Genomic DNA, 57,077 nt, shown 5'->3' with positions numbered 1-57,077 from the left:
GGCGTCGAGGTCGGCCAGGTAGGCGGCCGCCGAGTCGGGGCCGCGGTGGCGCCCGCGCAGCGAGTTGGGAGCGGCGACGAGCTTCACCCAGTCGGGCCGGGTCTCGAGGGCGCGCGGGTTGTCGCCGAGGGACGACGAGACCGCGTCCGAAGCCATCGTCCAGCCGTGGTAGGCCTCGGTCACCGCCAGGATGGTCCGGCGGCCGGTGTGGATCTGGGCCAGCCGGAGCGCGAGGTCGACCGCCTCGCTGCCGCTGTTCACCAGGAACACGGTGTCGAGCCCCTCGGGCGCGATCTCCGCCAGGCGCTCGGTGAAACGGGAGAGCTCGTCGTAGTGGAACCGCGAGTTCGTGTTCAGCCGCGCCCACTGGTCCCGCACAGCGTCGACCAGCCGCGGGTGCCCGTGGCCGATCTGCGTCACGTTGTTGACCATGTCGATGTAGCTCTGGGCCCGCGTGTCGACGAGGTGGTGCCGCCAGCCGCGCTCGATCAGCGGTGGATGTGCGAAGTAGTGCTCCTGCACCTGGGCGAAGGTCGCGTCCCGTCGTGCCAGAGACTCCTCCGGATCGGGATCCGCCGCTGCGAGGTCGGCGCCGAAGAGCGCGGACGGGTCGGGGGAGACGGCCGCCCAAGCAGAGAACGGGAGCGTCGGAGTGACGAACGCTGGTGGGCGGTGCCCGCGCAGCGTGCTGAGCTGCGCCGTGAGGCGGATGGCCGTGCCGATCGGGGCGCCGGCGGCCACGGTCGCGGTCGTGAGCGGACGGGTGAGTCCGTCCAGCCAGAGGTCGGCATCGTCGCCGCGCAGCAGCCAGGAGCCGCCGACGAGCGCCAGCTCGCCCGCGAACGGGGCGGTCACCTCGACGCCGGTGGGCGCATCCAGCGTCACGGCGAGGGCAACGGTCGCGGAGGGCAGGGCGCGGTCGGTCCGAGCGCGGGTCAGCCGCGCCTCACCGTACCGGGTGACGGCGTGCCCGTGCTCGCGGCAGACGCGGGCGAGGACGGTATCCTCCGCATCCGCCGACACCCAGGCGCCCGCATCGAGGTCGCGGGCGGTGACGGAGAGGTCGGCGAGGTTCTCCGGAGTGCTGGTGAGTGCGACCAAGCGGCCGAGTCCGGTCGGCGCCCCGGTGACGGCGGACCGGGCAAGCCGGGCGCGGATCAGTGTCTCCAGCTCCGCCGCGTTCAGTCGTCGGGCCACGTCGAACGCGACCCACTCGTGCGCGCGGTTCTCAGCGGCGTAGATGTTGTCGGCTTCGAGCGCGACCTGCTGCTCGCCGCTGACCACGAGCACGGCGCCGCGGAGGACGACCAGGGGCCACAGTGCGGCGAGGTCCGCGTCGTCGAGCGGGGACTCGGCGTGGAAGGCCTCGATGACGTCCAGCACGGCCAGCGGCTCGTCGGGAAGGTGGTGCAGGGCGCTCGTGACGGTTGCGGCCAGCTCGGCCACGAGCCAGCCGTCGGACACGTCGCCGAAGTCGATCACGCCGGGTCCGCCCTCGCCGAGCACGATGTTGTCGTCGGTGACGTCGCCGTGGACGGCCTGCACGCGCAGCCGGTCGCGCACGAGCCGTAGCCGGGCGAGTGCAGCGTCGGTCGCCTCCCGCACGACGGCGCGCTTGGCCGGCTGGGCGACGTGCTCGAGCAGCAGGTCGACGACCTCGCCGCTGACGCGCGCATCCCACTGCGTCGTCCGGTCGAGCCCAGGGTGGCGGAGTGCCGAGAGCCCGGCGGCGACACGGCCGGCGAGGGTCCCGAGCGTGCGCAACTGCTCGCGGGTCGGCCGACCGACGCCGGTGAGCGGGTCGCCGTCGAGGTAGCGCAGCACGCGGGCGAGCAGGGTCGTGCCGCGGACGTCGACCTCGACCAGCTCATCGCCGCCGGTGGTCTCGAGGACCTCCGGGATGCGGATGCCCGACCCCGCGAGCGCGCGGAGCGCCGCGTTCTGAGCCCGCAGTTCGTCGGCGGAGAACACGGGGTTGGCGAGCTTGAGCACGTACCGGTCGTCACCGGTGTCGATGCGGAAGTTGCGATCCTGGTTGCTGCCGAGTTCGGTGATGCGGCCGTCGAGACCGAAGTGCGCTGCCGCGATCGCGGCCGCGTCGTCGGGCGTGACATCCGGGCGCGGGAGAGCGGGCTGGGTGAGGAAGTCGAAGTTCGGCAACGGGGCTCCAGGGCTCGGGTGGGGCGGATCTGACGTCAGTCTATTGAGGGGGTATGGACGCCATGTCGACCGTCGAGCGAAGTTGTGGACAGGCTGCCGATTGTGGATAACCACCGGTATCAATTCGGCTCCCGTCCAGCGAACGTTCGGGGGTGTCCGCGTAGCCTGGTGCCCGTGAAATCCTGGAGGACCGCGCTCGCCGCATTCGTCATCGACGTGGCCCTCGTGACCCTCTTCGTGCTCATCGGGCGCCGCAGCCACGGGGAGGCGAACTCCGTCCTCGGGATCCTCGACACGCTCTGGCCGTTCCTCGTCGGCCTGGTCGTCGGCTGGCTGGTGACCTGGGCGTGGTACCGCCCGCTCGCGATCATCTGGCCGGGCATCCCCGTGTGGTTGATGACGGTCGCTGTGGGGATGCTCATCCGCACCTCCGCGGGCCAGGGTGTCCAGCCGTCGTTCATCGCGGTGGCTGCTGTCGTGCTCGGCGTGTTCCTCGTCGGATGGCGCCTGATCGCGCTGCCGTTCGTGCGGCGGCGCCGGATCCTCGCCGCCGCGCAGCAGGTCGCTGTCGACCGCGCGGTGCGCTAGGGCCGCTTCGCAGCGCGCCTGTTCTCAGCCGACCAGGTGCAGCTCCCTGCTGGAGTTGTTCAGCCGGTGCGCTCCGTCTTCCGCCGCGACGACGATGTCCTCGATCCGGACGCCGAATCGACCGGGCAGGTAGATGCCCGGCTCGATAGAGAAGCACATCCCCGCTTCGATGGGATGGTGCTCGCCCTCGACCATGTACGGCGGTTCGTGCGTGGTCACGCCGATGCCGTGCCCGACCCGGTGGATGAAGAATTCGCCGTATCCCGCCTCACGGATCACCCGCCGGGCGGCCCGGTCGATCTCCTCGCACGGGACGCCGACGGCCACCGCATCGAAGGCGGTCTGCTGCGCCAGCGCGACCACGTCGAACACCTCGCGCTCCTCGTCCGTGGGCTCGCCGACGTGGACGGCCCGGGTCGTATCGGACCCGTAGCCGTCGAGCAGTCCGCCGAAGTCGAGGACGACCATGTCGCCCTCGACGATGGTCCGGGAGCCCGGCTCGTGATGGGGATCGGCGCCGTTCGGACCCGAGGCGACGAGCGTGAAGTCGACCTGCGCATGACCGTGCTCGCGCAGCAGTCGGTCGAGGTCGGCCGCCACCTGCAGTTCGGTGCGCCCGGCGAACGGGACGCGCAGGATGTCCTCGAACGCCGCGTCGGCCGCGGCCCCTGCGGCCGCGAGCCGGTCGACCTCGTCGCCGGTCTTGACCGCCCGCAGCATCGGCAAGGCGTTGGAGATGGCGGCGAAGCGCGCATCGGGCAGCTTCTCCTGCAGGCCGAGCAGGTGCATCGCCCAGGTCGCGTCGGAGATCGCGTATTGGCCGTCCGGCCGGAGCAGTGCGGCCGCCGGGACGTACTCGTCCTGACCGTCGGACCAGTCGGTCAGCCGGATCGCCCCAGCGGCGCGGGTCTCGGCGGCGCCGCCGTGCTCGAGCGCAGGCACGAGCATCGTGGGCTCGCCGTCGGCCGGGATGACGAGCAGGGTGATGCGCTCGGTCGTGGCGACGGGAAGGTAGTCGGCGAAGTAGGCGAGGTCGGGGCCGGGCGCGATCACCAGGCCGTCGAATCCCGCCGCGCGGGCCTGGGTCGCGCCGCGCTCCAGGCGCTCCGCGAAATGGCGCGCTGTGATCTCCTGCATGTGCGTCTCCTCTCCCGGTGCTGTCGTGCCCGGTTCAGTCTTCTGTCGGCCCGAGCCAGGCGTTCGCGACGGTGTTGTGCGCCGACTCGGCGTCGGATGGATGGAAGATCCCGGCGAGGACATCGCGGTACAGGCGCCCCAGCTCGTTGCCGGCGAAGAAGGTGGACCCGCCCGAGACGCGGATGGCCTGATCCACGACCCGCCGCGCGGTCTCGGTGGCCCGGACCTTCAGCCCGACCAGCTTCGGGAACCACAGCCGGCCGTGGTCGGCGAGGGTGTCGACGTCGCCGGCCAGCGCATCCAGCTGGGGGAGCAGGGCATCCTGCTCGATCGCGGCTTCGGCGACGCGCCACCGGATGTCCGGGTCGTTCGCGTAGCTGCGCCCGTCGTTCTTGAGGCTCGTGCGGCGGTGGGCCGCTTCGACCGCGAGATCGAGAGCCCGTGATCCGATGCCCGTGTAGACCGCGGCGAGCAGGATCTCGAAGTTCGCGAAGATGGCGAACACGAGCGGGTCGGGGTTCGGACCGGGGTCGAGGCGCCGCACGACGCGGTCGGCAGAGGCCCGCGCACCGTCGAGCACCGTCGTGTTGCTCTGCGTCGCACGCATCCCGAGCGTGTCCCAGTCTTCCCGGATCTCGAAGCCGCCGCCGGTGCGCTCGATGAAGCCGTACACGATCTTGGGGGCGTCGTCGCTCGTGCTGTCGAGGCCCATCGTGCCGAGCCGGGTCCAGGCGGGGGAGAGGGACGTGAAGATCTTCCTGCCGTGGAACCGATACGACCCGTCGGATTCCGGGCGCGCCTCCGTCGTCGAGCCGAACAGCACCAGGTCGTTGCCCGCCTCGCTGAGACCGAAGGCGAAGACTTCGCCCTGGCCGGCCTCCCGGAGCACGAACTCCAGAGAGTCGTCGCCCCGGTCGCGAAGCGTCTTGGCGATGCCCGTCCAGACCAGGTGCATGTTCACGGCGAGGGCGGTCGCGGGCGCGGCCCCGGCCAGGCGCGCCTGCAGGCGCGCGGTCTGCTGCAGGCTGAGCCCCAGGCCGCCGAACTCCTTCGGCACGAGGGCGCGGAGGTAGCCTTCGTCGGCCAGTTCGGCGAAGTCTTCTGTGAAGAACCGGTTGTCGCGGTCGTAGCCGGCGGCGCGCTCCCGGATGCGGGAGAGGAGGTCGTCGGACAGCAGAGTGGTGTCGGGGGAGGTGTCGTGCTCGGTCACGTTCCTCACCCTAGGCGAGCGCGACCGAGCACGGCAGGCCTCCGGCTCTTCTGTGGAAAGCCGGAGGCTGTGGAGGATTACTGGGCGGTGTAGCCGCCGTCGACCAGGTGGTAGCTGCCGGTGATGAAGCTCGCGGCATCGGAGGCGAGGAACGCGACGAGCGCGGCGACCTCCTCCGGCTCGCCCAGGCGGCCGAGCGCGTGCTTGCCCTCGAGGAACTTCAGGGTGTCCGCATCCAGATTCGATGCGACGAGCGGGGTGCGGATGAAACCGGGGCCGACAGCGACGACGCGCACGTTCTGCCCGGCGTACTCGATCGCGGCGTTCTGCGTGAGGCCCAGCAGGGCGTGCTTCGCGGTGACGTACGCGGAGGAGTTCGCGAATCCGACGCTGCCCAGGATGGACGCCATGTTCACGATGGCGCCGCCGCCGTTGGCCGCGATGGCGTCAAGCTGGGGCTGCATCCCATAGAAGACGGCGTTGAGGTTGACCTCGATGACCTTCCTCCACGAGTCGACCGGGTACTCGCCGACGGGCGCGGACGCTCCGCCGATCCCGGCGTTGTTGACGGCGATGCGGAGCGGGGCGAGCTCGTTCGCCGCTGCGACGCTGGCGGTCGCGAACTCCGGGTCCGTCACATCGCCGGCGAGCGCGCGAGCGGTGCCTCCGGCCGCAGTGATCTCGTCGACGACGGCCTTCGCGTGCTCCTCGTTCAGGTCGGTCACGAGGACCGAAGCGCCACTCGCCGCGAGGGTGAGCGCGATGGCGCGGCCGATGCCCGAGCCGCCTCCGGTCACGATCGCGGACCGGTCGGCGACGTCGTACTGAGCCATGAAAATCTCCTTTCGTTATCCGACAACTGTCGGATAACTCCATTGTACGATCGTGCGGTGGATGCACGCCAGCAGAAGACGCTCGCCCGGCTGAGCGCCACCATCCTCGACCTCGCCAGTCGCGGGCCGGTGAGTGAGGTCACGGTGTCGGCGCTCGCCGCGGCGGCCGGCGTCCACCGCTCGACCGTGTACGAGTACGCGCCGTCGCCCGCCGCCCTGCTGGAGAGCGTGCTGCGGTCGGAGCTGGATGCGCTGCGCGCCGAGTACCTCGTCGACGTCGAGCCGTCGGATGCCGGAGCCGCCGTCGTCGGCGTCACCCGTGCGGTGCTGCGGCACGTCGACGACCACGACATCATCTACCGGCGCGGGCTGGGGACCGAGAGCGGAGCGGCAAGTCTGCACGCCATGCTCAGCGAGCACTTCCAGGCATCCGTCGAACTGCTCCTCCACCAGCACAGCCTCGTCGTCCCGGCGGACGACGACATGGAACGCCGAGCGATCGCGCGCTACCTCGCCGACGGCACCATTGGGGCGATCGACGTCTGGCTCACGCGCCCGCGGCCGCGGGACGTGGATGCGTTCCTCGCTCTCGTCGGGCGGCTCACGCCGGCGTGGTGGCCGGGAAGCGGCGGAGCGCAACCCCCGGACACCGCATCCCGCCCGGCATAGGCTGAGGGCATGGAACAGCGCATCCTCGGTGGAACAGGACGGGAGGTGTCGGTCGTCGGACTCGGCACCTGGCAGCTCGGAGCGGACTGGGGAGACGTGTCGGAAGACGATGCCCTCGGCGTGCTCGAAGCGGCGGCGGAATCCGGTGTCACCTTCTTCGACACCGCCGACGTCTACGGCGACGGCCGCAGCGAGCAGATCATCGGGCGGTTCGTGACCGAGCACCCCGAACTGCCCCTCACCGTCGCGACCAAGATGGGGCGGCGCGAGGCGCAGGATCCGGCCAACTTCACCCTGCCGAAGTTCCGCGAGTGGACGGACCGCTCGCGCCGGAACCTCGGCGTCGACCGGCTGGACCTGGTCCAGCTGCACTGCCCTCCCACTCCCGTCTTCTCGACCGACGCCGTGTACGACGCGCTCGACACCCTGGTCGAAGAGGGTGCCATCGAGAACTACGGCGTCAGCGTCGAGACCGTGGATGAGGCCCTCGCGGCGATCGCCCGGCCCGGCACGGCGACCGTGCAGATCATCCTGAACGCCTTCCGCCTCAAGCCGCTCGACCGGGTGCTCCCGGCCGCGCGCGAGGCCGGCGTCGGCATCATCGCGCGGGTTCCGCTGGCCTCCGGGCTGCTGAGCGGCCGGTACAGCGAGCAGACGACGTTCGCGGCGGACGACCACCGCACCTACAACCGCCACGGCGAGGCGTTCGACGTGGGCGAGACCTTCTCGGGCGTGGATTTCGAGGAGGGCGTGAAGGCCGCGCGCGAGTTCGCGGAGCTGGTGCCCGAGGGCGCGACGCCCGCGCAGGCGGCACTCGCGTGGATCATCGCGCAGGACGGCGTCACCACCGTCATCCCCGGCGCGCGTTCGCCCGAGCAGGCGCGCGCGAACGCGGCGGCGGCCGACGTGCGCCTCCCCTCCGGCTTCGGCGAGGCCGTCCACCGCATCTACGACACTCACTTCCGCGCCTCCGTCCACCCCCGCTGGTGACCCCTCGCCGAGGTGCACGTTATGGCGGCTATTCCGGCGGAATAGCGACCACTACGTGCACCTCGGCGATCATTCACCGGGTGCGGAGCAGGTGACGGACCCGGGACGCGAGGGTGTGCGGCTCGCGGAGGTCCGCCGCGGTCACCCGCACCATGCGCCAACCCAGGTCTTCTACGCGTTCCCGGCGGCCGATGTCCTTCATCCAGGTCGCCCGATCCACGCGGTGGACATCGCCCTCGTACTCGAGCGCGATCCGGGACGCGGGGTAGGCAAGGTCCGCACGAGCGACGAAGCGGCCGTCGTCGTCGCAGATATCGACGTTGAGGAGTGGCTCGGGCAAGCCGGCCTCGTGCAACGCGAGGCGCAAACGCGTCTCGCCCGGCGACTCGGAGCCGACGCGAATCGTCTCGAAGGCCGATCGCGCGCGGGCGATGCCTCGCCGACCCGACGAGGCAGAGATCGCTGCACGCAGGGCGTTCTTGTCGGTCAGTGGATGACGTCCGCCGATCACGAAGTCGCCGGCGACGACGAGGGCGGACACCGACAGAAGGGAGGCGAGGTCGATCCAGGTCTGCTCCGGTGTCGTCACGGGCAAGCCCCCCACCACGCGCACATCCCAGCGGCGCAGCTTGTGTCCGATGAACCCGCGAATCGACGGCGGTCGTCCGGGGTCGGGCACGCTGACGTGGATGCCTGGCGGGAGTTCCGCCGGTAGAGGGATGTCGTACAGCCGGGCCGCCGTCGTGTGGCTGAACGCGAAATCCCGCTCGCGGTGCAGAGCGTATGCCCGTAGCCGGGCTTCGAAACCGTCCGCCCGGAGGGGGATGCGGACCCCGCGAATCGGCGTGATGAGGTCGCCGGCGCGCATCCGGGAGCGGGTGACCCCCGTCTCAGCACCCGCTCGCGTGGTGAAGGGGCCGTCGGTGAGCGCGTCGTCCAGTTCGGCGAGATGTCGTCCCATCTGCACATCGTCTCGGCCGCGGCCCCGCGCATCCGGTTATCCACAGCCCCGGCTTTGCCGAGGTGCACGTTGTGGTCGCTAAAACCGTGAAATAGCCGCCACTACGTGCACTTCGGCGAAAGGGGTTAGGGGGTTAGGAGGGCTGGACGGGGACGGGCTCGGTGTCGGGGATGGGAGAGGCGTCGCGACCGCGCAGGTCGGGGTGGATGCGGTGCGCCAGGGCGGGCACGACGAAGCCGACCAGGGCGAAGGCCCCGGCCACCCAGAAGGCGCCGACCGCACCGACCCCGTCGATGAGGAAGCCCGCGAGCGCCGAACCGAGGGCGGCTCCGATGAGCTGGCCGGTTCCGACCCAGCCGTAGGCCTCCGCGGTGTCCGAGAACTTCACGCTCGCCGACACGATCGCGAACAGCACGGCCAGGGCGGGCGCGATGCCGAGTCCGGCGATCAGGAGGGTGAGCGACAGCCCCCACCACGACCACAGCATGAACGTCGACAGCACGACGCCGACGAAGACGATGAGCATGCGGCGTGCGGTCGCCCACGGACCGATCGGCACGTGACCGAACGCGAGGCCGCCGACCAGCGAGCCGAGCGACCAGATGGCGAGCACAATGCCGGCCAAGGGCGACCCCTCGCCGAACGTCGCGACCACACCGGCCTCGACCGCCGAGCAGGAGCCGATCAGCAGGAAGCCGACGACCGTCGCGAGGAGCACGGGCGGACGCGCCAGCACCGTCCCGAACCGCCGCTTGCTGCGCGGGATGCGCACGCGCCCGACCTCGGGCGAGGAGATGAACCAGCAGCCGCCGGCGAGCATGATCGCGACCGACATCAGGATGCCCTCGACGGTTCCGATCTGGGTCGAGACGAAAGTGATGGCGACCGGGCCCGCGATCCAGATGATCTCCTGCGCCGAGGCGTCGAGCGAGAACAGCGGGGTCAGCTGCCGCGAGTTGACCATCTTCGGATAGATGGTGCGGACGGCCGGCTGGATGGGCGGCATGCTGAGCCCGGCGAAGAACGCAACGCCCATGGTCAGGGGGATGGGCATGACGAAGAGGCCGATCGCGGCGACCGCGACGGAGCACAGCGCGAGCGTCGTCCAGAGCACGACCCGCATGCCCAGGACGCCCATCAGGCGGCTGGTCATCGGGCCGGCGATGGCCTGCCCGATGCTCATCGCGCCGAGCACCAGACCCGCGGCGCCGTACGAGTCGTGGACGCGCTCGATGTGCAGCAGGAAGGCGAGCGACAGCATGCCGAACGGGAAGCGTGCGGTGAGCTGAGCCGCGATGATGCGGGCGACGCCCGGCGTCTTCAGGAGGCTCGTGTAGGTGCTCACAGCCATCCACACTATCGGTCGCGAAGGCGGTTCCGCGGGAGTATCCACACTGTCCATCCCCCCTTCGCGGGGTGTGGAAACTGTGCATAACTTCTCCCCATCTGTGGACGACACGCCCACTAGATGTGGGGGAGTGGAAATGTCGGACCCCCGCTATATAGTGGTCGAGCACACAGAGCCGGTCAGCCTCCCCCCGATGCGGGAAGGCACGGTTCCGCGGGGATTTCCGCCGCTCACGCGGCTTAGCGAATGAGGGAGAGACAGTGGCAATCACAGTCGTGAAGCGCAACGGCGAGCGCGAGCCGTACGACGCCAACAAGATCAACCTGGCCATCGAGAATGCGGCCCAGGGTCTTGACGAGAACATCACGTGGGTGACGCAGATCGCGAGCGAGCTCGAGCTCACGCTGTTCGACGGCATCACGACGCAGCAGCTCGACGAGGCGGTCATCCAGGTCGCCCTCCAGAACGTCAAGGACGACCCGGCGTTCGACACCGTCGCCGCACGCCTCCTCCTCAAGACGATCTACAAGCGCGTGCTCGGCGACTACGAGGGCCACGACGAGCTCGTCGAGCTTCACACCTCCCGCTTCCGCGGCTACATCGAGCGCGGCGTCGCCGAGACCCTGCTCGACGGCCGTTTCACGACGGCGTTCGACCTCGACCGTCTGGCCGGCTACCTCGACCCCTCGCGCGACGAGCTGCTGAAGTACATCGGCGTCGTCACCCTCAACAACCGCTACGGCATCAAGGCGCGCAACGGCGACTCCCTCGAGGTGCCCCAGTTCTTCTGGATGCGCATCGCGATGGGCCTCTCCCTCAACGAGGCCGACCCCACCAGCCACGCCATCGCGTTCTACGACAAGATGTCGAAGCTCGAGTACCTGGCCGCCGGGTCGACCCTGGTCAACGCCGGAACCGCCTACCCGCAGCTCTCCAACTGCTTCGTCATGGAGATGCAGGACGACATCGAGCACATCGCGAAGAGCGTCCGCGACGTCATGTGGCTCACCAAGGGCACCGGCGGCATCGGCCTCTCGGTCACCAAGCTGCGTGCACAGGGCTCACCCATCCGCTCCAACAACACCACCTCCACCGGTCCGATCCCGTTCATGCACACGATCGACTCGGTGCTCCGCGCGGTCAGCCGCGGCGGCAAGAAGTTCGGCGCCCTGTGCTTCTACATGGAGAACTGGCACATGGACTTCCCGGAGTTCCTCGACCTCCGCCAGAACTCCGGCGACCCGTACCGCCGCACCCGCACCGCCAACACCGCGGTCTGGATCAGCGACGAGTTCATGAAGCGCGTCCAGAACGACGAGGACTGGTACCTCTTCGACCCGCTGGAGGTCGCCGACCTCAACGAGCTGTACGGCAAGGCCTTCTCGGAGCGTTACGCGTACTACGTCGCCGAGGCCGAGGCCGGCAACCTCAAGATGTTCAAGAAGATCAGCGCCCGCGCGCAGTTCAAGGACATCCTGATGAGCCTCCAGACCACCAGCCACCCGTGGCTGACCTGGAAGGACACGATCAACAACCGTGCCCTCAACAACAACACCGGCACCATCCACCTCTCGAACCTGTGCACCGAGATCACGCTGCCGCAGGACCGCGACAACGTCTCGGTCTGCAACCTCGCGTCGATCAACCTGTCGCGTCACCTGGTCGACGGGAAGATGGACTGGGAGCGCATCGAGGCCAGCGCCCGCCAGGCGGTCCGTCAGCTCGACAACCTCATCGACATCACCGTGTCGAGCGTTCCCGAGGCCGACTACTCGAACCAGCAGAACCGCGCGATCGGCCTCGGCGTCATGGGCTTCACCGACGTCGTCGAGAAGCTCGGCCTGAGCTACGAGAGCGAAGAGGCCTACCAGCTGATCGACGAGATCATGGAGCACGTCTCGTACGCCGCCATCGACGAGAGCGCCGACCTGGCGCAGGAGCGCGGCGCGTACCCGAACTTCGAGGGCTCGCGCTGGTCGCAGGGTCTGGTGCCCTACGACTCGATCGCCCTCACCGAGGCCGACCGCGGCGTCCCGATCACGGTGGACCGCACCATCCGCCTCGACTGGGACCGCCTCCGCGAGAAGGTCAAGGGCGGCATGCGCAACGCCACCCTCATGGCCATCGCACCGACCGCGTCCATCGGTCTCGTCGCGGGCACCACGCCCGGCTTCGACCCGCAGTTCTCGCAGATCTTCAGCCGGTCGACCTCCTCGGGCAAGTTCCTCGAGGTCAACCGCAACCTGGTCGAGACGCTGCAGGAGCGCGGCATCTGGCAGGACGTCCGTGAGGCGATCCTGCGCTCGCAGGGCGACATCCAGAACATCGCCGAGATCCCCGACGACGTGAAGGCCACCTTCAAGACGAGCTTCCAGCTCTCGCCGTACGCCTTCATCGAGGTCGCGGCCCGCGCTCAGAAGTGGATCGACCAGGCGATCAGCCGCAACATGTACCTCGAGACGCGCGACCTCGGCGACATGATGGACATCTACTACGCGGCTTGGGAGAAGGGCGTCAAGACGACGTACTACCTCCACATGAAGCCGCGCCACCAGGCCGAGCAGTCGACCGTGAAGGTCAACAAGGCCGAGGAGATCAGCGGCGGCCGCAAGGGCTTCGCGTCGGTCGGCGCCGGCGCCCCGGCCCCGGCTGCGGCTCCGGCCGTCACGGAGACCGCGCCGGCCGCCGCCCCCGCTCGCCGTGGCTTCGGCTTCGGCGGCCTGTCCTCCGGAAGCACCGCGGGTGGTGAGAACAAGTGAACAGCACCAAGATCGAGGAATACTACGTGCCGGTCGACCCGATGGACGACCTGCAGTGCGAGTCCTGCCAGTAACCCGCCGACCGACCGAATAACGAAAGAGACGGAACACCATGGGGATTCTGGGAACGGGAATCGAAGAGGGCCTGCTGCTCAAGCCGGTCACGTACCAGTGGGCGATGGACCTCTACGACCAGGCCGTCGCGAACACCTGGTTCCCGAACGAGATCCAGCTCGGTGAGGACATCGCCGACTTCAAGCGGATGACCGACGAGGAGCGCCACGCGGTCACCTTCCTGATGAGCTACTTCAACCCGAACGAGCTGCTCGTCAACAAGGCCCTCGCCTTCGGCGTCTACCCCTACATCAACGCGGCCGAGGCGCACCTCTACCTCGCGAAGCAGATGTGGGAGGAGGCGAACCACTGCATGTCGTTCGAGTACGTCCTCGAGACGTTCCCGATCGATCGCGAGCAGGCCTACAACTCCCACGTCGACGTGCCGTCGATGGCGAAGAAGGAGGAGTTCGAGGTCCGCTTCATCAAGCGGATGACCGAGCAGGCGCTCGACATCACGACGACCGAGGGCAAGCAGGACTTCATCCGCAACCTGGTGGCGTACAACGTCATCCTCGAGGGGATCTGGTTCTACTCGGGCTTCATGGTGGCGCTCTCGTTCCGCCAGCGGAACCTGCTGCGCAACTTCGGCTCGCTCATCGACTGGGTGGTGCGCGACGAGTCGCTGCACCTCAAGTTCGGCATCAATCTCATCCTCACGGTGCTGGAGGAGAACCCGGACCTGCAGACGCCGGAGTTCGCCGCCGAGATCCGTCAGATGATCCTGGACGCCGTCGAGATGGAGGAGCAGTACAACCGCGACCTCCTCCCGGGCGGCATCCTGGGCCTGAACGCGAACTACATCAACCAGTACGTGAAGTACCTGGCCGACCGCCGGCTGGAGGAGCTGGGCTTCGAGGCCGAGTACAAGGTCTCCAACCCGGCCAAGTGGATGGCGACCGCCAACGACACGCTGGAGCTGGTGAACTTCTTCGAGTCCACCAACACCTCCTACGAGTCGAACGCCAAGGCCTCCACCGGTCGCTGATATGGCAACGGAGATCTCTCCGCTGATCACCGCCGCCGCGCTGGACGTCGCTCTCGGGGCTGAATCCCTGTGGAGCGGCGCCGGCCGGCGGCGTTCGGCGTGGCGCGTGCTCGACGTCCGCTGGAAGCTGGGCGGACCGCCCGGCCGCGAGGAGTTCGAGCGCGGGCACATCCCGGGCGCGGTGTACGTCGACCTGGACACCGAGCTGGCCGGTCACGGCGAGCCCACCGATGGCCGGCACCCGCTCCCGTCGCAGGACGCCTTCCAGGAGGCGGCGCGGCGCTGGGGACTCGGCGACGGCGACTCGGTCGTCGTCTACGACGACGCCTCCGGCAGCTCGGCCGCGCGGGCGTGGTGGCTGCTGCGCCACGCGGGCGTGCGTGACGTCCGCGTGCTCGACGGCGGGATCGCCGCCTGGCGCGACGCCGGGATGCCGCTCGAGAAGGGGCCCGGCGCTACGCCGATCCCTGGCAGCATCCACGTGCAGTTCGGCGCGCTTCCGACCCTCGACGGCGACGCCGCCGCAGCCCTCGCCGTCGCGGCGGACGCCGTGTTGCTGGACGCGCGCGCGGGCGAACGCTTCCGCGGCGAGGTGGAGCCGGTCGATCCGCGACCCGGTCACATCCCGGGTGCCGTCAGCGCACCCACCACGGACAACGTCGACGCCGATGGACGGATGCTACCCGCCGACGCGCTGGCGGAGCGGTTCCGCGGCCTCGGCATCGACGCCGACACGCCCGTCGGCGTGTACTGCGGATCGGGCGTCACGGCCGCCCACGAAGCCCTCGCCATGGTCATCGCCGGGCTGCCGCTGCCGGCTCTGTACGCGGGCTCCTACTCGGCCTGGTCGAACGACCCGGAGCGGCCGGTCGTTACGGGAGCGTGACCTCACGGCCCGAAACGGCCGCCCGGACGCATCCCGCGCGGGTTTCGCAGCGCGCCCACGCACAAATCCACGGATTCCGCTGCCGGATCCGACGAAACCTTCCGGAAACGTCCGTGAAAAACGCTGTTCCCTGCGCGAATTAGTGTTGAAGTGCGGCGACGCCGCTGGGGTATCCTCCCCTTACCCTTGCAATACGCATCAGGCACATTCCTGTACAGGAAGAAGGACAACGACAATCATGCGCATTCGTACCGCGGCCCCCATCGCCGCAGTCGCCGCCGTTGCAGCGCTCGCGCTCAGCGGTTGCGTCGACAACAGCACCCCGTCCGGCAGCTCAACGTCGAGCTCCGTCTCGGACGTGAAGAAGGACGACACCCTCGCCGGACAGCTGCCGCAGAAGATCAAGGACGCCGGCAAGCTCGTCGTCGGCATGGACAACACGTACCCGCCGAACGAGTTCAAGGACGACAACGCCCAGCCCGTCGGCTGGGAGGTCGACCTCGCCAAGGCGATCGGTGACAAGCTCGGCGTGAAGACGGAGTTCGCGATCGCGAAGTTCGACAACATCATCCCGAGCATCACCGGCGGCAAGGACGACTACGGCATGTCGTCGTTCACCGACACCACCGAGCGCGAGCAGCAGGTCGACTTCGTCAACTACTACTCGGCCGGCATCCTCTGGGCCGCCCAGAAGGGCAAGAACATCGACCCGGACAACGCCTGCGGTCTGAAGGTCGCCGTCCAGTCGACGACCTACGAGGACACCGACGAGGTCCCCGCCAAGTCGAAGAAGTGCACGGACGAGGGCAAGCCCGCCATCCAGGCGCTCCGCTACGACACGCAGGACGACGCGACCAACGCGGTCATCCTCGGCAAGGCCGACGCCCTCAGCGCTGACTCGCCCGTCACCCTGTACGCGATCTCCAAGTCGAACGGCAAGCTCGAGGCCGCCGGCAAGACCTTCGACGAGGCGCCCTACGGCCTCCCCGTCAAGAAGGACTCGGAGCTCACCCCGGTGCTGCAGAAGGCCGTCCAGGCTCTCATCGACGACGGCACCTACAAGAAGATCCTCGACAAGTGGGGCGTCGCCGACGGCGCCGTCGAGTCTGCCGAGGTCAACGCGGCCTCGAAGGGCTGACCTTCATGTCACAGAGCAACACCGCCCGGCCGGCGACGGGATCCGTCCCGTCGCCGGGCGGGACCCGTTCCGAGCCGATCAAGGCGATCAAGCTCCGGCACCCCTGGCGCATCGTCTTCGCGGCGATCCTCATCCTCCTGCTGGTCTGGTTCATCGTGGACGCCTCCCAGCGCGAGGCCTACGGCTGGCAGTACGTCGGCAAGTACGTCTTCGACAAGCGCATCAGTGCTGCTGCGCTCGTGACCCTCCAGCTGACGATCTACTCGATGATCATCGGCGTGGTGCTCGGCCTCGTGCTCGCGGTCATGCGCCTGTCGCCGAACCCGGTCGTGAAATCGGTCGCCTGGCTGTACCTGTGGATCTTCCGCGGCACCCCGGTCTATGTGCAGCTGGTCTTCTGGGGCCTGTTCTCGCTGATCTACCCGCAGATCTTCCTCGGCGTGCCGTGGACGAACATCGGCGTGGATCTGAACCTCGGCTTCATGCAGAACGCGTTCATCATCGCCGTGATCGGCCTGGCGCTCAACGAGGCCGCCTACATGGCGGAGATCGTACGCGCCGGCCTGCTCTCGGTCGACGAGGGCCAGGAGGAGGCGGCGACCGCGCTCGGCATGTCGTGGTGGCAGACGATGACCCGCATCGTCATCCCGCAGGCCATGCGCGTTATCATCCCGCCGACCGGCAACGAGGTGATCTCGATGCTGAAGACGACCTCGCTGGTGGCGGCGATCCCGCTGACGACCGACCTCTACGGTGTCGCACGCGACATCTCGGCGGTCACGTACACGCCCATCCCGCTGCTCATCGTGGCGTCGCTCTGGTACCTGCTCTTCACCTCCCTGCTGATGACGGGGCAGTACTTCCTGGAGAAGCGGTTCTCGCGCGGCGTCAACGCGCGCCGCCCCGACCGCAACGAACCGGCCCTCGCGACCGGCGCGCTCCCCGCGGCCGGTGCACCGGACGGCAACGACCTCGGAGGCAAGGGATGACCGACACGAAGACCCCCATGGTGCTGGCCGAAGGCGTCTCGAAGAGCTTCGGCTCGAACGAGGTGCTCAAGAGCATTGACCTCAAGGTCAACCCGGGCGAGGTGCTGTGCATCATCGGCCCGTCGGGCTCCGGCAAGTCGACCTTCCTGCGCTGCATCAACCACCTGGAGCGCGTGGACGCCGGCCGGCTCTCGGTCGATGGCGAGGTGGTCGGCTACCGGCAGCACGGCGACAAGCTGTACGAGCTGAAGCCGAAGGAGGCCGCCCGGCAGCGTCGCGAGATCGGGATGGTGTTCCAGCGGTTCAACCTGTTCCCGCACATGACGGCGCTGGAGAACATCATCGAGGCGCCCATCCGCGTGAAGGGCCTCTCAAAGGCGAAGGCGGTGGAGCGCGCGACCGAGCTGCTCGCCCGCGTCGGACTGAGCGACAAGGGCGACCACTACCCGTCGCAGTTGTCCGGCGGTCAGCAGCAGCGCGTCGCGATCGCGCGTGCGCTCGCGATGGACCCCAAGCTGATGCTGTTCGACGAGCCGACCTCGGCGCTCGACCCCGAGCTCGTCGGCGAAGTGCTGGATGTGATGAAGGGCCTGGCCGCCAGCGGTATGACCATGGTGGTCGTGACGCACGAGATGGGCTTCGCCCGCGAGGTCGCGGACGAGCTGGTCTTCATGGACGGCGGCGTCGTCGTCGAGTCGGGCGACCCGCGCGAAGTGCTCAGCAACCCGCAGCACCAGCGGACGCAGGCGTTCCTCTCGAAGGTGCTCTAGCCACCACTCATCGGCAGGAGCGGGCGTCGGCCGTCTGACAGAATCGTCGGATGGACATCGACGCCCGCTCCTCCCGCCCCGTCGTCTTCGTGACCGGCGCCAGCCGGCCGGGGTCGATCGGGGCCGCCATCGCCCGCAACCAGGCCTCTCTCGGCTGGGATGTCGCGTTCGCGTTCTGGGATGACTACGACGCCGCGATGCCCTGGGGTGCGGAGGCGAACGCGCACGACGAGTTCGCCGACGAGCTGCGCGCACTCGGCGCACGCGCGCTTCCGGTCGCCGTCGACCTGTCGCATCCGGAGTCGCCCGCGCTGGCCGTCAACCGGGTGCGGGCCGGCCTCGGGCCGATCCAGGCCGTGGTCGCCAGCCACGCGCACTCCGTCGACAGCGGGCTGCTCGACACCACTGTGGACGCTTTCGACGCGCACTTCGCGGTGAACACCCGTGGCACCTGGCTTCTGATGAAGGCGTTCGCCGAGCAGTTCCCGTCCGAGCTGTCGGGACTCGGGCGGATCATCGCCCTGACGAGCGACCACACAGCGCACAATCTCCCGTACGGCGCGAGCAAGGGCGCCCTGGACCGCATCGTGAAGGCCGCAGCCGTCGAGCTCGGCCAGCGGGGGATCACGGCGAACCTCGTCAACCCGGGACCGATCGACACCGGATGGATGACGCCCGACCTCGCCGAGTCGCTCGCGGCCGAGACCGCGCTCGGTCGCCTCGGCCGGCCCGAGGACACCGCCGACCTCGTCGCGTTCCTCCTGTCCGAGAGCGGCGGCTGGATCAACGGCCAGCTCCTCCACTCCAACGGCGGCTTCCACCTCGGCGTCTGACCCGATTCAAGCCATCAGCTCCTGAGTTTTTCGCGATTTTCGCGCCGGAAAAGGCGAAAAACTCAGGAGGTGATGGCTGGGGTCAGGAGGCGAGGACTTTGCGGATGCGCTGCAGGGAGACGGTCTCGGCGGTGCCCAGCGACTGGGCGAAGAGCGAGACGCGGAACTCCTCCAGCATCCACCGCGCGTGCACCAGCGACGGCGGCGAGCCGGGCGCGAGCGGGATGCGGCCGCCCGCGTCCGTGTACAGCGCGACCGCCGTCTCCACCTGCGTCTGCCAGGCCCGGTCGCGGCCGGGATTCGTCGGCAGCGCCTGCATGCGCTGCGTGATCCCGGCGAGGTACCGCGGCAGGTGTCGCAGCTGCTCGAGCCCTGTCGCCGACACGAATCCGACACCCTTCCCGGCCCACACCAGCCCGGAGAGCTGCCCCTTCGCGTCGTTCAGCGCCGCCAGGTAGGTCAGCGCCGTCACGCCCGCGATCGCCTTCTCGGCAGTGCGCGCAGCGGTGAGGATGCGGGTGACGAGCGCGACCGTCTCAAACATCGAGTCCATCACGATGCCGGACACCCGATCCCGCACCGCCTCGAACTCGGCGCGCATGAACACCTGGCCGTCGGGCTTCATCCGGTACAGCACCGAGTCGATCACCGCGAGCAGGCAGTCGTCGAACAGCGCCTTGGTGTTGGGGTAGGGGCTCGCGGCGAGCGTGAGCTTCTCGTTGGCCGTGAGGTGCTGCTGCACATAGGCGACGGGCGAGGGGATGCTGGCGAGCAGCAGCCGCCGCACGCCGCCCGGCATCGCTCGGGCCTGCTCGGCGGGCGTTCCCATCAGGCGGATGCTGACGGAGTCGCCGTCATCGACGAGTGCCGGGTAGGCGCGGATCACGTTCTTCGTGCCGCCCGGGCCGGTGTGCGTGGAGTCGACGAAGCGGGGGAGCTCGTCGAGATCCCACGTCGTCAGCCCGGTGCGTTCGATCGCGTTCGGCGTTCGCGCCTCCGCGACGGCGGCGACCGAGTCGCGGGCCCGCGAGCGCAGCCGCTCCTGCAGCGCGCCGAGGTCCTTCCCGCTGGCCAACGTGCGTCCGCGCTCTCCGACGACCTGGAAGGTCGGCCGGAGGTGCGCGGGGAGGCGATCGAGGTCGAAGTCCGAGCCGCTGACGCGGGATCCGGTCAGCCGCGAGATCGTCGCCGCGAGCGTGTCGGCGAGGGAGGCCGCGGGCCGCTCACCCTCGTGGGCGCGCATCCCGGCTGTTCCGGACAGCTCGCCGAGCAGCCGCTGCGCCCAGTCCGCGGCCGGGACGACCTGTCGCCGGATCGCCTTCGGCAGCGACTTGATGAGCGCGGTCACGAGCTCGTGGCGCAGCCCGGGCACCTGCCAGTCGAAGCCGTCGGGGAGCAGCCCGGCGAGCAGCGGAAGCGGCACCTGCACGGTCACCCCGTCGTCCTCCGCACCCGGCTCGAACCGGTACCGCAGGGTCAGCTGCTGGTCGCCCTGCCGCCAGACGGGCGGGAAGGCGTCCTCGTCGACCTCGGCCGCCTCCTCGTCGAGCAGCGCCTCCGGCGTCATCGTGAGGAGGTCGGGCGTCTCCTGTCTGGCCTTCTTCCACCAGCCCTCGAACGAGCGCGTCGACACCACGTCGGCGGGGATGCGCTTGTCGTAGAACTCGAAGACCGCCTCGTCGTCGTTGAGGATGTCGCGGCGGCGGGTGCGCTCCTCCAGCTCGCGCAGCTCGGCCCGGAGCTTCCGGTTGGCGCGGTCGAAGGCCTGGTGGGAGTCCCATTCGCCGTCGACGAGGGCGTGCCGGATGAAGAGCTCGCGCGACAGCTCCCGGTCGATCCGCGCATACTGCACGCGCCGGCGCGGGATGATCGGGACGCCGAACAGCGTCGCGCGCTCATAGGCCACGACGGAGCCCTGGTTCTTCTCCCAGTGCGGCTCGCTGTACTGGCGTTTGCAGAGGTCTCCCGCGATGGGCTCGGCCCACGCCGGGTCGATGGCCGCGTTCATCCGCGCGAACAGCCGGGATGTCTCCACCAGCTCGGCGCTCATCACCGCGTTGGGCTGCTTCTTGGCGAGGGTGGATCCGGGGAAGATCACGAACCGGGTCTGGCGGGCGCCCAGATACTCGGCCTGCCGGCTGCGCGGGGCCTTGCCCGCACCCTTCGGCGCAGGACCGGTCTCGCGCACATCCTTCAGCCCGATGTGCGAGAGCAGCCCGGCGAGCAGCGAGCGGTGGATGCCGTCGGGGTTCACGGACGGCTCGCCGATGGTCAGCCCCAGCGGCTTGGCGAGCTGCCGCAGCTGGCGGTAGACGTCCTGCCACTCACGTACCCGCAGGAAGTTGAGAAACTCGGCCTTGCAGAGCCGCCGGAAGGCGCTGGACGAGAGTTGCTTCTGCTGTTCCTCGAGGTAGTTCCAGAGGTTGAGGAGGGTGAGGAAGTCGCTGGTCGGGTCGGCGAACCGCGCATGCTTCTCGTCCGCACTGCCGCGGCGCTCGACGGGTCGCTCGCGCGGATCCTGGATGGTGAGCCCGGCGACGATGGCCATCACCTCGCGTGAGGTTCCGTGGCGTTTCGACTCGACGACCATGCGGGCGAACCGCGGGTCGATCGGCAGCTGCGCGAGCTGGCGTCCGACGGCGGTGAGCTTGGTGCCCTCCTTCGTCGTCGAGATCGCGCCGAGCTCGGTGAGCAGGTCGAGGCCATCCTTGATGCCGCGCGAGTCCGGCGGCGTGAGGAACGGGAACGCCGCGATGTCGCCGAGGCCGAGCGAGATCATCTGCAGGATCACCGCGGCGAGGTTGGTGCGGAGGATCTCGGGCTCGGTGAACTCGGGCCGCTTGGCGAAGTCCTCCTCGGAGTAGAGCCGGATGGCGATGCCGTCGCTGGTGCGGCCGGAACGGCCGGAACGCTGGTTGGCGCTGGCCTGCGAGATCGCCTCGATCGGGAGCCGCTGCACCTTCGCCCGCGTGCTGTACCGGCTGATCCGTGCCGTGCCCGCATCCACCACATACTTGATGCCCGGGACGGTGAGGCTCGTCTCGGCGACGTTCGTGGCGAGCACGACGCGGCGCCGGATGCCGGGGAGGGTCGACGGCTGGAAGACGCGGTGCTGCTCGGCGGAGGAGAGGCGGCCGTACAGCGGCAGCACCTCGGTTCCGGGGAGATTGCGGCCACGGATCGCGTCGGCCGCATCCCGGATCTCGTTCTCGCCGGAGAGGAATACGAGCACGTCGCCTGCGGCCTCACGCGCCAGCTCGTCGAGCGCGTCGTTGATGCCCTGGAGGTAGTCGCGGTCGGCCGACGGGACCGGGTCCGGATCGTCGTCGTCTTCGTCCAGCGCTTCGGCGACCAGCGGACGGTAGCGGATCTCGACCGGGTAGGTGCGGCCGGAGACCTCGACGATCGGCGCCGGCGTGCCGTCCGCGGAGGCGAAGTGCTGCGCGAAGCTCTCCGGGTCGATGGTCGCCGAGGTGATGATGAGCTTGAGGTCGGGACGCTGCGGCAGCAGCTGCTTGAGGTATCCCAGCAGGAAGTCGATGTTGAGGCTGCGCTCGTGCGCCTCGTCGATGATGATCGTGTCGTACGCCCGCAGCATGCGGTCGCGGCGCAGCTCGTTGAGCAGGATGCCGTCGGTCATCAGCTTGATCTTGGTCGCCTTGGACACCTTGTCGGTGAAGCGGACCTGGTAGCCGACCAGCTCGCCGACGGACTGCCCCAGCTCCTCCGCGATGCGTTCCGCGATCGTGCGCGCTGCGAGGCGGCGGGGCTGCGTGTGGCCGATGCTGGTGCGGCCGAGCTCCAGCGCGATCTTCGGCAGCTGCGTGGTCTTGCCCGACCCGGTCGCGCCGGCGACGATGACGACCTGATTGTCGCGGATGGCGCGCGCGATATCGTCCCGCTTCCGGCTGACCGGCAGCTCGGGCGGGAAGACGATGCGGGGGAGGGTCGCGGTCGAAGACATGAGCCTTCCAGTCTACCGGCGCGGGCCGCGGAGGGCTCTCACTTCCCGTGCTCTCGGAGGTGGACGAAGAAGGAGACGATGGTGTCCAGGCCGAGATCGAGGAATTCGGCCAGCTGGGCGTCGCTGACTCCGTGTTCGAGGAACACCGACACGGTGGCCTGCACACGGATCGACCCCGAGTCGTCGGGCACCACGAACGCCTTCGGCCACGGTCTCCAGCGGTGGTAGTCGTCGATCAGCAGCACGAGGTCCGTCCTCATGTCAGTCGGAAACGTGCGGTCGTAGATGCCGCGCACGGTGAGGACGTAGCGTTCGGGCCCGTCGCGGTAGAACGCGATGGAGTTGCCCTCCCAATTCACCCGGTAGCCGTCCTCCATGGGGGCCGATTCGTAGCCGCGCGTGGCCAGCCACGCGGCTATCCGTCCCGTCGTGAGCGGTGCAAGGGGAGGCCGGCGGCGGAAGACGGGCATGGGATTCCTCTCTGGAGAACGTCGGCCACCTTATCGCCCCGCCTCAGCCGGGGGCGTTGCCCCCTGCCCGCCGCTGACGTAGGTTCGCATCACACCCGGAACGGGTCCGGCGTCAACGGAGACGAGGAGAACCCATGAGTCACGGCTATGCGACCATGTCTGTCGCGAGCATCCTGGCGGAGACGGCGCATCGGATGCCCGACAACGTCGCACTGATCTTCGCGGGACAGGAGATCCGCTACGGCGAGCTGTGGGATCAGACCCGCGCCTACGCCGGAGCGCTGAGCGCGCTGGGCGTCGGGCCGGGTGACAAGGTGGCGTTGATGGTGCCGAACGTGCCCGACTTCCCCCGGTCGTACTACGCCGTCCTCGCCCTCGGCGCGGTCGTCGTGCCCGTGCACGCGCTGCTGAAGGCGGACGAGATCGCGTACGTGCTGCGCGACTCGGGGGCGTCGCTGCTGATCTGCGCCGCGCCGCTGCTCGCGGAGGGGGCGCGCGGGGCCGCGCTCGCCGGCGTCCCGACCGTGTCGGTGCTTGTGCCGGACGAGATGTACGAGCAGGCGCCGTTCCCGCGCCTGGAGGAACTCGCCGCCGACGCCGAGCCTGTCGACACGTACGTGCCGCGCGACCCGTTCGACACCGCGACGATCCTCTACACGAGCGGGACGACCGGCAAGCCGAAGGGGGCGGAGGGATGCCACTTCTCGCTGGTCGAGCAGGTGAACGTGCTGCTCTCCGGCACGCTCGACCTGGAGCCGGAGGACCGCATCCTCGGCTGCCTGCCGCTGTTCCACACGTTCGGGCAGACGTGCGTGATGAACATGGGATTCCGGGCGGGAGCGGCCGTCGTGCTCGTGCCGAAGTTCGACGGCGCCACCGCCCTGCAACTGATGAACCAGCACTCCTGCACCGTGATGACCGGCGTCCCGACGATGTACATCGCACTGCTGGAGGCGGCGAAGGCCAACCCCGACCGCCCGCCGCTTCGGTACGGGATGAGCGGCGGCGCGGCCATCCCCGTCGCCGTCATCGAGCGCATGAAGGAGGTGTACGGCATCGACGTGCACGAAGGCTACGGCCTCACCGAGACGTCGCCGGTCGCCTCCTTCAACCACCGCGGCCGTCCGACCCGGGTGGGCACGGTCGGAACGCCCATCTGGGGTGTGGATGTGGAGATCGCCGACGCGGAGGCGGATGACCGCATCCAGCTGCTCCCGCGCGGCGAGCTCGGCGAGATCGTGGTGCGTGGACACAACCTGATGAAGGGGTACCTCAACCTCCCGGAGGCGAACGCGGAGGCGGTGGTCGACGGTTGGTTCCGCACCGGCGACCTGGGCACGAAGAGCGACGACGACTACATCACGATCGTCGATCGCAAGAAGGACATGATCGTCCGCAACGGCTACAACGTGTACCCGCGCGAGGTCGAGGAGGTGCTGTCCGCGCATCCGGCTGTCGCCCTGGCGGCGGTCTTCGGCGTGACGCACGAGACGCACGGGCAGGAGATCATGGCGGCAGTGACGCTGATGCCCGGCGGCGAGGTGGAGGTCGACGAGCTGCTCGTGTTCGCGCGCGAGCGGGTGGCGGCGTACAAGTACCCGCGGCGCGTGAAGATCCTCGACGCGCTGCCGCTCGGGCCGAGCGGGAAGGTGCTGAAGCGGGAGCTGGTGGCGCGGTTCGAGGGGGAAGGGGTCGGCGTCGGCGAGGCGGAGGAGGAGTCGCGGCCGGTGGGATGACAGCCGCCACCATCCTGGTACCGTGGCGGATATGGTTGCAAACGCAAATACTCCGCTCCTGACCCTGAACAACGGGACGACCATCCCGCAACTCGGCTTCGGCGTCTTCAAGGTCGATCCGGATGAGACCACCCGGATCGTGACTGACGCCCTCGAGGTCGGCTACCGCCACATCGACACCGCCGCCATCTACGGCAACGAGGAGGGCGTCGGCCAGGCGATCGCGTCGTCCGGCATCCCGCGCGACGAGCTCTTCATCACCACCAAGCTGTGGAACGACCGGCAGACCGACGCGGAGGCGGCCTTCGACGAGTCGCTCGGCAAGCTCGGCCTCGACTACGTCGACCTGTATCTCATCCACTGGCCGACGCCGCAGAAGGACACCTTCGTGCAGGCGTGGAAGTCGCTCGAGAAGATCTACGCGTCGGGCCGCGCGAAGGCGATCGGCGTGTCCAACTTCCTGGTGCCGCACCTGGAGAAGCTGCTCGCCAACACGGACGTGGTCCCGGCCGTCAACCAGATCGAGCTGCACCCGGCGCACCAGCAGCCGGAGGTGACCGCGTTCTCCCGCGAGCACGGCATCGCGATCGAGGCGTGGGGTCCGCTCGGCCAGGGCAAGTACCCGCTGTTCGAGACGCCCGAGGTGTCGCAGGCCGCCGAGGCGCACGGCAAGACGCCGGCGCAGGTCGTCATCCGCTGGCACCTGCAGACCGGGAACATCGTCTTCCCGAAGTCGAACCGCCGCGAGCGCATGGCCGAGAACTTCGACGTGTTCGACTTCGAGCTGAGCTCCGACGAGGTCGCCGCGATCAGCTCGCTCGAGCGCGAGGGACGCGTCAGCGCGCACCCGGACGAGGTCAACTGATAGACCGGCCGGGAGCGTACGGCCCATCCGTGTCGGCGCTCCCGGCTAGGCTCGACGGGTGAGGATCACGTCGGTCACGGGGAAGATCGCCTACATCGTCGGCGTCTTCGCGTTCATCCTGCTGCTGAACGGCTTCGTCATCGCGAACCTCGTCAATGCCACGCTCGATGTGCTGATCGTCGCCGCACTCAACGTCGCGTACGTCATCGTCGGTGTGCGCTGCTTCCGCGGCGCCGATGAGAACCGCACCGACCCGCGCCCCTGGTGGCGCGCGACCGCGCGTCCCGCGGCCGGATTCTGGATCGGCGGCGCGCTGGTGATCCTGGCGTTCATCTCCGGCGTCGGCGCGCTGGCCAGCCGGCCGGAGGGGGCGTTCATCCCGGCTGTCGCCTGCCTGACGTACGCCGTGCTGGCCGCGTTCTACCTCAACTCGTCGGTGCGACTGCACGGGATGGATCGGCCGGCCTGACCGCATCCGTACGACTGCTGCCTGGCGGCGTCGAGGGCTTCCGTTCGCGCGCCCGGGTCGTAGGGTGAGCCCATGGTGAATCGGCTCGCGGACGCGGTCAGCCCCTACCTGCGCGCTCACGCATCCAACCCGGTCGACTGGTTCCCGTGGGGCGCCGAGGCGTTCGCGGAGGCGCGGCGGCGGGATGTACCGGTGCTGATCTCGATCGGGTACGCGACCTGCCACTGGTGCCACGTCATGGCGCGCGAGAGCTTCAGCGATCCGGTCGCCGCCGGCGAGCTGAACGGGCGGTTCGTGGCGATCAAGGTCGACCGGGAGGAGCATCCCGAGGTGGATGCGGCCTACCTCTCCGCCGCGAGCGCCTTCACCGACAACCTGGGCTGGCCGTTGACGGTGTTCGCCACCCCGGAGGGCCGGGCGTTCTTCGCGGGAACCTACTTCCCGCCCGAGCCGGTCGGCGGTCGGGCGTCGTTCCGTCAGGTGCTCGACGCCGTCGCCGACGCGTGGCTGAACCGCCGAGACGCCGTGGAGTCGGACGCCGCGCGGGTCGGCGAGGCGATGGCGGCGGCGGCCGCAGCTGCGACGGCGGTCGCCGACCTTCCCGACGAGAGAGCCCTCGACGCGGCCGTCGAGCGGCTCGCGCAGGCGGAGGATCCCCAGTACGGCGGCTTCGGCACGGCGCCGAAGTTCCCCGTCGCGCCGGTCCTCGGCTTCCTGCTCGCCCGGCCGGCCGGGCGCGAGCTGGGGCACCGCACGCTGGAGCGCATGGCCGCCTCCCCGCTCCGCGACCCGGTCGACGGCGGCTTCTTCCGGTACGCGACCCGGCGCGACTGGAGCGACCCGCACTACGAACGGATGCTCTACGACAACGCGCTGCTGCTCGACGCCTATGCCACCGCGTGGCAGCAGAACGGTTCCGCCTGGGCGGAGCAGACGGCCGACGGGGTCGCCGCGTTCCTGCTGGCGGTGCTGCGGCGGCCGGCCGGAGGCTTCGCCTCGGCGCAGGACTCCGAAAGCATCATCGACGGCGCGCGAGTCGAAGGCACCTACTACCGGGTCGCCGTGGAGGAGCGGGCCAGGCTCGAGCCGCCGGCGGTGGACGCCAAGGTGCTGACCGGGTGGAACGGGTTCGCGATCGGCGCGCTCGCGCGAGCCGGTCGCATCCTCGACCGACCGGCCTGGATCGCCGCGGCGGGGGAGGCGGCCGACATGCTGCTGAGTCGCCATCGGCGGGCGGACGGACTGCTGCTCCGCGCCTCCCTCGGTGGCCGGGCCAGCGACGCGGAGGCGACGCTCGAGGACTACGGCGGGCTCGCCAGCGGCCTCCTGGAGCTGGCGCTCGCCGGCGGCGGAGCGCGCTACGCGGCGGCGGCGCGCGACCTGGTGGACCTGTGCCTGGATGCAGCAGGCGAGGGGACGTGCCCGTTCGAGACCCCGGGCGGAGGCGACCCGGTGCTGGCCGCGACCGGGCTGGCCGTGCGCGTCGACCCCAGCGAGGGCGCGTATCCCTCGGGTTTGAGCGCGACCGCCGCGGCGGCGCACACGCTCTACCTGATGTCGGGGGAGCGGAAGTACGAGCGGGCTGCACGGGAGGCGATGCGGATGGTCGCCGCCCAGGCGCCCCAGGTGCCCAGCGGCTTCGGGGCGTCGCTCACGCTGATGTCCCGCCTGGCGGAGGAGCCGGAACAGTTGGTCGTGGTGCGGCCGGAGACGGGCGGCGCGGCCGTCGGCGCAGGATCGGTGGGCGCCGATTCCGGAGGGCTCGTGCAGGCCGCGCGGCGGCATGCGGCACCGCTGATCGCTCTGGTGACCGAGCAGGATGCGGCCGACCTGGCTGCGGACGGTTTCGAGCTGTTCGAGGGCCGCGTCGCACGCGACGGCCTTCCGACCGCGTATCTCTGCCGCGACTTCGTGTGCCGGCTGCCGGTGACGGACGCGGCGGCGTTGTAGCCGCCGCCGGGTGGCGAGGAGCCTCCGACCGGACGTGGTCATTGCGGTGCGATGCCTTGGGCGTACCCGAAGACGCCGCTCGGGTCGTAGGCGGACTTGACCGCTCGCAGCCGCGCGTAGTTACGCCCGTAATAGGCCTGCTGCGGATCTCGCAGATACGGATCCGGGAAGTTCTGGTAGGCGCGCGTCGACGGAACGAGGGTCGTCAGGCCGTCCAGCCACTCTCGGTGCACCCGCAGGCTCGACGCCGGATCGCGCTCCGACCAGTTGACGTTGAACTGCGCGATGAACAGGGCATCGCGGTGGACGTATGCCGTCGCTTCCGCGGCGACGTCGTTCACGGCGCCGCCCAGCGCGAAGAGCGCGATGTCGACGCCGTCCGGGTTGGAACTGCCCGGCCAGGCCAGCAGGTGGTCGCGGACGGCGGCTATCCGTTCGCCGGGAAGCGGCTCGGTCAGCACGGCCGATGCTCCCGTGAACGGAGCGGGCGCGACATCCTCGTTGAGCAGTTCGCTCGCCTCGGCCAGGGTGACGTCGCGGATGCTCGCCGCGTTGGCCGCCTGCTCCGACGGTGTGCCGAGGCGCAGCGCGGAGGCGAGCAGATCGCGCAGCTCACGGGCGCTGCCGTAGAACTGCCCGATGGCCGTCACCGATGCGTTGGCGCGGATCTGTTGGGCTGACGTGCCGGACGTCCCCAGTCCGATGCGCATGTGCAGGCGTGGGTCGCGGAAGGCGTCGGCGCACGCGCGCTGGAGCGCGACGGCCGCATCCACCGCCGTGTCGATGCTCCAGCTGAAGCGGTAGAAGGCGACCGTCCCGTAGTATTTGTCGTAGTCGAGGGTGAAATCGAAGTGGATGCCGAAGTTGTCGCCCGCTCCACCGCGCACCGCCCAGAAGAGGTCGGCGTTCTCCTTCTCGCTGCACGTGATCCACTCGCCGTCGGCCCCGATCAGCCGAGTCTCCACCAACCGGTCGCAGGTGAGCCCCGCCATCTTGTCGCTGAATCCGATGCCTCCGCCGAGCACGAGCCCGGCGACCCCGACACTGCTGCATCGACCGGTCGGGAGGACGATGTTGCCCCGTTCCAGCAGGGGATGCAGCATGCCGTTGGTCACACCGGCCTCCACCAGGAGGGTTCCCGCTTTCTTCGTCATCGTGCCCGTCGAGTAGCCGACGACAGGCGCGGACGCGCGGGCGTCATCCCGCCAGACCACATCCGTCATCAGCGAGAGCACCAGCAGCAGACCGCCGGTGGTCGAGAACCCGGCGTAGTTGTGGCCGAGCCCGCTGCGCGGCGTGATCGGCACGCTGTTGCGCACGGCCCAGCGGACACACGCCGCGATGTCGGCAGGACCGCGCGGCGTGACGATCGCCAACGGGCGGACGGAGGCGAACTGGCGGTTGAACGGAGGTGCGAGCTGCTCGTACCGTGGCTGGCCGGGGATCAGCAGGTAGTCGGGCCGGGAGAGGGCACGACGGAGCTCCTCGAGATCGGGGCCGTCACCACCGAAGGGCGCCACCTCCGGTGCCGAGTGCGCCATCGTCGTGGGCGAGAGGCCCAACCCCGCGCCGATCGCCGCACCGAAACCGTTGCGGAGCAGTGTTCTCCGGTCCATGTCGACTCCATCCCTCGACTTAACCGACGGAGACGGACGCGCGAACATGACCGGATCGGGTGTTTAAACCCGGATGGGGCCAGGGGCGGCATCCCGGACGGGCATGCGCCCGGTGGCCCAGCCCTCAGCGACGCACGCGATAGGTGAGGTGCGCGACCTCCGGGGTCACCCGCTCGCGCAGCAGCTCCAGCTCGAGCGAGGGCACGCGGTCGAACACACGCTCACCCGCGCCGAGTGTCACCGGAGCGATGTGCAGCCGCAGCTCGTCGACGATTCCGGCCCAGAGCGCCTGATTCAGGGTCTCCGCACCGCCGGCGATGGCGACGTCCGCATCCCCGGCGATCGCCCGGGCCTGCTCGACCGCCGAGTGGATGCCGTCGGTGACGAACCGGAACGTGGTCCCGGTCAACTCCAGCGGCTCGCGTGCGTAGTGCGTGAGGACGAACACGGGAGCGTGATACGGCGGCTCGTCGCCCCACCAGCCGATCCAGTCGCCGAGGGGCTCGTCCGGAGCGGGCCACTCGTTCCGCACCGGGCCGAACATCTTGCGCCCCATGACGTAGGCGCCGGCCGCGGTGATGGCGTCGATCTCCTCCGCGTGCGCGTCGGCGTACTCGAACATCCACGCGTGGAGGCGGTTGGCTGCTCCGCCGCCCAGCGGCTGCTCGAGCGACTGGTCGGGGCCGGCCGCGAAGCCGTCGAGCGAGATGGCGATGTCGGCGGTGACGATTCCCATGCGGGAAGAGTAGTCAGGCGCGCTCGACCTTGTCGAGCATCCCCCAGACCGCTTCGCTGAGTTCGGGATGCTCCAGGGCGATCCGGCGCAGCACCCCGTACTCGAAGCGGGCGAACACATCGCGGCCGGCCGAGGGATGGTGTGCTCGCGACTGCTCGTCGGCGAGGTCGAACGCCTCGATCGCGGTGGCGCGGAGGCCGATGACGACCTGCTCGTCGACGCTCGGGAGATCGGGGATGAACTGCCACGGATCCTCCCCGGCACGGCAGCGGTGCTCGATGATCGCGGACAGTTCGTCGCGCGCCTGCTGACGGAGCAGCTCGATGCTGCGTGGCACCGGTTCGGTCATCGCGCACCCTCCTTCCCCGGGTCGTGGACGGGTCGTTCGCCCGTCGCGCCGGCCCCATCGCCCGCGCGGTGGGATCAGCCTAGGCGGTGCTGCCGACACCACGCCAATCGGGGTGCAACGAAGGGTCTAGGTGTCGTCCGGCGTCACTCGGTGCGGGCGAGGAGGTAGGCGTTCAGCTCGGCGGTGAGCGCCGCATCCACCGGGTATTCGCGGTCGTCGAGGTGCGTGACCGGTGCCGCCTGCCGGACGCTGGACACGAGCCAGAGGGCGTCGGCCGCGGTCACGTCGTCGAGCGTCAGGGGAGCGAACTCGGTCCGTAGTCCGCGGCTCTCGAAGAACTCGAAGACGGCCGCCTGCGTGGTTCCGGCGAGGATGCCCTGGTCGGTGTTCGGGGTGCGGACGACGCCGTCGGTGAGCGTCACCACGTTGGAGGTGGGGCCCTCGAGCGCGTAGCCGTCGCTGCTGAGGAAGAGCACGTCGTCGGCGCCGCGGCGTACGGCTTCGCGCTGGGCGGCGCGGTTGATCGCGTACGAGAGGGTCTTCGCGCCGGCGAGCAGCCAGGGCGACGTCTCGGCGACATCGTGCCGGAGCCCGCGATCGAGGGTGACCACCCGGATGCCGAGCCGCGCCTGCGAGAAGTCCTCTCCCACATCCACGAAGAGCCAACCGCTCGGGACGCCGGAGCCCTCGATGCCACGGCTGTAGACGAGCTTGGCGTAGAGCTCCGCATCCCCGTCGCCGTTGCGGGTGAGGAAGTCGGCGATGCCCGCGCGCACCGCCTCCCGCCAGACGTCGACCGCCGGGGCCGGGAGGTCGAGCAGCGCAGCCGAGTGCGCCAGTCGCGCGAGGTGCGGTTCGAGCGCCTGCGGGTGGCCTCCGATGACGGCGATCGTCTCGAAGACGCCGTCGCCGCGGGTGACGGACAGGTCGGTGACGCGCACCTGCGGTGCGTCGAAGTCGGACACCACGAACCCGGGATCGCCGGCCTCCGGGGCCCCGGTCGGCGTGGTGATGGTCAGCAGTGTCGCGCGCGTCATGCCCCCATTCTGCCCCGCGCACCTCCGTCCGTCCCTCCCGCAACGAGCCAAGAGCTCCTGAGTTTTTCCGCTTTCGCTCGCCGATTCGTGCGAAAAACTCAGGAGCTGTTGGCTTGGGATGGATCAGGCGGTTTCGTGGATGCGGAAGGCGTCGTCGTGGGCGAGGGGGAGGTCGGAGACGGCGACGTTCGAGACGGATGCGCCGGGAGGGCCGGTGCGAAGCCAGTCGAGCATCGCGTCGACCTGCTCCGGCGTGCCCTCGATCTCGGCCTCGACCGTGCCGTCCAGGCGGTTGCGCGCCCATCCCGTCACGCCGAGGCGCTGCGCGGCCTCCCGCGCACCCCAGCGGAACCCGACGCCCTGCACGCCCCCGGACACGATCGCTCTCTTGCGGATCACAGCCCCATTCTGCCCCTGCTTCAATGGAAGGATGAGCGCACCCGCCGTCCCGGCCGCCGAACGCATCCCCGACCTCCGGTCCGACCTGATCCGCGCCGGCCTCACGGTCGACGCGTTGACCGACCTCTGGGGCGAGGAGGCGGCGGAGGCCCTGCACCGCGGGCAGCGCGTCCCGGCGGAGCGGGCGCTGCGACGCCGCGGTCCCTCGGCGCTGGCGACGCTCGCCCGGCTGTTCGTGCTGGGCCGGCCGGCCCCGCGGGACGAGGTCGCGGCAGCCCTCCCCGCGCTCGGGATCGACGGTGCGCTCGCGCTCGAACTCGTCACGGTCGACGGCGACACGGTCGACGGCGACACGGTCGCGTCGGCGGTCGACCTCCGGCCGTACGGCTTCGTGGACGCGGCGGGCCCCGCCGAGTGGTGGATCGTCTCCGACCTCGGCGAGCTCGCCCTCGGCCACGCGCTGCCCGAAGACCACGTGCTCGGCGTCGGCGGCGCCTCACTCACCCTCAGCGGACTGATGCTGCAGACCCCCGTCGACAGCGCGCTCGACCTCGGCACGGGATGCGGCATCCAGGCGATGCACGCCGCACGCCACGCCCGCCGGGTCGTCGCGACCGACATCTCGCCGCGCGCCCTCCGCCTGGCGGCGCTGAACCTCGCACTCAACGAGATCGACGGCGTCGAGCTGCGGCTCGGGAGCATGTTCGAGCCGGTCGCCGGCGAGCGTTTCGACCACATCGTGTCCAATCCGCCGTTCGTCATCACGCCGCGCGCGGAGGGTGTGCCCGCGTACGAGTACCGCGACGGCGGCATGGTCGGCGACGGCCTCGTGGCGTCCTTCGTCAGTGGATGCGGCGAGCACCTCCAGCCCGGCGGCGTCGCGCAGCTGCTCGGCAACTGGGAGTACCGCGGCACCGGCGATGGTCTCCAGCGTGTGCGCGACTGGGTGGATGCGTCCCCCGCCCAGCTCGACGCCTGGGTCATCGAGCGCGATGTGGAGGACGCGGTCCGTTACTCGGAGACGTGGATCCGCGACGGCGGCACCCGCCCGGGCACGCCGGAGTTCGAGCGGCTGCTCGGCGCGTGGCTCGACGACTTCGAGGCCCGCGAGGTGCGCTCGGTCGGCTTCGGGTACCTGCTGCTCCGCCGGTCGGCGGGCGTGCCGACGCTGCGCCGGTTCGAGCGGCTGCACGGCTCGCTCGGTGCCAATGAGGCCGGGTTGGGCGTGCATCTCGGCGAGGCGCTGGCGGCGCACGATCTGCAGGCCGCACTGACGGACGACGAGCTGGGCCGGCTGCGGCCGGTCCTCGCGGGCGACGTGACGGAGGAGCGGCACCTGTGGCCGGGAGCCGACGCGCCGACGGCGATCCTGCTCCGGCAGGGCGGCGGTTTCGGGCGGACGGTGTCGGCCGACACCGGACTCGCCGCGCTGGTGGGCGCGTGCGACGGCGAGCTGTCCGTCGCGGCGATCGCGGCGGCGCTGGCGCAGCTGCTGGAGGTCGACGGTGACGCGCTCCTCGCGGACCTCCTGCCCGCGGTGCGGGGGATGCTCGTCGACGGTTTCCTGCGCACGTGACGCTCGCCCGTATCCCGCGCCCGCATCCCGGGGTCGCAACACGCCGTTATGGCGCACGCGTAACGGCGTGTTGCGGCCCACGCAACGTCAGCCGCGGTCGACCGGCACCAGTGTGACGTCGGCGATTCGCCCGTCCGCGACGTCCAGCGTCAGGTAGGTGCAGACCGGCTGACGTCGCCGGTCCGTCGGCGAGCCGGGGTTGAGGAGCCGGAGCCCGCGCGGCGACACCGTGTCCCACGGGATGTGCGAGTGCCCGAACACCAGCACATCCGCGTCCGGGTGATCGCGTTCGGCCCGCACTTCGCGTCCGGTCGCCGGCCCGGTCTCGTGCACGACCGCGAATCGCAGGCCACCCAGCTCCACATTCGCGACCTCCGGCAGACGCCGCCGCAGCTCCGGTCCGTCGTTGTTGCCCCAGACGCCGACGAGCCGCCGTGCGCGCTGCTCCAGCAGGTCGAGCGTCGCCGCATCCACCCAGTCCCCGGCATGGATGACGACATCGGCCGCATCCACCGCCGCCAGCACCTGGGCGGGCAGGGCGCGAGCGCGTTTCGGGACGTGCGTGTCGGAGATCAGGAGCAGCTTCACGATGGCACACAGTACGCAAACCGCCGGGACGGGGCTAGTTTCGCGCTATGGATCTACGCAACCTCGGAAACAGCGGAACGATCGTGTCGGAGTTCGCCCTCGGCACGATGACCTTCGGAGCGGAGGCGGACGAGCGGACCTCGCACGCCATCCTGGAGCGCTACCTCGACGCGGGCGGCAACTTCGTCGACACGGCGGACGTGTACACGACCGGCGCCTCGGAGTCGATCATCGGCCGGTGGCTGGCCCGCAATCCGGGCCGTCGCGACGGGGTGGTGATCGCGACGAAGGGCCGGTTCCCGATGGGCGGCGGCCCCAACGACCTCGGCCTCTCGCGCACCCACCTCCGCATCGCGCTCGATGCCTCCCTGCGGCGGCTCGGCGTCGACCACATCGACCTGTACCAGATGCACGCGTGGGATGCCCTCACGCCGATCGAGGAGACCCTGCGGTTCCTCGACGACGCCGTCACCGCGGGCAAGATCTCGTACTACGGCTTCTCGAACTACCTGGGCTGGCAGCTGACGAAGGCGGCGCAGGTCGCCCGCGCGAACGGGTGGGCCGCGCCGGTCACCCTGCAGCCGCAGTACAGCCTGATCGTGCGCGGAATCGAGCACGAGGTGGTGCCGGCTGCTCTGGATGCGAACATCGGCCTCCTGCCGTGGTCGCCGCTCGCGGGCGGCTGGCTGAGCGGCAAGTACCGTCGGGACGAGCCGCCGACGGGCGCGACGCGGCTCGGCGAGAACCCGACCCGCGGCATGGAGGCGTGGGAGGCCCGCAACGCCGACCCGCGCACGTGGGAGATCATCGATGCGGTGGATGCGGTCGCGCGCGAGACCGGAGCATCCGCCTCGCAGGTGTCGCTGGCCTGGCTGAGCGACCGCCCGGCGGTCACATCCGTCATCCTCGGGGCGCGGACCGTCGAGCAGCTGGAGGACAACCTCGGCGCGGCCGACCTGGAACTGACCGACCAGCAGCGGGCGCGCCTCGACGAGGCGAGCACCCCGCGCACCGACATCTACCCGTACGGTGAGCAGGCGATCCAGCAGCGTCACCGCAAGCGCGAGGGCGGCCGGTGAACCGGGCCACGGCGTCCCGCCGGGCTTAACGCCGCAGGCCGTCGAGTTCGAAGAGGAGGTCGCGGGCGGCGGCGCTGACCGCCGCCTGCTGAGCACGCAGACCGACCACGACATCCGCGGTGCCGCCGCCGGCCGCCGCCATGCGCAGCACCGCCATCCGCAGTTCGACCGTCCCGCCCGGGATGCGGTGGCCGCTGAGCGAGATGACGGTGGAGGCGAACGTGAGCGACGTCCACTCGTCGGCGGCGGCCGTGGTGTCGTCGGCGATGCCGGCGAGCCACGCCGCCAGATCCCGCGCCTCGTCGTCGGTCAGGCAGGCGTCGGTCAGCGTCCAGCGCCGGGCGCCGTCCTCCACGACCGCGTCGACGACCACGCGGTCGCTCGCCGAGTCGTAGGCGGCCGGCCGCAACTCGACGCTGCGGTCGCCGCCCTCGTCCTGCAGTCTCACGATGCGCTCGGCACCACCGTCAGCACGCGCTCGATGTACTCGAAGAACGCGTTCATGAAGCCGCGGAGGAACTCCTCCGTCCCCGGATCGGTGACGGTGCCGTCCTCCTCGATGAGGCCAGGGCGCATCCAGATGTAGGCCTCCGGTGCGTTCATCTGCGGCGCCTGGAGGAAGCTGAGGACGCTGCGCAGCTGCTGCTGTGCGACGGCCGTCCCGATCTGCCCGGGCGACGCCCCGATGACGGCGGTCGCCTTGCGCGCGATGACGTTCTCGCCGTAGGGGCGGCTGGCCCAGTCGATCGCGTTCTTCAGCGCGCCCGGGATGGACCGGTTGTACTCCGGCGTGATGAAGAGGAGCGCATCCTGCTCGGCGATGAGCGCCTTGAACTCGCGGGCGACCGGCGGGAAGTCGCCGTCGAAGTCGCGGTTGTAGAGGGGCAGCTCGCCGATGGGGATCTCGGTGAACACGAGGTCGGACGGAGCCAGCCGGAGCAGGGCGCGGGAGAGCGTGCGGTTGACGGAGCTCGTGGACAGGCTGCCCACGAAGTAGCCGACTTTGTACGGGGGCTGGAGCTCGTTGATGGTCGCCATGTCCGCCATGCTGCCCCGAGTGGTCGGCGGAGTGAAGCCCCTTAAGCGGCCGCCGGGCGTCGTCGGAGGCAGGAATAGGGCATCTTCCCGATGTCTGCGGGGTGCCTTAGCGAGAAGTCTGAGACTCACGAAGAAGAGGGGATCGGATCATGATGATCGAAGAGTTCGTGGACTTCCGGGTACGGGCCGGCGAGGCGGTGCGCGAAGAGCGGCAGCGCGAGCAGGCGCGCCGCGTCGACGAGCGGGGCCGCTGGCTGCGGGCCGAGCGCCGGGGGCGCAGGGGTGCGCGGTCGACGGATGTCGCCGGCGGTGCCGGCACGCTGGACGCGGTCGTGCCGGTGCCGGCACCCGCCGCGGAGAGTCTGAACGACGAGCGCAGGGAGCTGGCCGACGTCGCCCGCTGAGGGCGGCGCCGGGCGGCTGTCTGCCCTCCGCAGACCCGCGTTCGCGGTGGCCACGGATGTCGGTGGTCGGTGGCACGATGATGTCATGCGAGCACCGGCGTCGAGCCCCACATTGATCGGACGGGAGTCCGATCTGGTGGCGCTGCGCGACGCGCTCCGCGACGCTCAGCAGGGGGAACCGCAGGCCGTCGTGATCGGCGGCGAGGCGGGCATCGGCAAGACCCGGCTGCTGGAGGAGTTCCTGTCGGCCCACGAGTCGACGGCCACCGTGCTGCTCGGTCGTTGCGTCGATCTGGGCGACGACGCTGCACCGTACGCGCCGTTCGCCGCGGTGCTGCGCCGTCTCATCCAGACGGTCGGGCTCGAGCGTGTGCTCGACGCGACCGGTTCGGGGGCCGGAGTGCTGTCCGCGCTGCTGCCCGAACTCGCCGACGAGTCGGCGGTGCCTCCGCGCACCGGCGCCGAGCGGCTCTACGAGCTCGTGACGGTGCTGCTGGAGAAGATCTCCGGCGATCGGCCCGTCATCCTGGCGATCGAAGACGTGCAGTGGGCCGACCGGTCGACGCTCGAGCTGCTCCGTTTCATCGTGCGGATGGCCGAGGGAGGGCGACTCCTGGTGGTCCTCACCTACCGCAGCGACGAGGTGCCGCGTGGCCATGTGCTCCGGTCGTGGCTGCCGGAGCTCGAGCGCACCCGACGCGTGACGCGCTGGGAACTCTCGCGCCTCGGCCCGGAGCAGGTCGCCGAACTGGTGGCGGAGCTGCTCGGGCGCGTGCCCGACGATCCCTCCCTCGCGCGCGTCACCGAGCTGAGCGAGGGCGTGCCGTTCTTCGTCGAGGAGCTTGTGTGCATCGACGGCCTGCAGTCCGGCGACGACCTCCCCGAGACGCTGCGCGAGCTGGTGCTCGCCCGGTTCGAGCGGCTGAGCGATCCGGCGCAGCGGCTGCTGCGCGTGCTGGCGGCGGGCGGCGTCTGCGTCACGCATGACCTGCTCGCGGCCGTGTTCGAGGGCACACCGGACGAGTTGGATGCGGGAGCCCGCGAGGCCGTCGTCGCCAACCTGCTCTCCGCCGACTCCACCGAGTACGCATTCCGTCATGCCCTCGTCCGCGAGGCCATCCACGCCGATCTCCTGCCGGGGGAGCGCACGCGTTTCCACGCCCGGTACGCCGAGGCGCTCGAGCAGAGCCCGCAGCGATCGGCGGTGCAGCTCTCGTCGCACTGGCTTGCGGCGCACGATGTGCGGCGGGCATTCCTCGCCTCCCTGGAGGCCATGGAGGAGGCCAAGCGCTCCTACGCGTACGCCACCACCGCGGCCATGGGCGACCGTGTGCTCGAACTCTGGGACCGCATCCCTGACGCCGAGACCCTGAGCGGGCGCGACCGTGCGTCAGTGATCGCCCGTACGGCATCCGCGCTCCGCAACGCCGGCAACAACGAGCGGGCGCTGGCGCTGGTGGAATCCGCGCTGGCCGAGGCCGACGACCTGGCTCCATCCCGTCGGGCGCGGCTGCTGCGCGACAAGGGCCAGTACCTCGCGAACCTCAACCGTCCGGGGAGCGCCGAACTGCTGGAGGAGGCACTCGCGCTGGTCCCGCCGGAGGCGGTGTCCCCGGGCGACCCGCTGCGCCCGCATCTGCTGACGGAGCTCGCGGCGCAGCGGATGCTCGCCGGACTCTTCGACATCGCGATCGAGACGGCACGCGCCGCGATCGCGGAGGCCGAGGCGGCGGCGCCCGCGATGCGGTCCGTCGCCCACAACATCCTCGCGGCGTCGCTCATCGAGTGCGGACGCATTGAGGAGGGGTTCGCCGAGTTCGAGATCGCCGGGCGCCTCGCGGTGGGCGATGCGGGGGCCACCCTGCGTTACGCCGTCAACGCGTCGGACGCCCTGAACTCGGTCGGCAAGTACGCCGAGGCGGTCCGATTGGCCGAGTCCGGTGTCGCGCAGGCGCGCGAGCGCGGGGTCGAGCGCACCTCGGGAGTCTGGCTCGCGGCGAACACGGTCGAGCCACTGGTCGCGCTGGGGCAGTACGAGCGGGCGGAGGAGATGCTGCGCATCGCGCTCGGGTTCGACGACCGCACGGGCGTGACGGCCCAACTGCAGCGCGCACGGCTCTGGGTGTGGCACGGCGAGCCGCAGCGGGCGGAGGCGCTGCTGCGGCGGTTGCGGTCGCCCCTCCGCGCGCTCGCCGAGCTGGAGCAGCAGACGCGGCTGTCCCTGGCACGCGTCTCCGCCGAGGTGGCGATCGCGCTCGGCGACTACGACCGCGCATGGGCCGAGACGCGGGGGATCGGGTCCCTGCCGTTCCGCTCCCTCCCGGGATACGACCTGCCGGTGCTGGCGTCGGCGTCCCGGGCGCTCGCCGAACTCGCTGTCCGCGGCGACGGCATCCCTGGCTCGAGCGGCGGTGGCGCAGGCGACGACGACGGCGCGCTGGGTGTGCTGGCCGAGGCCGCGCGCCTCGAGGCGACCCTGGACCGCCTGCGTTCCTGGCCGACCGCGACGGCGTGGGCTCCGCTGGTCGAGGCCGAACTCGCGACTGCGCGTGCCGCCGTTTCCGACACCACGGACCGTGCCGGGCGGTACGCCGACGCCCTGTCCGCCTGGGAACGCGCGATCGTCGCCGCGGAAGACGCGGTGGCGCCCGTCCACCTGCGGCCGTATGCGCTGCTGCGCGGCGCACGTGTCGCCCTCGCGGCGGGGGAGCGCTCGCGCGCTGACGCCCTCGTGGCCGAGGGTCGCCGGGCAGCTGCCGGCCACGGCATCCCGCTGCTCATCCAGGTGGCAGACGCTCTCGCCGAGCACCCCGTCGGTCGCCCCGCCGCCGTCGCGACCGCGCACGGCCAGCCGCTGACCGAGCGCGAGGAACAGGTACTCGCCCTCATCGAGCAGGGGCTCAGCAACAAGCAGATCGGCGAACGCCTCTACATCAGTGCAAAGACCGCGAGCGTGCACGTGTCGAGCATCCTGCGCAAGACCGGAGCATCCAGTCGCACGGAGGCGGTCTATCTGGCCTCGAAGCCGTTGCCCTGACGCGTTCGCAACCGGCGGCCGATCAGCTCTCGACGGCCACCGCGCATCGGATGCACAGCTCGGCGGTCGGTCGCGCCCGAAGGCGGTCGACGCCGATCGGCTGTCCGCAGCGTGCGCACACGCCGTAGGTGCCCATCCGCAGCCGCTCGAGCGCCGCATCCACCGCGACGATGTCGTGTGCGGCATCCGACCGCAGCGCCTGCAACCGGCTCCACTCCGACGACAGCGTCGGGCCCTCCGGATCGTGCTCGTCGTCGGCGGTCGACTCCGACCGGGACGCGAGCAGCACACCCAGCGACTCCGCCATGCGCTGCGACTCGGCGAGGTCGCCGCGACGCCGCTCGCGCAGCAGTGCGCCCAGCTCGTTCCGCTCCTCGGCCGTGAGGACGTCCTCGTCGGTCACCAGCCGTAATTCGGCGGTCACCGGCTCGTCGGCCCGTGCCCGTTCATCCATCTGCGCATCCTGCACCAGCGCACCCCTTCCGATCCCCCGACCGTGCTTCTGATCGAGTCAGGGTACGCCCGCTCGACCGATTCCGCCTCTGCGACGCGCGTAGGCTCAGCGGGTGCCCTCCTTCCGCGTGATCATCGCCGTCGGCCGTCTTCGTCCGGGAGTGGACCCACGCTCCGTGGAACCGGCGGCCGCAGACGCCGCCCGCGAACTCGCCGTCGTCGAGGCGTCGAGTGTGGATGTCGTGGCCGGCGAGGCGCGCATCACCGTCCGGTTCACCGAGGACTCCGCGCAGTCCGCCCTCCGGGTCGCCGAGCACACCGTCGCCGGCCTCCGCTCGGTCGCGCGGACCGGTCCGTGGCGGCTCACCGAACGCGTCGGAGGCCGCTGGTTCCGTCGGGCGTGAGCCTGACCGCCGGTCAGGCTGCGGCCGGCAGCGACTCCTCGATCAGCCCGAGGATGGCGGGGTCGTCCGGCTCGGTCTGCGGGCGGAAGCGGTGCACGGCGCCGTCGGGCGTGATCACGAACTTCTCGAAGTTCCACTTCACCCGACCGGCTTTGCCGTCGACGTCCGGCGACTTCGTCAGCTCCTGGTAGAGCGGGTGCGCGTTGCGTCCGTTCAGGCGCACCTTCTCCATCATCGGGAACGTGACGCCCCAGGTGGTGGAGCAGTACTCCTTGATGGCGTCTGTGGAGCTCAACTCCTGCAGGAACTGGTTGCTGGGGAACCCGACGACGGTGAACCCGCGGTCGCCGTAGGTCTCCTGCAGCTTCTCGAGCTTCTCGTACTGCGGAGCGAGCCCGCAGCGGGAGGCGACGTTGACGACGAGGATGACCTTTCCGGCGAATGCCGAGAGGGAGGTCTGCTCGCCGTCGATGGTCTGGAAGGGGATGTCCATCACGGTCATGATCGCAGCGTATGGCCCGTGCCTTCGAACCTGCTCCGAGTCTGCGGCGCGGCGCGACCGGCCAGCACCGTCGCATCCCTCAGCACTCGATGACGTTGACCGCCAGGCCGCCCTCGCTGGTCTCCTTGTACTTCGTCGACATGTCGAGACCGGTCTGCCGCATGGTCTCGATGACGGTGTCGAGCGACACGAGGTGCGAGCCGTCGCCGTGCAGGGCGAGCCGCGCCGCCGACACGGCCGTCGAGGAGGCGATCGCGTTGCGCTCGATGCATGGGATCTGGACCAGGCCGCCGACCGGGTCGCACGTGAGGCCGAGGTGGTGCTCCATCGCGATCTCGGCCGCGTTCTCCACCTGGCGCGGGGTTCCGCCGAGCACGGCGCAGAGGGCACCGGCCGCCATGGCGCACGCCGATCCGACCTCCGCCTGGCAGCCTCCCTCGGCTCCGGAGATGGAGGCGTTGGCCTTGAACAGCGAGCCGATCGCCGTCGCGGTGAGCAGGTACTGCCGGATGCCCTCGGCGGAGGCGCCGGGCACGAACCGCAGGTAGTAGTGGGCGACGGCGGGGACGATGCCGGCCGCGCCGTTCGTCGGCGCGGTCACCACCCGGCCGCCGGACGCGTTCTCCTCGTTGACCGCGAGCGCGAACGCGTGCAGCCACTCGAGAGCGGTGGCGCGACCCGGGTCGTCCTGCACGGACTCCAGGTGCTGGCGCATCTTCGCGGCGCGGCGCCAGACGCCGAGACCGCCGGGCAGCGTCCCGTCGCCGGAGAGCCCGCGGGCGACGCACTCGGCCATCGCCTCCCAGATGAGGTCGAGGCGTTCGCGCGTCGCGTCCTCCCCGTGCAGCGCGACCTCGTTGCGGCGGGCGACCTCGCAGATCGGGATCGACTCCCGGTCGCAGATCGCGATCAGCTCCTCGGCGGTGTCGTAGGGGAGCGGATGCGCCTTGCGCGCCGCGAGGTCGGCCTCCTCGCCGTCGCGGCGGATGAACCCGCCGCCGATCGAGTAGTACGTCTCCTCGAGCAGGGGGAGCGGCGACCGCTCTCCGTTCACGTCGCGACCCCAGGCGCGCAGCGTCAGCGCGTTGGGGTGCCCGGGGAGGCGCGTGCGCGGCTCGAAGGCGATGTCGTCCTTCGACAGCGGGATGCTGCGGCGGCCCGCGAGCAGGAGCGTCGCGCCGGGGGCGAGGTCCGACCAGGCGCCGCGGACGTCCTCCGGGCGGCACGTCTCCGGCTGCAGGCCACGGAGTCCGGCGATGACGGCGTCCGGGGTGCCGTGGCCGATGCCGGTGGAGCCGAGCGAGCCGTACAGCGTGCACGTGACCTGGTCGACGCGGTCGAGCATCCCTTCGCCGGTCCCCTCGCCGTCGAGGTGGGAGGCGAACGCGGCGGCCGCTCGGAGGGGTCCGACGGTGTGCGAACTCGACGGGCCGATGCCGATCGAGAACAGGTCGAAGGCCGAGACGTACGCTGTCACTTCTCCAGTGTATGTCGCCGTACGCGTCACTTTCCGGCGTCCCCGCGCGCATCCGCGCACGTATCGTGCGCGAGCCGCGGCGCCCGCGCGCCGTGGTCGATCACGCCGCGGCTCACGATTTGCGCCAAATCGCGGTTTTCGGGCGGCGTTAACCGAGATTTGGCGCAAATCGCGGCTTTCGAGCGGTCAGAACCGAGATTTGGCGCAAATCGTGGCTGACGGGAGGCCAGAACGGGGAGGGCGCCGGGGACGCGGAAGCGGCCGCCGCATCCCTCCGCAGGATGCGACGGCCGCCGTTCACGGGACCGGTTGTCGGCGTCAGGCCTTCCGCATGTAGGCGCGGACCGTCAGCGGGGCGAACACCGCGACGATCACGGCGGCGCCCGCAAGGGCGATCCAGCCGTCGGCGCCGAAGGTGCCGCTGTTGGCGAGGTCGCGGACCGCGGTGACCAGGTGCGACACCGGGTTGATGTTCACGAACCACTCCAGCCAGCTGGGCAGCGTGCTGGGCGACACGAAGGCGTTCGAGAAGAACGTCAGCGGGAACAGCACCAGGAACGAGATGCCCTGCACCGAGCCGGCGGTCCGGGCGATCACGCCGAAGAAGGCGAAGATCCAGCTGATCGCCCACGCGCAGGCGATGACGAGCAGGCCGCCCAGGGCCGCATAGCCGACCCCGGCTCCGGGCTTGTAGCCCATCGCGAACCCGACGATGAACGTGACCGCCGTGGCGATCGTGTATCGCAGGGTGTCGGCGAGCAGGGCGCCGGAGAGCGGGGCGATGCGCGCGATCGGGAGCGACTTGAAGCGGTCGAAGACGCCCTTGTCCATGTCCTCGCGGAGCTGGACGCCGGTGACGACGGAGGCCGTGATCACCGTCTGGACGAGGATTCCCGGGATGAGCTGCGGCAGGTACGCCTGGACGCTGCCCGCGAGGGCGCCGCCGAACAGGAACGCGAACATGACGGTGAAGATCACCGGCTGGAGCGTCACATCCATCAGCTGCTCCGGCGTCCGCTTGATCTTGAGCAGGCCGCGGTGCGCCATGGTGACGGTGTTCGCGAGCGTCTGGCTCAGGCTCACGTGGTTCTTCAGCCGCCGCTCGGACGGCGGGGTGATGGTGGTCAGGGCGGTCATGCGGAGACCTTCTCTCCTTCTTCGGCGGACGCCTCGTCCGCCTTCTCGTCTTCGACACCGTGGCCGGTGAGGGTGAGGAACACCTCGTCGAGCGTCGGCTTCTGCACGGACATCTCCGACAGGTGGATGCCCGCCTCGCGGAACGTGATGAACAGGTCGGTGACCGCGTCCGCGTTGCGCATGGGGGCGGTGATGCGGGAGCCCTCGGGCGACACCACCGCATCCACCCCGAGCACGGTCTGGATGGCACGGCGGGCATCTTCGATGTCGGCCGGGTCGCTGATGCGCAGCTGCAGCGACGACTCTCCGACCGAGGCCTTGAGCTCGTCGGCGGTGCCCTCGGCGACGACGCGGCCCCGGTCGATGACCGCGATACGGTCGGCCAGCTGATCGGCCTCGTCCAGGTACTGCGTGGTGAGCAGCACGGTGGATCCGGTGGCGACCAGGCGGCGGATGGTGTCCCACATCTGGGCGCGGGTGCGCGGGTCGAGGCCGGTGGTCGGCTCGTCGAGGAAGATGAGCGGCGGCTGCGCGATCAGGCTGGCCGCGAGGTCGAGGCGCCGGCGCATGCCGCCGGAGAACTTCTTCAGCGGGCGCTTCGCCGCCTCGGTCAGCCCGAACTCCTCGAGCAGTTCGGCGGTCTTCTGCTTGGCCTCGCGTCCGCTCAGGCCGAGCAGGCGGGAGAAGATGATGAGGTTCTCGTTGGCCGACAGGGTCTCATCCACCGACGCGAACTGCGCGGTGACGCCGATCAGCTGGCGGACGACCTGCTGCTCCTTGCGGATGTCGTGGCCGAAGATGAAGGCCTCGCCCGCATCCGGCTTCAGCAGCGTGGCGAGCATGGAGATGGTGGTGGTCTTGCCGGCCCCGTTCGGGCCGAGGACGCCGTAGACGGCGCCGGCGCGAACGGTGAGGTCGACGCCGTCGACCGCGCGGTTGTCGCCGAAGACCTTGACGAGCCCGTGGGCTTCGACGGCCCACTCGGAGCTTCGAGTCATGGTGTTCCTTTCCTGGTTGGAATGGTGATGCTCCGATAGTGCGCGGGCGCGCTTACATCGCCCTCACGTGCCGCTTACAGCGCGGGCGAGGGGATGTAAGAGCGCGTGAGCGCGTGAGCGCGTGTCAGGACGCGGTGTGCGCCGGCGCCGAGGTCAGGCCGCGCGGCGTGCGGACGCGAGGAGTCCCTGACGGTCGATGCCGGCCAGAGCGAGGGCGCGTGGCACGGTGCCGAGCTCGAGGCTGAGGAGAGCGGCGAGCAGGTCGAGCTCGCCCGACCGCTGCCGCCGGTTGGCGGCGGCGACCCGGTGGGCGCGGACGAGGGCCTCGCGGGCGGAGGCGCCCCAGCGGGGGCGGACGACGCGCGGCGACGCCGACAGGCGTTCGGCGGGCGGCGGGGTGACGCCGGCGACGCGCAGGCTGGCGGCGCGCTCGTCGGCCAGCGCGGCGTCGAGGCCCTTCGGGTCGAGGCCCCCGGCGGCGAGGACGGCGCGCACCGGCTCGCTTCCCTCGCGGCACAGCGCGAGCAGCAGGTGCTCGGCTTCGACGGTGGCCGAGCCGCGCTGCTGCGCCTCGGCGACGGAGCGGATGATCACCGGCCGCAGCGCGCGCGACAGCGGCTGGCCGGGCACGTTCTGAGCGGAGCCCGGAGCGATCTCAGACATTGCGTCTCCTCAATTCGACGCCGGCCGCGGCGACACGGCGCAGGTGCTTCTTGTGGACCGCCTGCCGCGTGATGCCGAGAGCGTCGGCGATCTGGGTCCAACTCCAGCCTTCGCGGAGCGCGCGCTCGACCTCGGCGTCTTCCATGCGGTCGGCGAGCTCGCGGAGGGCGACCACCGCGGCCAGGCCGTCGGCGACGCCTCCGACCGGGTCGGGGAACGGTGCTTTCGGAGTCATGCAAGCAACTATAGTTGCTTATCCGACTTTGTCAACCAAAGTTGCTCATCCGCGACGGGAGGGGTCGCAACACGCCGTTATGGCGCGCGCATAACGGCGTGTTGCGACCCACGGAGGCGTGGGAGGGGGCGGACGGGACGGGAGGGAAGGACGCGGGGCCGGGTCAGACGCGCACGTCGGAGAGCAGCGCCAGGCCGCGCACGACGGCCTCGGCGGGCGGGACGGCCGCCACCGACGCGGCGGCGGCCTCCAGGCGCTCGCGCCCCCACGTCTCCGCGATCCGGTCCGCGAGCGCGTCCTGATGCAGGCTCGCCACGTCCTGCCGGGCGTTCGCGCGCCCGGAGAGTGCGAATAGCGTCAGCCCCGCATCCACCCAGCTATCGGGATGCCGCGCGGCCGTCCGAGGGTCGAGCATCCACACCGCGAACCCGGACAGGCCGGAGCCGGTGACCGGGCGGTCGAGGGAGGGCGGGTTGAGGCGCGAGGTGACGAGGATGCGCGTGCGCAGTTCCGCGGCGGCCGCATCGGTCTCCGCGGGGTCGACGACGGTCTGCTCCGTGGCGAGCACCCGCAGCCGGACGACCAGCGCCGCCGCCCCGAGCACGATCGTCCAGGGGTTCAGGATGCGCTCGCCGGTGGTGGGCGCGCCGCCGAACGCCGCGAGCGCCTCGTCGTAGAGCCGTACCGCCTCGGGCAGGTCGCCTTCCGCGACCGCGATCTCCGCCATCCCGGCGTAGCCGATCGCGTAGTAGTCGGCGTAGTCGAAGCCGGTGCGGTCGATCTCGACGGCGAGGTACCGCTCCAGCAGGGTGCGGCCGCGGGCGGTCTCGCCGTTCGCGATGGCGTTCATCGCGATCAGCCAGTCGAGCTGGCGGAGGTCGCCGTCGGCCTGCAGCAGCGACATCTGGTCGTGCGCGCGCTGCGCCCACTCGAGGGCCTCGGCCGGATGCGCGAGCTGGCTGTGGCACTGGGCGATGGCCTGGGCGGCCGACGCCAGCGACCAGGCGTCCCCGGCGGTCTGGGCCGCCTCCCATCCACGTGTCGCACGCTCGAGCGCCTCATCCAGCTCGCCGGAGTTCTCATGCAGCTGCGCGAGCAGCAGGTTGCCGATGGCGGCGCGCTCGGCGTCGGGGGACCCGGCGTACGTGCGCAGCAGGTCGAGCCCGCTGTCGGCCCGGCCGGCATGGAGGATGAGTGCGGCCATCGCGTCCAGCCGGGAGTCGGCGAACGGCTGCCGTCGACGCAGCCGGCGCAGCCGGGAGATCGCACGGGCCGACGTGCGCAGGTCGACGAAGAGGAAGGTGCCGCCGACGATGGTGTAGGTCGCCGCGACAGCCTCGCGGAGTTCGCCCTCGGGCTCCCAGTCCTTCAGCAGATCCATGATCGCCGAGCCGAAGCCGAGCACCTCGGAGTGCGCGCTGCGCAGAGACCAGTAGTAGGCGAGCGTCGCGAAGACGACTGCGGCGGTGTCGCGCCGGCGGCCGTCGATCGCGGATCGGAGCACGGTGACGAGGTTGTCCTGCTCCGCGGTCACCCGCTGGAAGGTCGGCACCTGCTGCGGGCCGTGCATCTGCGACAGCGTCTCACGGCAGAACGCCACGGCCCACGCGTCCATCCCGACGAGCACGGCGTCCTCCTCGCGGGCGCCGACCAGCTCGTGGTCGCCGAACTCGCGGACCGTCTCCAGCATCCGGTAGCGGAGGAGTCCGGTGCTGCGGTCTTCGGTCACGGTCACCAGCGACTGCGCGACGAGGGCGTCCAGGTCGTCCAGCACGGTCACGGCGCCGGAGCCGGCGACGGCCTCCGCGGCCTCCGCGCTGAAGCCGTCGGGGAAGCGGGACAGTCGTCGCAGCAGCGCCTGCTCCGACGTGCTGAGGAGGTTCCAACTCCACTCGATGACGGCGAAGAGGGTGCGGTGACGCTCGGGCGCTGTGCGCTCGCCGCCGGTGAGCAGGGCGAAGCGGTTGCCGAGACGGCGCTCGATCTCATCCACCGACAGGGAGCGGGTGCGCGCGGCGGCGAGCTCGATGGCGAGCGGGAGGCCGTCGAGCCTGTCGCAGAGCCGGGCGACGACGTCGAGGGGCAGCACGGCTCCGGGTCGTGCCGCGCGGGCGCGCTCGACGAACAGGGCGACGGCCGGGCCGTAGGCGTCAGCGGGCGACGAGCCGGAGGCGGACGCAGCACCCGATGCGTGGGCCGCGTCCCCGTCGGTGCTCTTCAGCGAGTCGAGCGGGTACACGCGCTCGGCGCCGATCGCGAGCGGAGCGCGGCTGGTGGCCAGCACGCGGACGTTGGTGGTGGAGTCGAGGATGTCCTGCACGTACGCAGCCGCGGCATCCACGATGTGCTCGCAGTTGTCGACGATGAGAAGGGTCTCGCGCTCGGAGAGCAGTCCGAGGATGCGGGAGCGCAGGTCGAGCTGCGAGCCGGGGTCGGCCGCCCTGGTCGCACGGGCCTCGCGGATGCCGAGGGTCGACGCGAACGCGAGCTCCACATCCTCGCCCGACCGGACGCTCGCCAGCTCGACCACGATGACGGCGGGGGTGTGCACGGCCCGGTTGCCGACCTCCTGCGCCAGGCGGGTCTTGCCGAGGCCGCCGGCGCCGAGGATGGTCGTCAGCCGGGAGGTGGCGATGAGGTCTTCGACGGCCTGGAGGTCGTACTCGCGGCCGACCAGCGCGTTCGGCGCGGTACGGAGCCCGATCCGGACGCGCCGGGGAGCGCTGGGCCGCTCGTCCTCGTCGGCGGCGAGCAGCTCCGCATTGAGGGCGACGAGTTCGGGTCCGGGCCGGGTGCCGAGCCGGTCGAGCAGCGCCTCCTTCAGCTCGGCGAACGCCAGCAGCGCCTCGCTGCGCCGTCCGGCGTCGGCGAGGGCCCGCAGCTGCTCCAGCCGCAGGGCCTCGTCGAGCGGGCGGCTCTCGAGGAGCGGGCGGAGGTCGTCGAGGGCGGAGGTCGGATCGCCGGCCGCACGCCGGGCGCGGGCGCGCAGGAGCAGCAGCTCGTCGCGGAGGGAGGCGGCGGTGCGCTGCAGTTCGTCGGCGAGCGGCGAGCTGCCCAGTTCGGCGCCGGGTTCGCCCCGCCACAGTCCGAGCGCGCGCGTCGTCTCGGCGATCGCGGAGGCGGTGTCGCCCGAGCGCAGGGCAGCGGTGGCGCGGTCGAGGCAGTGACGGGCGAGCCCGAGGTCGGTCTGCTCGGGGGCGACGGCGAGCGTGTAGCCGCTCGGCGTGGACTCCAGCAGACCGTCCGCACTGGTCGTCCGCACGCGCGAGACGAGGGTCTGCAGCGCCGCGCGCTCCTGCCGGGGCGGGGTGTCATCCCAGAGGTCCTCGATCAGGGACGGGACCGTCGCGACGCCGCGTGCGAGCACCAGCGCCACGATCAGGCTCTTGCCGAGCACGCCGGCCGGCTCCGCCAGCGCGCCGGCGCGGTCCTCCACCAGCACCGGGCCGAGCACGGCGACGCGAGGGGGCGGGGGCGCGGACTGCACCCGCCGATCTTAGCCAGTGCGGACGACGCTCGGTGGGATGCGCTCAGCCGGTCACGATGGGGAGGTGCGCGATGGCGCGCACGGGCAGGGCCAGGGTGGACTCCGGCGAGCCGACACGGCCGCCGTCCGGCCCGATTCCGGTCGCGACCGCGGTGTCGCTGATCGACGTCGCGAGCATCATGTCCGCGGCGGTGACGGTGTAGGTGGCGGTGCACGTCATCCGCTCTCCCGGTGCGAGGACGGCGGTCGGACAGGAGACGCGCGAGAGGTTCGCCTGGTCGGAGGGGGCGGCGACGGTGTCGGTGACGACGATCCCGTCGAGGGTGACGTTTCCGGTGTTCCGTACGGCGAACTGGAAGACGACCTGCTGCCCGGCCATGGTCACGACTCCGGTCTCGGTGGTCTTGTCGACGGTCAGACCGGGAGCGGGAGTCGCGGCCAGGGTGACCGTGGACGGCGGCGACGCGATGGGCGACGGGTTGGGGTCGGTCGGCGTGGCCGGAGGGGTGCCGGTCGCGGTGGCGGTATCGGTGACCGAGCCGTTGTCCACGTCCGCCTGCGTGACCGTGTACGTGGCGCTGCACGTCATCGTCTGGGCGGGCGCAAGCGTGCTCTGCGGGCAGTCGACGGCCGACAGGTTCGCGGGATCGGAGGGCGCCGCGACCTGGTCGGCCACCGTCACGGCGGTCAGGGCGACGTTCCCGGTGTTCGTGACGAGGAAGGTGTACGCGACCTGTTGGCCGGCCCGCGTGACAGCGGTTGCGGTCGTGGACTTCTGCACGCTGAGGCCGGGCGTCTGGTCGACCGTGATCGTCACCGTCGAGTCCGGCGACGTCACGGTGGGCGGGTTGGGGTCGGCCGGTGTGGCAGGCGGCGTTCCGCTCGCCGTGGCGGTGTCGCTGACTGAGCCGTTGTCCACGTCCGCCTGCGTGACGGTGTAGGTGGCAGTGCACGTCATCGTCTGGGCGGGGACGAGGGTGTCCTGTGGGCAATCGACGGCGGAGAGGTTCGTGGGATCGGAGGGCGCCGTGACCTGATCGGCGACCGTCACGGCGGTCAGCGTGCTGGTGCCGGTGTTCGTGACCAGGAATTCGTACGGCACCCGCTGCCCGACCTGTGTCACTGCGGTGGTGGTGGACGACTTCGTCACGGTCAGCGACGGCGTCGCCGGCGACGGGATGCTGAGCGTGCTCTCCGGGGAGCCGACGCGCGGCGGTGTCGGGTCGGCGGGGGTCGAGGGCGGCAGCCCGGATGCCGTGGCACGGTCGGTGATGCTGCCGTGGTCGACGTCCGCCTGGGTGACGGTGTATGTCGCGGTGCAGGTGACCTGGGCGCCGGGCGCGAGTGCGCCGGGCGGACACGTCACAGGCGAGAGGCTGCTCTGACTGGCGGGGGCGTCTTGGATGTCGTCCACCTGGATGTCGGTGAGCGTCACGTTTCCGGTGTTCCGGACCAGGAAGTCGTACGTGATCAGGGCGCCCGCCACGGTCGGCGGGGTCGCCGACTGCGGGGACGACTTGGTGACGGTGAGCGCGGGCTGGTCGGTGACCGTGATGGTCACAGTGGAGACGGGCGAGTCGACCGTCGGAGGCGTGGGGTCGGTCGGTGTCGCGGGCGGGGTGCCGGACGCGGTCGCGCTGTCCGCGACCGAGCCGTTGTCCACATCCGCCTGCGTCACCGTGTACGTCGCCGTGCAGGTGGTCGTCGCGGTCGGCGCGAGCGTGGTGGCCGGGCAGTCGATCGCGGACAGGTTCGCGGGGTCGGAAGGCGCCGCGACCTGGTCGTCGACGGTGATGCCGGCGAGGGTGACGTTCCCGGTGTTCGTCACGAGGAACCGGTAGGGGATCTTCTGGCCGACCGCGCTCGCCAGCGTGGTCGTCGTCGACTTGACCACCGAGATCGCCGGGCGGGCGCTGGTGATGGTGAGGGTGGCCGGCGGCGCGGTGACGGTCGCTCCGCCCGGGTCGAGACCGCTCGCGGTCGCCGTGTCGCGCACGGAGCCGTTGTCGAGGTCCGCCTGCGTCACCGTGTAGCGCGCCGTGCAGGTGGTGGATGCCTGCGGCGCCAGAGTCTGCGTCTCGCAGAGGATGGCGGAGAGGTTCGCCTGCGAGGCGGGCGGGGTCTGCGCATCCACGACCGAGATGTTGTTCAGGGTCACCTGCGACCGGTTCGTGACCACGAACTTGTAGGTGACCACCTGCCCGACCCGCGTGATGGCGGTGGTGGACGACGCCTTGGTCACGATCAGGGACGCGGGCGGCGTTACCGTCAGCGGGGTGTCGGCCGGCGGGTTCAGCCCGTCGAGCCCGGCCGTCCCGTCGGGAAAGTTGCCCGGGCCGTTCGTGTAGGTGCCCGGAACCGTCGCGGTGACCTGAACGGTCACGGTGCAGGCGTTCTGGCCCTGGGTGAGGTTGCCGTTCGCGACGACGACCGACGTCGATCCGGCCGCGGCCGTGACGGTGCCGCTGGAGCAGGTCGTCGCGTTCACGCCGGTGGCCGTCACACCGGCAGGCAGGTCGTCGTGGAAGGACCAGCCGTTCTTCGCCGCGAGCTCGGACGTGTTCGTGATGGTGAAGGTCAGCGTCGACGTCTGGCCCGAGGCGATGGTCGCCGGACTGAACGCCTTGTCCAGCTGCGGGGTCACATCCAGGATCTGGGGAAGGTCGAACGCGCCGTCGTTTCCGGCGACCACCGCGCTCTGGTTCTCGAGCTGCATGCCCACGGTCGGCGTCCCGGTGCTCGGCACCTTGATCGCCGCCGACGTGAGACCGGCGACCATCGTGGGCCCGAAGGGGCCGGAGCCGTACTGGATCGCGCCGGGATAGTGGCACGGGTCGAGCTGCGACGCCAGCACGTTCTTCACCCCGTTGATGAACAGCGACAGCGTCTCGGCGGGATTCCCCGAGCTGTTCGCGACGCAGTTGGTCGCGGCGACGATCGAGGTCACCTGGTAGAAGTGGCCGGGAACCGCGGGGATGGCCGTGTTCGTCCTCAACTGGATGCCGGGAACGGTGCCGCTCGCCGTGTACGCCGTGACCGCCTGGTTCTGGGCCGCTGCCGCCGTCGAGTAGCCCTGGTATTGACCCATCGCGTTGGCGAGGATCTGCACGCCCGAGATCGGGCATCCCGAGTTCCAGCCGGGCGGCGCCGGGGTCGTCGAGCCGTTGACGATGTAGCCGTTGCAGTACAGGCCGTCCGCCCAGCGCGGGTCGGCATAGTAGGTCTCGGAGTTCGCGCCCGAGACGCCGGGGACATAGGTGCTGCCGGGCGTGCCCTGATACGAAGTGATCTTGATCGCGGTGGAGGCGGCGTTCTGGCCCGAGAAGTCCTCGGTGAACAGGGCGGTCGGCGGTTGCGGGGTGCCGGGCGTGCCCGCGGTCGTCGCTCCGGCGGGAGGCGCCTGGATGCCGACGCTGATGCCGGCCACCGTCAGGCTCAGGATGGCGATGGTGGCCACGAACCCTCGTCGGACGCTCGGTTTCCGCTGACGCATGAGACTTCCTTCCGGCGTTCCGCCTCCGACCGGAGTTGCGAGAGAGCGTCGGTGGCTGCCTGCCTGACAAGCTAGGGCGGCGACCGGTGACTCGAAAGACAGCTGCGTGTGGCCGGCCCACCCGAGGCGCGCCCCGCGTAGGCTCGGCGACATGGCGTTCGACTGGTCGCAGTTCTATGAGAAGCAGGGCGGGCGCGGCGTGCGGCCGACCTTCCAGAGCGCCCTCGCCGCGTGGGACGGAGAGCCGGGCGACGCGGTCGATCTCGGCTGCGGCGACGGCGTCGAGACGCGTCATCTGGCCGAGCACGGGTGGCGCGTCGTGGCGGTGGATGCGGACCCGGGCGTCGAGGAACGCGTGCGCGCCGGGCTGTCAGGTAAGGCGTCGGAACGTGTGATGGTACGGCGCGCGTCGTTCGAGACGCTGGGTGAGCTGCCGGCTGCCGACCTCGTCTACGCGGGCTTCGCGTTGCCGTTCTGCGATGAGTCGCACTTCCCGTACCTGTGGGCCGACATCCGTGAGGCGCTGCGGCCCGGCGGCGTGTTCGCGGGGGAGCTGTTCGGCCCGCACGACGAGTGGGCCGGCCGATCCGGGATGAGCTTCCACGACCGAGCCCAGGTGGAGGGGATGCTCGCCGGGATGGACGTGGTGCAGCTGGTGGAGGACGACCGCCGCGGCATGTCCTTCGAGGGCCCGAAGCACTGGCACGTCTTCCACATCGTGGCGCGCGCCTGAGGTGTCGCGCCCCTCAGCTCACAGTTCCTGAGTTTTTCGCGCTCCGACCATCCATTCGTGCGAAAAACTCAGGAGCTGTTGGTGGGGGGAGGGAGGGGTCAGCGGAGCGTCTTGCGCGCGGTGATCTGGCCGGTGTCGAAGCCGAGCAGGTGCAGTCCGCCGTGGAAGCGGGCGTGCTCGATCTTCATGCAGCGGTCCATGACGACCGTCAGCCCCTTCGACTCGCCGTATTCGGCGGCCTCCTGGTTCCAGATGCCCAGCTGCACCCACACGGTCGGAGCGCCGATCGCGAGCGCCTCGTCGATGACGGCGGGGATGTCGGCGGGCTTGCGGAACACATCCACGATGTCCGGCACCTCGGGCAACGATGCGAGGTCGGGGTAGGCCTTCTGACCCAGGATGGTGTCGGCGTTCGGGTTGACGAAGTACAGCCGGTAGTCGCTCGACTGCTGCAGGTACGTGCCGACGAAGTAGGAGGATCGCGCCGGGTTGGGCGACGCGCCGACGATCGCGACGGACTTCGCGCCGCGCAGGATCTTCAGGCGCTCCTTCGCGTCCGGTCCGACCCAGGTGCGCTGCGACTTCAGCAGCTTGGCGAGCGGGGAGTCGGACGGCAGTGCGCAGCTCAGGCCGTTCGCCAGCTGGACCTCGGTGGTGGGTTCGGTGGCAGTCGTCATGCTGCGTTCGCCTCCTCGACGGCGATCGTGAGCGCCTGATCGAGATCGTAGATGATGTCGTCGACGTCTTCGATCCCGACGCTGATGCGCACGACGCCCGGCAGCACACCCGCGTCGAGCAGCTGCTGCTCGGTCAGCTGGGCGTGGGTGGTCGACGCGGGATGGATGACCAGCGTCTTTGCATCGCCGATATTGGCGAGATGGCTGGCGAGGTTCACCGACTCGATGAACTTCTGGCCCACCTCGCGCCCGCCCTTCACGACGAAGCTGAACACGCTGCCCGGCCCCTTCGGCAGGTACTTGAGGGCACGGTCGTGGTGCGGGTGCTCGGGCAGTCCGGCCCAGAACACCTTCTCGATGCGGGGGTCGGCATCCAGCCATTCGGCCACCGCTCGGGCGTTGTCGACGTGCGCCTGGATGCGGTACGGCAGGGTCTCGACGCCCTGCGCCAGCAGGAAGGCCGAGTGCGGCGCGAGCACCGGTCCGATGTCGCGCAGCTGCTCCGCGCGCAGCCGCGTGAGGAACGCGTACTCGCCGAAGTTGCCCGACCACTGCAGCCCGCCGTACGAGGGCACCGGCTCGCCGAACAGCGGGAACTTCGAGGAGTGCCAGTCGAAGCGCCCGCTCTCGACCACCACGCCGCCGAGGGTCGTGCCGTGGCCGCCGAGGAACTTGGTGGCCGAGTGGATGACGATGTCGGCTCCCCATTCGAACGGCCGGTTGAGGTACGGGGTCGCGATCGTGGAGTCGATGGCGAGCGGGATGCCGGCCGCGTGGGCGACCTCCGCCAGCCCTTCGATGTCGGCGATCTCGCCGGAGGGGTTGGCGATGGTCTCGGCGAACACCAGCTTGGTGCGGTCGGTGATCGCGGCGGCGTAGTCCGCGGGATCGGCGCTCTGCACGAAGGTGGTCTCGACGCCGAAGCGCCGGAGGGTCACATCCAGCTGCGTGATCGATCCGCCGTAGAGGTTCGCCGACGCGACGATGTGGTCGCCCGCGCCGACCAGCGACGCGAAGGTGATGTACTGCGCGCTGAGGCCGGAGGCCGTCGCCACGGCGCCCAGGCCGCCTTCGAGGCTGGCCACACGCTCTTCGAACGAGGCCACGGTCGGGTTGGCCAGACGCGAGTAGATGTTGCCGTACTTCTGCAGGGCGAAGCGCGCCGCGGCATCCGCCGTGTCGTCGAACACGAAGGCGCTGGTCTGGTAGATCGGCAGCGCTCGCGCTCCCGTCACCGGGTCGGGGATGTTGCCCGCGTGGATCGCCCGCGTGCGGAAACCGTATTCGCGATCTGCCATGGGCTCACGCTACCCGACCCCGCCGACGCTCTCGGGCGGGCGTCGTAACACGCCGCAACCCGGTTTGCTAGCCTGGGCAGAGGCCCGCGAAGGGCCCCGGACGACGGTTCAGTACCCGGTGAGCGACAAGACTGGCCAAGGAGTCGGATCGTGTCCTGGATCGTCCTCATTCTCTCCGGCGTGCTCGAAGCCGTCTGGGCGACCGCGCTCGGCCGCTCGGAGGGGCTCTCGCGGCTGTGGCCGTCCGTGGTCTTCGTCGGAGCGCTTCTCGCCTCCATGGCCGGACTGGCCTTCGCGATGCGGGAGATCCCCACCGGTACCGCTTATGCGGTCTGGGTCGGCATCGGCGCGGCGCTGACCGTGCTCTACGCGATGACGTTCGGCGGTGACGGGTTCTCCCTCATCAAGGCGCTGCTGATTGTCGGCCTGGTCGGCTGCGTCATCGGGCTGAAACTGGTCGACTGAGCGCGAGTTGTTACCTCAGGCGGCTGTCGACACCCAGACGGCACCCAGCGCGAGCACGGCGATCAGCAGCCACGAGACGAGCCCGGTGACCAGGGCGCGCCAGCCGGTGCCGACCAGGGTGCGGAGGCGGACGGCCGTGCCGAGGCCGAACAGCGCCATGGCGAGCAGTACGGTCTGCAGGGTGTCGGCGCCGTCGGTCACGGCGGACGGGAGAGGTACGAACGTCCGCACCAGCACCGCGAGCAGGAATCCGGCGACGAAGAGCGGGACGATGGGCGGCCGCTTCACGCCCGGGTCGCCGACGACGTGGCGGCGACGCTCCACGACCGCGGCGACCGCCACGATCGGGGCGAGCATCAGCACGCGGGTGAGCTTGACGACGACCGCCACGGCGAGGGCGGCGGCGCCCGCGAGCTGCGCGGTCGCGACGACCTGCCCGACGTCGTGCACGCCGGCGCCGACCCAGTGGCCGAACTGCTGCGCATCCAATCCCAGTGGGTGCCAGAACAGCGGCAGGACGAAGATCGCGAGCGTGCCGCACAGCGTCACCAGAGCGACCGGAGTCGCGGCCTCCTCATCCTTGGGCTTCACGACGCCGCTCATCGCGCCGATCGCGGACGCGCCGCAGATCGAGAAGCCGGTGGCGATCAGGAGCGGCTGGTGACCCGGGAGGCCCATTAGCCGACCGACCCAGAAGGTGCCGGCGAAACTAAGCAGCACGACGCCGATGGTGGTCAGGATGGCGACCCAGCCGAGCCCGGCGATGTCGCCCAAGCTGAGCTTCAGGCCGAGCAGCACGACGCCGATGCGCATCAGGCGCTTGGCGCTGACGGACAGTCCCGGGGCGAGGCGCCCGGTCACGGCCGGCCGGGCGACCGGGAGCTGGCCCACCACGATCCCGAGCACCACCGCTGCGGTCAGCAAGGGCACGGCGGGCACCAGCCAGTGCACTCCCCACGCGACGGCGGCAGCCAACGCGCACACCACGAGGCCCGGAAGCCAGGGCAGCGGACGGGCGGTCACCGACGGAGTGCTCACCGATCCATTCTGTCGGCAGCGCCCACCCTCCTCGCGCCGCCCTACCGCACGCGGCGCCGTCCCCGCGTCGGAGACCCGACCGCTTGCGTCGGAGACTCGACCGCTTGCGTCGGAGATTCGGCTCCCTCAGCGCGAGAACTCCATACCGACCGCGGTCCGTCGGAGATTCGGGGCGATTCGTCCGACGCAACGCGGCGCGGCGCACGGGTCGCGCGCGTCCGTAGCGTGGGGGGCGAAAAAACCCAAATAGCGCCCCCAAAAAGACGGGTTTGGAACCACCCCCCCCCGGGCCGGCGGGTGGGCGGGAGAGAGACGCAAACACACCCCCGCC

49 protein-coding genes and 1 riboswitch (1 of these 50 running past the window's edge) are annotated in these 57,077 nt (G+C 70.5%); of the genes, 21 read left to right on the top strand and 28 right to left on the bottom strand.

Annotated features, from left to right (window positions below):
* Positions 1-2,160, bottom strand: partial view of an aminotransferase gene (locus J2Y42_RS15990; RefSeq protein ID WP_309860458.1) — the 5' portion only. Its footprint begins 717 nt before the window's first position; 2,160 of the gene's 2,877 nt are visible here — the first part of the coding sequence; its start codon is at positions 2,158-2,160; the stop codon falls past the left edge of the window.
* Positions 2,161-2,334: 174 nt separating this feature from the next.
* Between J2Y42_RS15990 and J2Y42_RS15985 the strand changes: the two genes are divergently transcribed.
* Positions 2,335-2,748, top strand: coding sequence for a DUF3054 domain-containing protein (locus J2Y42_RS15985; protein ID WP_396427168.1), 414 nt, complete (start codon positions 2,335-2,337; stop codon positions 2,746-2,748).
* A 24-nt stretch (positions 2,749-2,772) separates the two neighbouring features.
* Here J2Y42_RS15985 and J2Y42_RS15980 read toward each other — a convergent pair whose 3' ends face one another.
* The 3 genes from J2Y42_RS15980 to J2Y42_RS15970 form a co-directional block, all read right to left on the bottom strand.
* Positions 2,773-3,885 (bottom strand): aminopeptidase P family protein, encoded by a 1,113-nt coding sequence (locus tag J2Y42_RS15980; RefSeq protein ID WP_309860454.1) that lies wholly within the window; start codon positions 3,883-3,885, stop codon positions 2,773-2,775.
* A 34-nt stretch (positions 3,886-3,919) separates the two neighbouring features.
* Positions 3,920-5,095 carry an acyl-CoA dehydrogenase family protein gene (locus J2Y42_RS15975; protein ID WP_309860453.1) on the bottom strand — a complete coding sequence of 392 codons (1,176 nt, stop codon included), beginning with the start codon at positions 5,093-5,095 and terminating at the stop codon, positions 3,920-3,922.
* A gap of 77 nt (positions 5,096-5,172) precedes the next feature.
* Entirely contained in the window at positions 5,173-5,928 is a 756-nt protein-coding gene (locus J2Y42_RS15970) for an SDR family oxidoreductase (protein WP_309860452.1), read from the bottom strand.
* 57 nt (positions 5,929-5,985) lie between these two features.
* Between J2Y42_RS15970 and J2Y42_RS15965 the strand changes: the two genes are divergently transcribed.
* Both J2Y42_RS15965 and J2Y42_RS15960 read left to right on the top strand, forming a co-directional pair.
* Positions 5,986-6,597 carry a TetR/AcrR family transcriptional regulator gene (locus J2Y42_RS15965; RefSeq protein ID WP_309860450.1) on the top strand — a complete coding sequence of 204 codons (612 nt, stop codon included), beginning with the start codon at positions 5,986-5,988 and terminating at the stop codon, positions 6,595-6,597.
* A gap of 9 nt (positions 6,598-6,606) precedes the next feature.
* On the top strand, positions 6,607-7,587 hold the full coding sequence (locus tag J2Y42_RS15960) for an aldo/keto reductase (RefSeq protein WP_309860448.1): 981 nt from the start codon (positions 6,607-6,609) through the stop codon (positions 7,585-7,587).
* A 73-nt stretch (positions 7,588-7,660) separates the two neighbouring features.
* On the opposite strand, the gene J2Y42_RS15955 is transcribed toward J2Y42_RS15960, so the two are convergent.
* Positions 7,661-8,548, bottom strand: coding sequence for a hypothetical protein (locus J2Y42_RS15955; RefSeq protein ID WP_309860446.1), 888 nt, complete (start codon positions 8,546-8,548; stop codon positions 7,661-7,663).
* Positions 8,549-8,681: 133 nt separating this feature from the next.
* Positions 8,682-9,899 (bottom strand): MFS transporter, encoded by a 1,218-nt coding sequence (locus tag J2Y42_RS15950; protein WP_396427167.1) that lies wholly within the window; start codon positions 9,897-9,899, stop codon positions 8,682-8,684.
* A 257-nt stretch (positions 9,900-10,156) separates the two neighbouring features.
* Between J2Y42_RS15950 and J2Y42_RS15945 the strand changes: the two genes are divergently transcribed.
* The 7 genes from J2Y42_RS15945 to J2Y42_RS15915 all read left to right on the top strand — a co-directional run bounded on the left by J2Y42_RS15945 (position 10,157) and on the right by J2Y42_RS15915 (position 18,373).
* A complete protein-coding gene (locus tag J2Y42_RS15945) occupies positions 10,157-12,655 on the top strand; it encodes a ribonucleoside-diphosphate reductase subunit alpha (protein WP_309860444.1) in 2,499 nt (832 codons plus the stop codon).
* Between the two features lie 112 nt (positions 12,656-12,767).
* Entirely contained in the window at positions 12,768-13,757 is a 990-nt protein-coding gene (locus J2Y42_RS15940; RefSeq protein WP_089909242.1) for a ribonucleotide-diphosphate reductase subunit beta, read from the top strand.
* A gap of 1 nt (position 13,758) precedes the next feature.
* Complete coding sequence (locus J2Y42_RS15935) at positions 13,759-14,643, top strand: sulfurtransferase (protein ID WP_309860442.1); 885 nt, start codon at positions 13,759-13,761, stop codon at positions 14,641-14,643.
* 238 nt (positions 14,644-14,881) lie between these two features.
* Complete coding sequence (locus tag J2Y42_RS15930; protein ID WP_309860440.1) at positions 14,882-15,781, top strand: ABC transporter substrate-binding protein; 900 nt, start codon at positions 14,882-14,884, stop codon at positions 15,779-15,781.
* A 5-nt stretch (positions 15,782-15,786) separates the two neighbouring features.
* Complete coding sequence (locus tag J2Y42_RS15925; protein ID WP_309860438.1) at positions 15,787-16,770, top strand: amino acid ABC transporter permease; 984 nt, start codon at positions 15,787-15,789, stop codon at positions 16,768-16,770.
* Positions 16,767-17,540 carry an amino acid ABC transporter ATP-binding protein gene (locus tag J2Y42_RS15920; RefSeq protein WP_018191676.1) on the top strand — a complete coding sequence of 258 codons (774 nt, stop codon included), beginning with the start codon at positions 16,767-16,769 and terminating at the stop codon, positions 17,538-17,540. The genes J2Y42_RS15925 and J2Y42_RS15920 overlap by 4 nt, the downstream gene beginning before the upstream one ends.
* Positions 17,541-17,590: 50 nt before the next feature.
* On the top strand, positions 17,591-18,373 hold the full coding sequence (locus tag J2Y42_RS15915) for an SDR family oxidoreductase (protein ID WP_309860436.1): 783 nt from the start codon (positions 17,591-17,593) through the stop codon (positions 18,371-18,373).
* A gap of 82 nt (positions 18,374-18,455) precedes the next feature.
* Here J2Y42_RS15915 and hrpA read toward each other — a convergent pair whose 3' ends face one another.
* Both hrpA and J2Y42_RS15905 read right to left on the bottom strand, forming a co-directional pair.
* Positions 18,456-22,337: an ATP-dependent RNA helicase HrpA gene (gene hrpA, locus J2Y42_RS15910; RefSeq protein WP_309860435.1), complete on the bottom strand. Its 3,882-nt coding sequence runs from the start codon at positions 22,335-22,337 to the stop codon at positions 18,456-18,458.
* A gap of 38 nt (positions 22,338-22,375) precedes the next feature.
* A complete protein-coding gene (locus tag J2Y42_RS15905; RefSeq protein WP_309860433.1) occupies positions 22,376-22,807 on the bottom strand; it encodes a YbjN domain-containing protein in 432 nt (143 codons plus the stop codon).
* Between the two features lie 134 nt (positions 22,808-22,941).
* On the opposite strand from J2Y42_RS15905, the gene J2Y42_RS15900 reads away from it, so the two are divergent.
* From J2Y42_RS15900 to J2Y42_RS15885, 4 genes are all read left to right on the top strand, one after another.
* Positions 22,942-24,543, top strand: a complete 1,602-nt coding sequence (locus tag J2Y42_RS15900) for a long-chain fatty acid--CoA ligase (protein WP_309860432.1) — start codon at positions 22,942-22,944, stop codon at positions 24,541-24,543.
* A gap of 31 nt (positions 24,544-24,574) precedes the next feature.
* Entirely contained in the window at positions 24,575-25,408 is an 834-nt protein-coding gene (locus J2Y42_RS15895) for an aldo/keto reductase (protein ID WP_089876701.1), read from the top strand.
* A 58-nt stretch (positions 25,409-25,466) separates the two neighbouring features.
* Positions 25,467-25,877, top strand: a complete 411-nt coding sequence (locus tag J2Y42_RS15890) for a hypothetical protein (protein ID WP_309860429.1) — start codon at positions 25,467-25,469, stop codon at positions 25,875-25,877.
* Between the two features lie 72 nt (positions 25,878-25,949).
* Positions 25,950-27,827: a DUF255 domain-containing protein gene (locus J2Y42_RS15885; protein WP_309860427.1), complete on the top strand. Its 1,878-nt coding sequence runs from the start codon at positions 25,950-25,952 to the stop codon at positions 27,825-27,827.
* A 38-nt stretch (positions 27,828-27,865) separates the two neighbouring features.
* Here the strand turns inward: J2Y42_RS15885 and J2Y42_RS15880 are convergent, their stop codons facing one another.
* The 5 genes from J2Y42_RS15880 to J2Y42_RS15860 form a co-directional block, all read right to left on the bottom strand.
* Positions 27,866-29,443 (bottom strand): FAD-binding oxidoreductase, encoded by a 1,578-nt coding sequence (locus J2Y42_RS15880; protein ID WP_309860425.1) that lies wholly within the window; start codon positions 29,441-29,443, stop codon positions 27,866-27,868.
* Between the two features lie 124 nt (positions 29,444-29,567).
* Entirely contained in the window at positions 29,568-30,179 is a 612-nt protein-coding gene (locus J2Y42_RS15875) for a dihydrofolate reductase family protein (protein WP_309860423.1), read from the bottom strand.
* A 13-nt stretch (positions 30,180-30,192) separates the two neighbouring features.
* The gene (locus J2Y42_RS15870) at positions 30,193-30,528 is read right to left on the bottom strand and encodes a hypothetical protein (RefSeq protein WP_018191664.1); all 336 of its coding nucleotides are present in this window, start codon (positions 30,526-30,528) and stop codon (positions 30,193-30,195) included.
* A 143-nt stretch (positions 30,529-30,671) separates the two neighbouring features.
* Positions 30,672-31,565 (bottom strand): aminodeoxychorismate lyase, encoded by an 894-nt coding sequence (locus tag J2Y42_RS15865; RefSeq protein ID WP_309860421.1) that lies wholly within the window; start codon positions 31,563-31,565, stop codon positions 30,672-30,674.
* 123 nt (positions 31,566-31,688) lie between these two features.
* The gene (locus tag J2Y42_RS15860; RefSeq protein WP_309860419.1) at positions 31,689-31,964 is read right to left on the bottom strand and encodes an acylphosphatase; all 276 of its coding nucleotides are present in this window, start codon (positions 31,962-31,964) and stop codon (positions 31,689-31,691) included.
* A gap of 31 nt (positions 31,965-31,995) precedes the next feature.
* Between J2Y42_RS15860 and J2Y42_RS15855 the strand changes: the two genes are divergently transcribed.
* Positions 31,996-33,540 (top strand): methyltransferase, encoded by a 1,545-nt coding sequence (locus J2Y42_RS15855; protein ID WP_309860418.1) that lies wholly within the window; start codon positions 31,996-31,998, stop codon positions 33,538-33,540.
* A gap of 87 nt (positions 33,541-33,627) precedes the next feature.
* On the opposite strand, the gene J2Y42_RS15850 is transcribed toward J2Y42_RS15855, so the two are convergent.
* Positions 33,628-34,128: a metallophosphoesterase gene (locus J2Y42_RS15850; RefSeq protein ID WP_309860416.1), complete on the bottom strand. Its 501-nt coding sequence runs from the start codon at positions 34,126-34,128 to the stop codon at positions 33,628-33,630.
* Positions 34,129-34,175: 47 nt separating this feature from the next.
* On the opposite strand from J2Y42_RS15850, the gene J2Y42_RS15845 reads away from it, so the two are divergent.
* Positions 34,176-35,207 (top strand): aldo/keto reductase, encoded by a 1,032-nt coding sequence (locus J2Y42_RS15845; RefSeq protein WP_309860415.1) that lies wholly within the window; start codon positions 34,176-34,178, stop codon positions 35,205-35,207.
* 25 nt (positions 35,208-35,232) lie between these two features.
* Here the strand turns inward: J2Y42_RS15845 and J2Y42_RS15840 are convergent, their stop codons facing one another.
* Together J2Y42_RS15840 and J2Y42_RS15835 are read right to left on the bottom strand one after the other, a co-directional pair.
* Positions 35,233-35,655, bottom strand: coding sequence for a hypothetical protein (locus J2Y42_RS15840; RefSeq protein WP_309860413.1), 423 nt, complete (start codon positions 35,653-35,655; stop codon positions 35,233-35,235).
* Positions 35,652-36,254 carry an NADPH-dependent FMN reductase gene (locus tag J2Y42_RS15835; protein WP_018191655.1) on the bottom strand — a complete coding sequence of 201 codons (603 nt, stop codon included), beginning with the start codon at positions 36,252-36,254 and terminating at the stop codon, positions 35,652-35,654. Before J2Y42_RS15835 ends, J2Y42_RS15840 begins: the two co-directional genes overlap by 4 nt.
* Before the next feature lie 140 nt (positions 36,255-36,394).
* Between J2Y42_RS15835 and J2Y42_RS15830 the strand changes: the two genes are divergently transcribed.
* Positions 36,395-36,649, top strand: coding sequence for a hypothetical protein (locus J2Y42_RS15830; RefSeq protein ID WP_309860411.1), 255 nt, complete (start codon positions 36,395-36,397; stop codon positions 36,647-36,649).
* Positions 36,650-36,734: 85 nt separating this feature from the next.
* Positions 36,735-39,686, top strand: a complete 2,952-nt coding sequence (locus tag J2Y42_RS15825) for an AAA family ATPase (RefSeq protein ID WP_309860409.1) — start codon at positions 36,735-36,737, stop codon at positions 39,684-39,686.
* Between the two features lie 22 nt (positions 39,687-39,708).
* On the opposite strand, the gene J2Y42_RS15820 is transcribed toward J2Y42_RS15825, so the two are convergent.
* On the bottom strand, positions 39,709-40,140 hold the full coding sequence (locus tag J2Y42_RS15820) for a TraR/DksA C4-type zinc finger protein (RefSeq protein WP_309860407.1): 432 nt from the start codon (positions 40,138-40,140) through the stop codon (positions 39,709-39,711).
* 112 nt (positions 40,141-40,252) lie between these two features.
* On the opposite strand from J2Y42_RS15820, the gene J2Y42_RS15815 reads away from it, so the two are divergent.
* Positions 40,253-40,543 (top strand): hypothetical protein, encoded by a 291-nt coding sequence (locus J2Y42_RS15815; protein WP_309860406.1) that lies wholly within the window; start codon positions 40,253-40,255, stop codon positions 40,541-40,543.
* Positions 40,544-40,556: 13 nt separating this feature from the next.
* Here the strand turns inward: J2Y42_RS15815 and J2Y42_RS15810 are convergent, their stop codons facing one another.
* The 8 genes from J2Y42_RS15810 to J2Y42_RS15775 form a co-directional block, all read right to left on the bottom strand.
* Positions 40,557-41,045 carry a glutathione peroxidase gene (locus J2Y42_RS15810; RefSeq protein ID WP_309860404.1) on the bottom strand — a complete coding sequence of 163 codons (489 nt, stop codon included), beginning with the start codon at positions 41,043-41,045 and terminating at the stop codon, positions 40,557-40,559.
* 79 nt (positions 41,046-41,124) lie between these two features.
* Positions 41,125-42,522, bottom strand: coding sequence for an L-serine ammonia-lyase (locus J2Y42_RS15805; RefSeq protein ID WP_309860402.1), 1,398 nt, complete (start codon positions 42,520-42,522; stop codon positions 41,125-41,127).
* A gap of 318 nt (positions 42,523-42,840) precedes the next feature.
* The gene (locus J2Y42_RS15800) at positions 42,841-43,659 is read right to left on the bottom strand and encodes an ABC transporter permease (RefSeq protein WP_018191648.1); all 819 of its coding nucleotides are present in this window, start codon (positions 43,657-43,659) and stop codon (positions 42,841-42,843) included.
* Entirely contained in the window at positions 43,656-44,657 is a 1,002-nt protein-coding gene (locus J2Y42_RS15795) for a daunorubicin resistance protein DrrA family ABC transporter ATP-binding protein (RefSeq protein WP_018191647.1), read from the bottom strand. Before J2Y42_RS15795 ends, J2Y42_RS15800 begins: the two co-directional genes overlap by 4 nt.
* Positions 44,658-44,810: 153 nt before the next feature.
* On the bottom strand, positions 44,811-45,320 hold the full coding sequence (locus tag J2Y42_RS15790) for a Clp protease N-terminal domain-containing protein (protein WP_309860397.1): 510 nt from the start codon (positions 45,318-45,320) through the stop codon (positions 44,811-44,813).
* Positions 45,313-45,555, bottom strand: a complete 243-nt coding sequence (locus J2Y42_RS15785; protein ID WP_309860395.1) for a helix-turn-helix domain-containing protein — start codon at positions 45,553-45,555, stop codon at positions 45,313-45,315. The genes J2Y42_RS15790 and J2Y42_RS15785 overlap by 8 nt, the downstream gene beginning before the upstream one ends.
* Before the next feature lie 163 nt (positions 45,556-45,718).
* Positions 45,719-49,042 carry a BTAD domain-containing putative transcriptional regulator gene (locus tag J2Y42_RS15780; RefSeq protein WP_309860393.1) on the bottom strand — a complete coding sequence of 1,108 codons (3,324 nt, stop codon included), beginning with the start codon at positions 49,040-49,042 and terminating at the stop codon, positions 45,719-45,721.
* Between the two features lie 43 nt (positions 49,043-49,085).
* Entirely contained in the window at positions 49,086-52,499 is a 3,414-nt protein-coding gene (locus J2Y42_RS15775) for a hypothetical protein (RefSeq protein ID WP_309860391.1), read from the bottom strand.
* Positions 52,500-52,686: 187 nt separating this feature from the next.
* On the opposite strand from J2Y42_RS15775, the gene J2Y42_RS15770 reads away from it, so the two are divergent.
* Positions 52,687-53,268 (top strand): class I SAM-dependent methyltransferase, encoded by a 582-nt coding sequence (locus tag J2Y42_RS15770; RefSeq protein ID WP_309860389.1) that lies wholly within the window; start codon positions 52,687-52,689, stop codon positions 53,266-53,268.
* A 98-nt stretch (positions 53,269-53,366) separates the two neighbouring features.
* Here the strand turns inward: J2Y42_RS15770 and J2Y42_RS15765 are convergent, their stop codons facing one another.
* Both J2Y42_RS15765 and J2Y42_RS15760 read right to left on the bottom strand, forming a co-directional pair.
* Positions 53,367-53,945, bottom strand: coding sequence for a CoA-binding protein (locus tag J2Y42_RS15765; protein ID WP_309860387.1), 579 nt, complete (start codon positions 53,943-53,945; stop codon positions 53,367-53,369).
* Entirely contained in the window at positions 53,942-55,243 is a 1,302-nt protein-coding gene (locus tag J2Y42_RS15760; RefSeq protein WP_309860385.1) for an O-acetylhomoserine aminocarboxypropyltransferase/cysteine synthase family protein, read from the bottom strand. Before J2Y42_RS15760 ends, J2Y42_RS15765 begins: the two co-directional genes overlap by 4 nt.
* A 76-nt stretch (positions 55,244-55,319) precedes the next feature.
* Positions 55,320-55,383, top strand: a riboswitch (guanidine-III (ykkC-III) riboswitch).
* 10 nt (positions 55,384-55,393) lie between these two features.
* Between J2Y42_RS15760 and J2Y42_RS15755 the strand changes: the two genes are divergently transcribed.
* Positions 55,394-55,708, top strand: coding sequence for a multidrug efflux SMR transporter (locus tag J2Y42_RS15755; protein WP_309860383.1), 315 nt, complete (start codon positions 55,394-55,396; stop codon positions 55,706-55,708).
* 15 nt (positions 55,709-55,723) lie between these two features.
* Here J2Y42_RS15755 and J2Y42_RS15750 read toward each other — a convergent pair whose 3' ends face one another.
* The gene (locus J2Y42_RS15750; protein WP_309860382.1) at positions 55,724-56,746 is read right to left on the bottom strand and encodes a putative sulfate exporter family transporter; all 1,023 of its coding nucleotides are present in this window, start codon (positions 56,744-56,746) and stop codon (positions 55,724-55,726) included.
* Positions 56,747-57,077 lie beyond the last annotated feature (331 nt).

This window comes from Leifsonia sp. 1010 (genome assembly GCF_031455295.1).
Lineage (GTDB): Bacteria > Actinomycetota > Actinomycetes > Actinomycetales > Microbacteriaceae > Leifsonia.
The sequence above is the reverse complement of the archived record's forward strand: the minus strand, read 5'-3'. Positions and strand labels throughout refer to the sequence as shown.

Excerpts from the sequence above, each read along its gene's own strand:
- J2Y42_RS15955 (WP_309860446.1), bottom strand. The coding sequence starts at position 8,548 with ATGGGACGACATCTCGCCGAACTGGACGACGCGCTCACCGACGGCCCC.
- J2Y42_RS15765 (WP_309860387.1), bottom strand. The coding sequence starts at position 53,945 with ATGACGACTGCCACCGAACCCACCACCGAGGTCCAGCTGGCGAACGGC.
- J2Y42_RS15960 (WP_309860448.1), top strand. The coding sequence starts at position 6,607 with ATGGAACAGCGCATCCTCGGTGGAACAGGACGGGAGGTGTCGGTCGTC.
- J2Y42_RS15830 (WP_309860411.1), top strand. The coding sequence starts at position 36,395 with ATGATGATCGAAGAGTTCGTGGACTTCCGGGTACGGGCCGGCGAGGCG.
- J2Y42_RS15895 (WP_089876701.1), top strand. The coding sequence starts at position 24,575 with ATGGTTGCAAACGCAAATACTCCGCTCCTGACCCTGAACAACGGGACG.
- J2Y42_RS15845 (WP_309860415.1), top strand. The coding sequence starts at position 34,176 with ATGGATCTACGCAACCTCGGAAACAGCGGAACGATCGTGTCGGAGTTC.
- J2Y42_RS15835 (WP_018191655.1), bottom strand. The coding sequence starts at position 36,254 with ATGGCGGACATGGCGACCATCAACGAGCTCCAGCCCCCGTACAAAGTC.
- hrpA (WP_309860435.1), bottom strand. The coding sequence starts at position 22,337 with ATGTCTTCGACCGCGACCCTCCCCCGCATCGTCTTCCCGCCCGAGCTG.
- J2Y42_RS15905 (WP_309860433.1), bottom strand. The coding sequence starts at position 22,807 with ATGCCCGTCTTCCGCCGCCGGCCTCCCCTTGCACCGCTCACGACGGGA.
- J2Y42_RS15770 (WP_309860389.1), top strand. The coding sequence starts at position 52,687 with ATGGCGTTCGACTGGTCGCAGTTCTATGAGAAGCAGGGCGGGCGCGGC.
- J2Y42_RS15920 (WP_018191676.1), top strand. The coding sequence starts at position 16,767 with ATGACCGACACGAAGACCCCCATGGTGCTGGCCGAAGGCGTCTCGAAG.
- J2Y42_RS15940 (WP_089909242.1), top strand. The coding sequence starts at position 12,768 with ATGGGGATTCTGGGAACGGGAATCGAAGAGGGCCTGCTGCTCAAGCCG.
- J2Y42_RS15865 (WP_309860421.1), bottom strand. The coding sequence starts at position 31,565 with ATGACGCGCGCGACACTGCTGACCATCACCACGCCGACCGGGGCCCCG.
- J2Y42_RS15760 (WP_309860385.1), bottom strand. The coding sequence starts at position 55,243 with ATGGCAGATCGCGAATACGGTTTCCGCACGCGGGCGATCCACGCGGGC.
- J2Y42_RS15880 (WP_309860425.1), bottom strand. The coding sequence starts at position 29,443 with ATGGACCGGAGAACACTGCTCCGCAACGGTTTCGGTGCGGCGATCGGC.
- J2Y42_RS15825 (WP_309860409.1), top strand. The coding sequence starts at position 36,735 with ATGCGAGCACCGGCGTCGAGCCCCACATTGATCGGACGGGAGTCCGAT.
- J2Y42_RS15930 (WP_309860440.1), top strand. The coding sequence starts at position 14,882 with ATGCGCATTCGTACCGCGGCCCCCATCGCCGCAGTCGCCGCCGTTGCA.
- J2Y42_RS15885 (WP_309860427.1), top strand. The coding sequence starts at position 25,950 with ATGGTGAATCGGCTCGCGGACGCGGTCAGCCCCTACCTGCGCGCTCAC.
- J2Y42_RS15785 (WP_309860395.1), bottom strand. The coding sequence starts at position 45,555 with ATGACTCCGAAAGCACCGTTCCCCGACCCGGTCGGAGGCGTCGCCGAC.
- J2Y42_RS15870 (WP_018191664.1), bottom strand. The coding sequence starts at position 30,528 with ATGACCGAACCGGTGCCACGCAGCATCGAGCTGCTCCGTCAGCAGGCG.
- J2Y42_RS15970 (WP_309860452.1), bottom strand. The coding sequence starts at position 5,928 with ATGGCTCAGTACGACGTCGCCGACCGGTCCGCGATCGTGACCGGAGGC.
- J2Y42_RS15790 (WP_309860397.1), bottom strand. The coding sequence starts at position 45,320 with ATGTCTGAGATCGCTCCGGGCTCCGCTCAGAACGTGCCCGGCCAGCCG.
- J2Y42_RS15925 (WP_309860438.1), top strand. The coding sequence starts at position 15,787 with ATGTCACAGAGCAACACCGCCCGGCCGGCGACGGGATCCGTCCCGTCG.
- J2Y42_RS15820 (WP_309860407.1), bottom strand. The coding sequence starts at position 40,140 with ATGGATGAACGGGCACGGGCCGACGAGCCGGTGACCGCCGAATTACGG.
- J2Y42_RS15935 (WP_309860442.1), top strand. The coding sequence starts at position 13,759 with ATGGCAACGGAGATCTCTCCGCTGATCACCGCCGCCGCGCTGGACGTC.
- J2Y42_RS15875 (WP_309860423.1), bottom strand. The coding sequence starts at position 30,179 with ATGGGAATCGTCACCGCCGACATCGCCATCTCGCTCGACGGCTTCGCG.
- J2Y42_RS15855 (WP_309860418.1), top strand. The coding sequence starts at position 31,996 with ATGAGCGCACCCGCCGTCCCGGCCGCCGAACGCATCCCCGACCTCCGG.
- J2Y42_RS15800 (WP_018191648.1), bottom strand. The coding sequence starts at position 43,659 with ATGACCGCCCTGACCACCATCACCCCGCCGTCCGAGCGGCGGCTGAAG.
- J2Y42_RS15915 (WP_309860436.1), top strand. The coding sequence starts at position 17,591 with ATGGACATCGACGCCCGCTCCTCCCGCCCCGTCGTCTTCGTGACCGGC.
- J2Y42_RS15810 (WP_309860404.1), bottom strand. The coding sequence starts at position 41,045 with ATGACCGTGATGGACATCCCCTTCCAGACCATCGACGGCGAGCAGACC.
- J2Y42_RS15950 (WP_396427167.1), bottom strand. The coding sequence starts at position 9,899 with ATGGCTGTGAGCACCTACACGAGCCTCCTGAAGACGCCGGGCGTCGCC.
- J2Y42_RS15900 (WP_309860432.1), top strand. The coding sequence starts at position 22,942 with ATGAGTCACGGCTATGCGACCATGTCTGTCGCGAGCATCCTGGCGGAG.
- J2Y42_RS15980 (WP_309860454.1), bottom strand. The coding sequence starts at position 3,885 with ATGCAGGAGATCACAGCGCGCCATTTCGCGGAGCGCCTGGAGCGCGGC.
- J2Y42_RS15795 (WP_018191647.1), bottom strand. The coding sequence starts at position 44,657 with ATGACTCGAAGCTCCGAGTGGGCCGTCGAAGCCCACGGGCTCGTCAAG.